Origin of the sequence: Ruminococcus sp. RTP21484sp1_RTP21277st1_D2_RTP21277_210401 (genome assembly GCF_040924225.1) — a bacterium.
In the GTDB taxonomy this organism is placed as follows: Bacteria; Bacillota; Clostridia; order Lachnospirales; family Lachnospiraceae; genus Blautia_A; species Blautia_A faecis.
This window is the reverse complement of the sequence record NZ_JBCOMJ010000002.1, coordinates 1-57,671: the sequence shown is the minus strand read 5'-3', so window position 1 is coordinate 57,671 and position 57,671 is coordinate 1. Positions and strand designations below refer to the sequence as shown.

The 57,671-nt window shown below is 43.7% G+C and carries 54 protein-coding genes and 1 other annotated feature (1 of these 55 running past the window's edge); of the genes, 46 read left to right on the top strand and 8 right to left on the bottom strand.

Going from position 1 to position 57,671, the window contains the following annotated elements; translation table 11 throughout:
• On the bottom strand, window positions 1-1,370 hold the 5' portion of the coding sequence (locus AB5706_RS01495) for a cache domain-containing sensor histidine kinase (RefSeq protein ID WP_226840987.1). The gene continues 388 nt to the left of window position 1, outside the view; the window shows 1,370 of its 1,758 coding nt (coding positions 1-1,370); it begins with the start codon at window positions 1,368-1,370; its stop codon lies off the left edge, out of view.
• 89 nt (window positions 1,371-1,459) lie between these two features.
• Here AB5706_RS01495 and AB5706_RS01490 point away from each other — a divergent pair, with 89 nt between their 5' ends.
• From AB5706_RS01490 to AB5706_RS01465, 6 genes are all read left to right on the top strand, one after another.
• The gene (locus AB5706_RS01490) at window positions 1,460-1,657 is read left to right on the top strand and encodes a hypothetical protein (RefSeq protein WP_173716397.1); all 198 of its coding nucleotides are present in this window, start codon (window positions 1,460-1,462) and stop codon (window positions 1,655-1,657) included.
• Window positions 1,635-2,945, top strand: coding sequence for an ABC transporter substrate-binding protein (locus AB5706_RS01485; RefSeq protein WP_173716398.1), 1,311 nt, complete (start codon window positions 1,635-1,637; stop codon window positions 2,943-2,945). Before AB5706_RS01490 ends, AB5706_RS01485 begins: the two co-directional genes overlap by 23 nt.
• A 113-nt stretch (window positions 2,946-3,058) precedes the next feature.
• Complete coding sequence (locus AB5706_RS01480) at window positions 3,059-3,937, top strand: carbohydrate ABC transporter permease (protein ID WP_173716399.1); 879 nt, start codon at window positions 3,059-3,061, stop codon at window positions 3,935-3,937.
• Window positions 3,937-4,779, top strand: a complete 843-nt coding sequence (locus tag AB5706_RS01475; protein WP_173716400.1) for a carbohydrate ABC transporter permease — start codon at window positions 3,937-3,939, stop codon at window positions 4,777-4,779. Before AB5706_RS01480 ends, AB5706_RS01475 begins: the two co-directional genes overlap by 1 nt.
• Before the next feature lie 4 nt (window positions 4,780-4,783).
• The gene (locus tag AB5706_RS01470) at window positions 4,784-7,135 is read left to right on the top strand and encodes a glycoside hydrolase family 65 protein (RefSeq protein WP_173718786.1); all 2,352 of its coding nucleotides are present in this window, start codon (window positions 4,784-4,786) and stop codon (window positions 7,133-7,135) included.
• Complete coding sequence (locus tag AB5706_RS01465; RefSeq protein WP_173716402.1) at window positions 7,119-7,994, top strand: HAD family hydrolase; 876 nt, start codon at window positions 7,119-7,121, stop codon at window positions 7,992-7,994. Before AB5706_RS01470 ends, AB5706_RS01465 begins: the two co-directional genes overlap by 17 nt.
• A gap of 197 nt (window positions 7,995-8,191) precedes the next feature.
• Here AB5706_RS01465 and AB5706_RS01460 read toward each other — a convergent pair whose 3' ends face one another.
• Window positions 8,192-8,698 (bottom strand): QueT transporter family protein, encoded by a 507-nt coding sequence (locus AB5706_RS01460; RefSeq protein WP_442973248.1) that lies wholly within the window; start codon window positions 8,696-8,698, stop codon window positions 8,192-8,194.
• Window positions 8,699-9,113: 415 nt separating this feature from the next.
• Between AB5706_RS01460 and AB5706_RS01455 the strand changes: the two genes are divergently transcribed.
• A complete protein-coding gene (locus AB5706_RS01455) occupies window positions 9,114-10,703 on the top strand; it encodes a glycoside hydrolase family 43 protein (RefSeq protein WP_173770632.1) in 1,590 nt (529 codons plus the stop codon).
• 152 nt (window positions 10,704-10,855) lie between these two features.
• Here AB5706_RS01455 and uvrB read toward each other — a convergent pair whose 3' ends face one another.
• A complete protein-coding gene (gene uvrB, locus AB5706_RS01450; RefSeq protein WP_173773369.1) occupies window positions 10,856-12,844 on the bottom strand; it encodes an excinuclease ABC subunit UvrB in 1,989 nt (662 codons plus the stop codon).
• Between the two features lie 250 nt (window positions 12,845-13,094).
• On the opposite strand from uvrB, the gene AB5706_RS01445 reads away from it, so the two are divergent.
• The 13 genes from AB5706_RS01445 (at window position 13,095) to thiI (ending at window position 25,707) form a co-directional block, all read left to right on the top strand.
• Complete coding sequence (locus AB5706_RS01445; protein ID WP_173773368.1) at window positions 13,095-13,670, top strand: chromate transporter; 576 nt, start codon at window positions 13,095-13,097, stop codon at window positions 13,668-13,670.
• Window positions 13,667-14,236 (top strand): chromate transporter, encoded by a 570-nt coding sequence (locus AB5706_RS01440; protein WP_173735239.1) that lies wholly within the window; start codon window positions 13,667-13,669, stop codon window positions 14,234-14,236. Before AB5706_RS01445 ends, AB5706_RS01440 begins: the two co-directional genes overlap by 4 nt.
• A gap of 91 nt (window positions 14,237-14,327) precedes the next feature.
• Window positions 14,328-14,870 carry an LOG family protein gene (locus AB5706_RS01435; RefSeq protein ID WP_173735240.1) on the top strand — a complete coding sequence of 181 codons (543 nt, stop codon included), beginning with the start codon at window positions 14,328-14,330 and terminating at the stop codon, window positions 14,868-14,870.
• A gap of 443 nt (window positions 14,871-15,313) precedes the next feature.
• Complete coding sequence (gene hrcA, locus AB5706_RS01430; protein WP_173716405.1) at window positions 15,314-16,354, top strand: heat-inducible transcriptional repressor HrcA; 1,041 nt, start codon at window positions 15,314-15,316, stop codon at window positions 16,352-16,354.
• A gap of 16 nt (window positions 16,355-16,370) precedes the next feature.
• Window positions 16,371-17,033 (top strand): nucleotide exchange factor GrpE, encoded by a 663-nt coding sequence (grpE, locus tag AB5706_RS01425; protein WP_256144466.1) that lies wholly within the window; start codon window positions 16,371-16,373, stop codon window positions 17,031-17,033.
• 115 nt (window positions 17,034-17,148) lie between these two features.
• The gene (gene dnaK, locus AB5706_RS01420) at window positions 17,149-19,032 is read left to right on the top strand and encodes a molecular chaperone DnaK (RefSeq protein WP_148461282.1); all 1,884 of its coding nucleotides are present in this window, start codon (window positions 17,149-17,151) and stop codon (window positions 19,030-19,032) included.
• A 155-nt stretch (window positions 19,033-19,187) separates the two neighbouring features.
• Entirely contained in the window at window positions 19,188-20,375 is a 1,188-nt protein-coding gene (dnaJ, locus tag AB5706_RS01415) for a molecular chaperone DnaJ (RefSeq protein WP_118578560.1), read from the top strand.
• A gap of 169 nt (window positions 20,376-20,544) precedes the next feature.
• On the top strand, window positions 20,545-21,225 hold the full coding sequence (locus AB5706_RS01410; RefSeq protein ID WP_233456036.1) for a phosphatase PAP2 family protein: 681 nt from the start codon (window positions 20,545-20,547) through the stop codon (window positions 21,223-21,225).
• Window positions 21,226-21,370: 145 nt separating this feature from the next.
• On the top strand, window positions 21,371-22,324 hold the full coding sequence (gene prmA / locus AB5706_RS01405) for a 50S ribosomal protein L11 methyltransferase (protein WP_173770629.1): 954 nt from the start codon (window positions 21,371-21,373) through the stop codon (window positions 22,322-22,324).
• A gap of 2 nt (window positions 22,325-22,326) precedes the next feature.
• Window positions 22,327-23,073, top strand: a complete 747-nt coding sequence (locus tag AB5706_RS01400; protein ID WP_173716407.1) for a 16S rRNA (uracil(1498)-N(3))-methyltransferase — start codon at window positions 22,327-22,329, stop codon at window positions 23,071-23,073.
• Between the two features lie 38 nt (window positions 23,074-23,111).
• Window positions 23,112-23,285 (top strand): DUF6783 domain-containing protein, encoded by a 174-nt coding sequence (locus AB5706_RS01390; RefSeq protein WP_442973249.1) that lies wholly within the window; start codon window positions 23,112-23,114, stop codon window positions 23,283-23,285.
• A 3-nt stretch (window positions 23,286-23,288) separates the two neighbouring features.
• Window positions 23,289-24,443 carry a cysteine desulfurase family protein gene (locus tag AB5706_RS01385; protein ID WP_118578554.1) on the top strand — a complete coding sequence of 385 codons (1,155 nt, stop codon included), beginning with the start codon at window positions 23,289-23,291 and terminating at the stop codon, window positions 24,441-24,443.
• 82 nt (window positions 24,444-24,525) lie between these two features.
• Complete coding sequence (thiI, locus tag AB5706_RS01380; protein WP_173770628.1) at window positions 24,526-25,707, top strand: tRNA uracil 4-sulfurtransferase ThiI; 1,182 nt, start codon at window positions 24,526-24,528, stop codon at window positions 25,705-25,707.
• A gap of 91 nt (window positions 25,708-25,798) precedes the next feature.
• On the opposite strand, the gene AB5706_RS01375 is transcribed toward thiI, so the two are convergent.
• Window positions 25,799-26,035, bottom strand: a complete 237-nt coding sequence (locus AB5706_RS01375; protein WP_021925019.1) for an HPr family phosphocarrier protein — start codon at window positions 26,033-26,035, stop codon at window positions 25,799-25,801.
• A gap of 295 nt (window positions 26,036-26,330) precedes the next feature.
• Between AB5706_RS01375 and mtaB the strand changes: the two genes are divergently transcribed.
• The 9 genes from mtaB to AB5706_RS01330 all read left to right on the top strand — a co-directional run bounded on the left by mtaB (window position 26,331) and on the right by AB5706_RS01330 (window position 33,735).
• Window positions 26,331-27,662 carry a tRNA (N(6)-L-threonylcarbamoyladenosine(37)-C(2))-methylthiotransferase MtaB gene (gene mtaB, locus AB5706_RS01370; protein ID WP_173769827.1) on the top strand — a complete coding sequence of 444 codons (1,332 nt, stop codon included), beginning with the start codon at window positions 26,331-26,333 and terminating at the stop codon, window positions 27,660-27,662.
• A 266-nt stretch (window positions 27,663-27,928) separates the two neighbouring features.
• Window positions 27,929-28,201, top strand: a complete 273-nt coding sequence (locus tag AB5706_RS01365; RefSeq protein ID WP_021925017.1) for an IreB family regulatory phosphoprotein — start codon at window positions 27,929-27,931, stop codon at window positions 28,199-28,201.
• Window positions 28,202-28,203: 2 nt separating this feature from the next.
• Window positions 28,204-28,653: a Holliday junction resolvase RuvX gene (gene ruvX, locus AB5706_RS01360; protein WP_118578548.1), complete on the top strand. Its 450-nt coding sequence runs from the start codon at window positions 28,204-28,206 to the stop codon at window positions 28,651-28,653.
• Window positions 28,640-28,894, top strand: coding sequence for a DUF1292 domain-containing protein (locus tag AB5706_RS01355; RefSeq protein ID WP_173735244.1), 255 nt, complete (start codon window positions 28,640-28,642; stop codon window positions 28,892-28,894). The genes ruvX and AB5706_RS01355 overlap by 14 nt, the downstream gene beginning before the upstream one ends.
• Window positions 28,895-29,353: 459 nt before the next feature.
• The gene (locus AB5706_RS01350; protein WP_368368580.1) at window positions 29,354-30,955 is read left to right on the top strand and encodes a ribonuclease J; all 1,602 of its coding nucleotides are present in this window, start codon (window positions 29,354-29,356) and stop codon (window positions 30,953-30,955) included.
• A gap of 11 nt (window positions 30,956-30,966) precedes the next feature.
• On the top strand, window positions 30,967-31,305 hold the full coding sequence (locus AB5706_RS01345) for a YlbF/YmcA family competence regulator (RefSeq protein ID WP_148461290.1): 339 nt from the start codon (window positions 30,967-30,969) through the stop codon (window positions 31,303-31,305).
• 9 nt (window positions 31,306-31,314) lie between these two features.
• Entirely contained in the window at window positions 31,315-31,863 is a 549-nt protein-coding gene (locus tag AB5706_RS01340) for an endolytic transglycosylase MltG (RefSeq protein ID WP_118578542.1), read from the top strand.
• On the top strand, window positions 31,860-32,516 hold the full coding sequence (locus AB5706_RS01335) for an O-methyltransferase (protein WP_118578540.1): 657 nt from the start codon (window positions 31,860-31,862) through the stop codon (window positions 32,514-32,516). The genes AB5706_RS01340 and AB5706_RS01335 overlap by 4 nt, the downstream gene beginning before the upstream one ends.
• The gene (locus AB5706_RS01330) at window positions 32,509-33,735 is read left to right on the top strand and encodes a peptidase U32 family protein (protein ID WP_173719318.1); all 1,227 of its coding nucleotides are present in this window, start codon (window positions 32,509-32,511) and stop codon (window positions 33,733-33,735) included. Before AB5706_RS01335 ends, AB5706_RS01330 begins: the two co-directional genes overlap by 8 nt.
• An 89-nt stretch (window positions 33,736-33,824) precedes the next feature.
• Here AB5706_RS01330 and sigK read toward each other — a convergent pair whose 3' ends face one another.
• Window positions 33,825-34,454, bottom strand: coding sequence for an RNA polymerase sporulation sigma factor SigK (gene sigK / locus AB5706_RS01325; RefSeq protein WP_118578536.1), 630 nt, complete (start codon window positions 34,452-34,454; stop codon window positions 33,825-33,827).
• 308 nt (window positions 34,455-34,762) lie between these two features.
• Between sigK and AB5706_RS01320 the strand changes: the two genes are divergently transcribed.
• The 12 genes from AB5706_RS01320 (at window position 34,763) to thrS (ending at window position 51,315) form a co-directional block, all read left to right on the top strand.
• Complete coding sequence (locus AB5706_RS01320; protein ID WP_368365674.1) at window positions 34,763-38,356, top strand: DUF5717 family protein; 3,594 nt, start codon at window positions 34,763-34,765, stop codon at window positions 38,354-38,356.
• 4 nt (window positions 38,357-38,360) lie between these two features.
• The gene (locus tag AB5706_RS01315; protein ID WP_148461294.1) at window positions 38,361-39,638 is read left to right on the top strand and encodes a DUF5716 family protein; all 1,278 of its coding nucleotides are present in this window, start codon (window positions 38,361-38,363) and stop codon (window positions 39,636-39,638) included.
• Between the two features lie 12 nt (window positions 39,639-39,650).
• The gene (locus tag AB5706_RS01310; RefSeq protein WP_173770627.1) at window positions 39,651-40,433 is read left to right on the top strand and encodes a hypothetical protein; all 783 of its coding nucleotides are present in this window, start codon (window positions 39,651-39,653) and stop codon (window positions 40,431-40,433) included.
• A 132-nt stretch (window positions 40,434-40,565) separates the two neighbouring features.
• Window positions 40,566-41,453 (top strand): amino acid ABC transporter substrate-binding protein, encoded by an 888-nt coding sequence (locus tag AB5706_RS01305; protein WP_368365673.1) that lies wholly within the window; start codon window positions 40,566-40,568, stop codon window positions 41,451-41,453.
• A 186-nt stretch (window positions 41,454-41,639) separates the two neighbouring features.
• Entirely contained in the window at window positions 41,640-42,290 is a 651-nt protein-coding gene (locus AB5706_RS01300) for an amino acid ABC transporter permease (RefSeq protein ID WP_173716412.1), read from the top strand.
• Window positions 42,291-42,360: 70 nt separating this feature from the next.
• Window positions 42,361-43,053 carry an amino acid ABC transporter ATP-binding protein gene (locus AB5706_RS01295; protein ID WP_118578519.1) on the top strand — a complete coding sequence of 231 codons (693 nt, stop codon included), beginning with the start codon at window positions 42,361-42,363 and terminating at the stop codon, window positions 43,051-43,053.
• A 96-nt stretch (window positions 43,054-43,149) separates the two neighbouring features.
• The gene (gene purB / locus AB5706_RS01290) at window positions 43,150-44,583 is read left to right on the top strand and encodes an adenylosuccinate lyase (RefSeq protein WP_118578518.1); all 1,434 of its coding nucleotides are present in this window, start codon (window positions 43,150-43,152) and stop codon (window positions 44,581-44,583) included.
• Window positions 44,584-44,644: 61 nt separating this feature from the next.
• The gene (locus tag AB5706_RS01285; protein WP_118578517.1) at window positions 44,645-45,925 is read left to right on the top strand and encodes an adenylosuccinate synthase; all 1,281 of its coding nucleotides are present in this window, start codon (window positions 44,645-44,647) and stop codon (window positions 45,923-45,925) included.
• A 320-nt stretch (window positions 45,926-46,245) separates the two neighbouring features.
• Window positions 46,246-47,067: an HAD family hydrolase gene (locus AB5706_RS01280; RefSeq protein ID WP_173770625.1), complete on the top strand. Its 822-nt coding sequence runs from the start codon at window positions 46,246-46,248 to the stop codon at window positions 47,065-47,067.
• Window positions 47,068-47,414: 347 nt separating this feature from the next.
• A complete protein-coding gene (locus AB5706_RS01275) occupies window positions 47,415-47,930 on the top strand; it encodes an SEC-C metal-binding domain-containing protein (protein WP_118578503.1) in 516 nt (171 codons plus the stop codon).
• Window positions 47,931-48,136: 206 nt separating this feature from the next.
• Window positions 48,137-48,883, top strand: coding sequence for a YdcF family protein (locus tag AB5706_RS01270; RefSeq protein ID WP_173770624.1), 747 nt, complete (start codon window positions 48,137-48,139; stop codon window positions 48,881-48,883).
• A gap of 72 nt (window positions 48,884-48,955) precedes the next feature.
• Window positions 48,956-49,163: a binding site (T-box leader), on the top strand.
• Between the two features lie 214 nt (window positions 49,164-49,377).
• A complete protein-coding gene (thrS, locus tag AB5706_RS01265; protein ID WP_347709132.1) occupies window positions 49,378-51,315 on the top strand; it encodes a threonine--tRNA ligase in 1,938 nt (645 codons plus the stop codon).
• A gap of 172 nt (window positions 51,316-51,487) precedes the next feature.
• On the opposite strand, the gene AB5706_RS01260 is transcribed toward thrS, so the two are convergent.
• Window positions 51,488-52,357: a shikimate dehydrogenase gene (locus AB5706_RS01260; RefSeq protein WP_118578501.1), complete on the bottom strand. Its 870-nt coding sequence runs from the start codon at window positions 52,355-52,357 to the stop codon at window positions 51,488-51,490.
• On the bottom strand, window positions 52,354-52,554 hold the full coding sequence (locus AB5706_RS01255; RefSeq protein ID WP_306467801.1) for a DUF6783 domain-containing protein: 201 nt from the start codon (window positions 52,552-52,554) through the stop codon (window positions 52,354-52,356). Before AB5706_RS01255 ends, AB5706_RS01260 begins: the two co-directional genes overlap by 4 nt.
• On the opposite strand from AB5706_RS01255, the gene AB5706_RS01250 reads away from it, so the two are divergent.
• From AB5706_RS01250 to AB5706_RS01230, 5 genes are all read left to right on the top strand, one after another.
• Window positions 52,474-52,857 (top strand): DUF6783 domain-containing protein, encoded by a 384-nt coding sequence (locus tag AB5706_RS01250; protein WP_308768491.1) that lies wholly within the window; start codon window positions 52,474-52,476, stop codon window positions 52,855-52,857. The two genes, AB5706_RS01255 and AB5706_RS01250, sit on opposite strands and share 81 nt — an antisense overlap.
• Window positions 52,742-53,479 carry a type I 3-dehydroquinate dehydratase gene (gene aroD, locus AB5706_RS01245; RefSeq protein ID WP_308768490.1) on the top strand — a complete coding sequence of 246 codons (738 nt, stop codon included), beginning with the start codon at window positions 52,742-52,744 and terminating at the stop codon, window positions 53,477-53,479. Before AB5706_RS01250 ends, aroD begins: the two co-directional genes overlap by 116 nt.
• Before the next feature lie 250 nt (window positions 53,480-53,729).
• Window positions 53,730-54,575: a sigma-E processing peptidase SpoIIGA gene (locus AB5706_RS01240; RefSeq protein ID WP_173772879.1), complete on the top strand. Its 846-nt coding sequence runs from the start codon at window positions 53,730-53,732 to the stop codon at window positions 54,573-54,575.
• Between the two features lie 57 nt (window positions 54,576-54,632).
• Entirely contained in the window at window positions 54,633-55,319 is a 687-nt protein-coding gene (gene sigE, locus AB5706_RS01235) for an RNA polymerase sporulation sigma factor SigE (RefSeq protein WP_173772878.1), read from the top strand.
• Between the two features lie 308 nt (window positions 55,320-55,627).
• A complete protein-coding gene (locus AB5706_RS01230) occupies window positions 55,628-56,059 on the top strand; it encodes a hypothetical protein (RefSeq protein ID WP_118584315.1) in 432 nt (143 codons plus the stop codon).
• Between the two features lie 107 nt (window positions 56,060-56,166).
• On the opposite strand, the gene AB5706_RS01225 is transcribed toward AB5706_RS01230, so the two are convergent.
• Window positions 56,167-57,051: a hypothetical protein gene (locus tag AB5706_RS01225; RefSeq protein WP_148463753.1), complete on the bottom strand. Its 885-nt coding sequence runs from the start codon at window positions 57,049-57,051 to the stop codon at window positions 56,167-56,169.
• Between the last annotated feature and the right edge of the window lie 620 nt (window positions 57,052-57,671).

Below are 57,671 nucleotides of genomic sequence, written 5' to 3'. Positions count from 1 at the left end.
ATTTTGTCCTCGAAACGCATCTGCTGAAGATATACATAAAGTCGCACATATTCCATTTCTTTTGAAATGGAAGTGAAATTGTGATTTCGGGAGAGGGTGTTCATTTTCATCAGGCTTCCCAGGGAAATTACCATCTCATAAATCTCTTCGTTGTCAATCATCTGGGCTTTCCATGCAATAGTGTTGAGCACATTGAAAAGAAAGTGTGGATCCATCTGGGACTGAAGAGCACGGATCTCGGCATTTTTTATAAGAAGTTTTTGCTGATAAATATCCTGATAATAGGTGTCAAGCTGCAGAAGCATCTGATTAAAGGACTGGGCCCACACCTGGAATTCCTGATAAAAGCTTTCTGGCGGAAGGGAGCTGCGGTTTCCTTTTGAAATCTCATTGATGAGAAGAATCATGGTATCAATGGGACGGGTAACTGCCCGGGAAATAATAAATGCCGCAAACAGGGCAATGAGAGCCACTGCCAGGGTAACCAGAAGATAGGATTTCAGGGTACTGTTCAGGTTTTCAAGAAGCAGTTCTTTGGGAGCGGCCACTGCGGAGGTAAGTCCCAGTCGTTCCAGGGACTGGGATGCCATGAAATAATCTTTGCCGGCAAAGCTTTGTTCCTTAAACAGCACAGAGCCTTTTTTTGTATTCAGACTGGAATATAAAGTCTGAAGATCCTCTCCTGAAAAATCAGAATCTGTACTAAGGGAAAATTCTCTGTTAAAAAGCATAATAAACCAGGATGAATCAATGGTCTTCGAGCAGTATTCAATCCATTTCCTGGCATTGATGTTGATAACAATCATACCAATCCTGTTTCCTGAATTGCTGCTATACAGATTGCGGGCAAAGTACATGTTCTGTTCGTGTAGCGGGGAAGTATAACACATCAGGTGCGGATCAGAGGCGTCGATGGTACTTTGCAGAAAGTCTGAGGTATCTTCCACGTTTTCCAGAATCCCGGAAGTATAGGCATGGTAAATAATGTTATGATTGTTATAAATGTAAATGGAATCTGTGAAATTCTTTTCGGAAAGAGCAGAACTGTTATAAATATAAGACATCTGCCGCTCTACGGAAAATGGATGATTGGTTCCCGCGTCCGGATTTTCCAGTGCATTCTGGATCACCTCATTAGACATAAAAAGAGGAATGACGGAATCAATTGTCTCCACCTGGTCCTGTATGGTATCATTGACCTGATTTAACTCCCGCACAATGGAGTCGCGGGAGGTCTTTCTTAATATAGAAGAAGTTTTGATATAATAAAATCCCACAGATAATAGTAAAACGAATCCCACGATGATCATAATGGTGACGGTAATGAAAAATCTGAGAGAGGGATATTTCTTAGGAGTGTGATCAGCCAAAATGGAAAACCTCCTTAATTTGGAAAAATAATTACTTTTATATTATCCCACATTTCAAAAAGTACATCAATTAAATTTGCAGGAATGTCATGTATTTTAAAGAAGAGGACAAAATTTTTAAACAGGAGAAAGAAAAGGAGAAAAATGGGAAAAAATCAGGAAAATGGTGCGGAAATATCCAAGGAACAGCACAAGGTCTTTTATTAAAAAAAGGGGCTTTACAGGCTATAATACACTCACAAACCAAAACAAGGGAGGAACATCATGAAAAGAAAAATGATTTCTAAAATTATGGCAGCAGCACTGATCGGAACTATGTGTGCGGGAATGGCTGTACCTGTAATGGCTGCCGATGATGAAAAAGTAACTTTAAGCGTGATCAACTATCACGTAGGAACCGACTACGCAGCTGAGTACTATTCCTATCTGTTCGAAGCTTTTCAGCAGACAGAGGAAGGAAAGAACGTAGAGTTCAGCTTTGAGGAAATTCCTACAACAGATGCATTTAATCAGAAAATCAAACTTCTTATCTCCAGCGGAGATCTGCCGGATATCGTTTTCAATGGTGGAAACAACATTATCGAGCTGGCTGCAAAATCCGGAAAAGTAGCAGACTTGACACCTTACCTGGATGCAGATCCGGAGTGGAAATCTCTGTTTGATGAAACATCTCTGGATTTCAATACAGTAGATGGCAAGATTTATGGTATTCCGGTTTCTAAAGAGGTTTCTTACATTTACTATAACAAAGACCTGTTTGAGCAGGCTGGAATCGAGGCTCCGGAAGTAGCATATGCAACCTGGGATGAGTTCTTTGAAGCATGCGACAAGCTGAAGGAAGCAGGAATCACCCCGATCGGAATGGATAGTGCAGATTCCGGATGGCTGACAAACCTGTGGATGAGTGCTCTTATTGGAACAAACGGTGATGCTGGAAATGAGTGGATGAACACTATGTATCCAACAGATTACAATACACCAGAAGTAATTGAAGCAGCAGAGAACATCCAGAAAATGTTCCAGAACTATACAACACCAGATGCTGTTGGCGGAAAATATGATCCAATGGCAACTCATTTCTTTAACGGCGAAGTTGCAATGTTCCCGAACGGACCATGGATGATCCCGGATTTCTCTGAGACAGAGAAGGCTCCGGAAGGCTTCTATGACAAGGTTGGTATCATGCTTCTTCCAGGGAACGGAATGGAAATGGTTCCAACACCTGGCGATATGGTAGGCGCTACCGATCCTGAGAAAATAGAGGCAGCAGTTGCATTCCTGAAATTCGAGACAACTCCGGAAAACCAGATCAAGGCTCTGGAAATGACCGGATTACAGCCTGTATCTGATAATCTTGAGGTTCCGGATACACTTTCCGAGAGCGATCCTCTGATGGCACAGGCACTTGAAATCCAGGGCAAGGCAGAGGTGACTTACGGACAGAATCAGGCATACTGGTATCAGAATACAATTGATACCTTCTCAACAGAGCTTCCGGAACTGGCATATGGAAACATCACAGCAGAAGAGTTCTGCACAAAACTGTCAGAAGCGGCAGCAAAGAACGTGGAATAATGTAAATAGCCTGTCACCGGCACCAATACAGCTCTGGTGACAGGCTGTTTTTATGAAACAGGAAATTCCGTTGGAATTTTCTGCAGGCAGGATTCTTTTTGTGAGGAGAAAAAATGAATACAAAGAATAAAAAGATATGGATTTTTTTGTTTACCATTCCCTGCATGATCTTATTTGCACTGGTATATGCGGCTCCTATCATCACTGTTTTTTACACATCTCTGTGTGATTATACCGCTTTTAATTCACCTGCATTTCAGGGAATCAAAAACTTTATTACGATTTTCAGTGACAGCGATTTTATCTGCTCCATCCGGAACACCCTTCTGTGGGTAGTGCTGCAGTCCACCATACATGTAGGTGTTGGTCTTGCTATGGCACTTGTTCTTCGAAGAAAACCGAAGGGCTGGAAATTTGCAAGAACAGCATACATGATCCCAAATATCATTCCTACAGCGGCAACAGGTGTTATGTTTACTCTGCTTTTAAATCCTATGTTCGGAATTGTAAAGCCAATCATGGATTTTCTTGGAATCGACTACGCCATGGTTCCAAATCTGTTCGGAAATTCCAGATATGCATTCTGGACGGTGACAGCAACCTGGATCCTCTATTCCGGATTTAACACCATTATTTTTCTGGCAGAAATGGGTGCTGTAAGCAAAGAGATTTATGAGGCAGCAGCAATCGACGGTGCAACTCCCTGGCAGGCAGACCGTTATATTACGCTACCGCTGATGCGAAATGTATGCGGAACCTGTGTCACTCTTGCAAGTGTGGCCATGGTGTCACAGTTTGACATTATTTACATGACAACAAAAGGCGGACCTGGAACTTCTACTTTGAACCTGCCCATTTATCTGTATAAGGCAGCGACACTGGAAAACAATTATGGAAAAGCAAACGCAGTAGGGGTAGTACAGATCATTATCGGAATCACACTGGTTATTCTGATCAAAGGTCTTTTCCGTGAGAAAAAGGAGGCGGCATAATGAGAAAAACAAGCAGAGTGAAAAATGGGATCGCGTCCTTTTTCAAATATTTCTTTATGATCTTTTTGATTTTTATTTCATTGGCACCAATCATTTGGGCGTTTTTGGGGTCTTTTAAATCTTATGCAGAGATTAACTCCTCTGCATTGTCCCTGCCATCCAGTTTTAACCTGGATAACTATAAGGCGGCACTTCAGTATGCACCGATTTTGAAATATTTCATGAACAGTGTGCTCATTGTGGGAATCAGTGTTCTTGTTACGGTAGCGCTGGTTGCAATGTGCGCTTATGTGATTTCTCGATTTGATTTTAAACTGAAAACTCTGATCGTGCTTTTGATCTCAGCATCCTTAATGCTTCCGGCACAGGCAATTTCCCAGCCATTGTTTGCCATTTTCCAGAAGCTGGGGATTTTTGATACAAAGCTTGGTCTGATCATTGTGTATTCTGCAATGGGAATTCCAATGTCTTTCTTTGTTATGGTCAGCTATTATAAGACCATTTCCACAGCGCTTGAGGAATCGGCTTATATTGATGGCGCAACTTTTATCCAGACATTTTTACATATTATCCTGCCGCTGGCGAAGCCGGGACTTGTGACCATTGCCATGATTCAGTTTATCAATATCTGGAATGAGTTCTATTTCGCTTTGATGTTGACAAGCGGTGACCGTGCAAGGACAGTTCCTATTGCGTTGAATTATTATATGGGAACTTTTGCAAACAACTATTCCGCGCTGTTTGCAGCAGTTGTGATGACGGTGCTTCCTACAATTATTTTATTTATCCTTCTGCAGAGACAGGTTATGGAGAGTCTTACTGCAGGGGCTGTGAAAGGATGAGAATATGGATATCAACAAGAAACCGATTTATCCAGTAGAGACATGGAATGTTACAGAAAAGGAATTTTCCATGGAAACCAATTACCGGAATGAGACAACCTTTGCATTGTCAAATGGATATATTGGTACCAGAGGTACTTTTGAAGAAGGCTATGATTTCTCTGTTGATGAAGGGCTGGAAGGCAACTTTATCAACGGATTTTATGAAAGTGTGGACATTCCTTACGGAGAGTGGAATTATGGATTTCCGACCAAGAGCCAGTCACTTCTGAATCTGCCGGATCTTAAGAAAACAGAAATCTATGCAGATGGAGAGCTGTTTGACATGCGCACCGGCAAGGTGGAAGATTACAGCCGTGTGCTCCATATGAAAGATGGCTATGTGGAAAGAAAGCTGACCTGGATTTCTCCAAAGGGGAAAAAGCTGCAGCTTGTGATGGAACGTTTTGTGTCTTTGGTGCATAAGAACAGAATGTACCAGCGAATTCAGATCACACCAGTGAATTTTTCAGGGGAGATTCGTATCTGCTCTCATTTAAATGGGGATGTGGAGAATCATACGAGGAAGACAAATCCGCTGATCGGCTATGGTCCTTTTGGAAGCAGACTGCATATGGATAAACTTCAGGCTGAAGACGGTGTGCTGTATTATGAGGGCACTACTTTGCAGAGTTGCATGACTGTGGGCTGTGGAAGTCAGTATAAAATAGAAGGAGCCGGAGAGATTGTAACTGTTTTTGAAACAGAGGAAGAAAAAAGACATGCTGTGTGTGAAAGCAGAATGGAGATTCCGGAAAATACTACGGTTACCTGTGAGAAAGCTATTGTCTATACATCCAGTCAGGACATGGAGGTTAGCGAGCTGGAAAGATTTACGAAAAAAGAACTGAAAGAGGCATCTGAGAATGGATGGAGGAAGGAATTCCAGGCTCATATGGATAAAATCCATGAATTCTGGGATGTTTCCGATGTTCAGATTTATGATGATGAGACCCTTCAGCAGGGAATCCGTTTTAACCTGTTTCATATTATGCAGTCTGCAGGAAGAGACGGACGCACAGGAATGGGAGCAAAGGGGCTTTCTGGGGAAGGATATGAAGGACACTATTTCTGGGATACAGAAATGTATGTGCTTCCGGTATTTGTGTACACAGCACCGGAGCTTGCAAGAAAACTTCTGGAGTATCGTTTCCGTACATTGGATCAGGCCCGGGACCGTGCAAAAGTTCTTGGACACCAGAAGGGGGCTCTTTATCCATGGCGTACTATTAATGGAGAGGAAGCTTCCACTTATTTTCCACTTGGTACGGCCCAGTATCATATCAATGCAGATATTGCCTATGCGTTTTGGCTGTATGTGAGTGTTACCGGGGATATGGAGTTTTTCAAAGATATGGCTGCTGAGGTTTTTGTGGAGACTGCCAGAGTCTGGGCGGATGTAGGATATTTTGCTGAGTGCAAGGGCGGAAAATACTGTATTTGTGCGGTAACAGGACCAGATGAGTACAATGCTATTACGGATAATAATTTTTATACCAATCTTATGGGAAGGGAAAATATCCGTTATGCATTGAAATCGCTGGATATGTTAAAAGAGGCTGGAGAGGATGTATATGAGGCATTTGTTTCCAGAATGGGAATTACCCGGGAAGAAACTGCATACTGGAAAAAAATTGTGGAAAATATGTATTTTCCATATGATGAAAGTCGTCAGGTATATGCGCTGGATGATCGGTTTATGATGCTTCGTCCATGGGATGATTCCAGAATCCCACCGGAAAAGAGACATCTTTTGTATGAAAATTATCATCCATTATTTGTCTACAGACAGAGAATGTGCAAGCAGGCAGATGCTATTTTCGGGCTTTATCTGCACAGTTATTTATTCAGCAAGGAAGAACTGAAACGAAACTATGATTTCTATCAGGAAGTGACACTGCATCATTCTTCTCTTTCTAACTGTGTGTTTGGAATGCTGGCTTGCCAGATCGGATATTATGACGAGGCGTATGAATATTTTGCACAGTCTGCAAGAATGGATCTGGATGATTATCATGATAACTTCTATGCGGGAATCCATGCTGCAAATATGGCAGGAACCTGGCAGGCAATTATCAACGGATTTGCAGGTGTGAGGGTAAACGGCGGTGAACTGGAACTGCATCCTTATGTTCCAAAGCTGTGGAAGGGTATGCAGTTTAACCTTCTATACCGGGGAAGAAAGCTGAATATTCAGCTTACACATGAAAAAACAAGAGTAGAACTGGTGTCAGGAGATGCAGTCTTCTTAAAACTTAATGAGAAGGAAATTCATCTGGAGGCAGGAAAGGGAAGTATTTATGAAGAAGAAATATAAGGCAGTCTTTTTCGACTGGGATGGCACAGCTGTTCTCAGCCGAAAGGCACCTGTGGAGGAGATTGTAGGAGCAATGCGACCTCTTCTGGACCAGAAGGTAAATCTGGTAATCGTAAGCGGAACTACAATAGAAAATATTGCAGGGGGAAAACTGGAGACGTATTTTACAAAGGAACAGCTGGCGCAATTGTATCTGGGACTTGGACGCGGTGCCTTTAATTACCGGTATGAAAATGGACAGGAGTTGATTTTCTCGGATATGCTTCCAGACAAAAAAATGCTGGGGGATATTCACAGAATCTGCTTTGACATTCATATGAAGCTTCTGGAAAAGTATGGACTGAATACGGACATTGTATTTTCCAGACCTAATTATTGTAAGATTGATCTGATGGTGGAGAACCAGAGAGGGGATAATCTGTTTATGCAGGAGAATGAGCTGGATATGCTGAAGGATTGCCTGGAAAAGCATGGTGTAGAAGGCGGTCTTCAGGGGCTTCTGGATATTTCTGTGGCAGCAGGAGAACAGTATGGGATAACAGTGAAGCCAACCTGTGATGCTAAGTATCTGGAGGTGGGGATTTCAAGTAAGAGCGACAATGTGGATCGTATTCTGGAGCATCTTCAGGAAGCGTATGGAATCTGTCCGGAGGAATGCTGCTTCTGGGGGGATGAGTATGTGGGAATTGAAGAAGGGATTTATGGAAGTGACAGCTTCATGAAGACGAAGAAAACAGGAAATGGAGATTTCTTTGATGTATCAGAAGTTCCAGGAAAAAGGCCGGAGGGTGTGACCAAACTTGGCGGTGGTGTGGAACGGTTTCTTGGATTTTTGAGGGAGCAGGTGAAGATAGAATAAAAAAAGATGGACTTACATTTGGATGTTGCAGCCTATTATGGAACTTCAGCTGGAGAAAATCTTCAACAAATAGTGACATGTATCTTGTATAATGTTTTTTGAAGATATATTTTGGAATATATGCGTGAAATATAGAAATACCCGGTGGAGAAAATCATTCTTATGAGATTCCTTACCGGGTATTTGTGATTTTGAATTTATTTAGCAGCAGCCTGTTTGCCAAACAGCGTATTTTTGTACTTGGAAAGTGCAGTAAGAAGTACCATTCCAAAGATTCCGCAGGAAATGATCTCTCCGGCACCTACTGTAAGCATCATAAGTGGAATCGGAAGATTGACGGAATAGCCGTAACGAAGTACGAATGGAACCAGAACTGCATTGGCTACGATTGGTGGAACTGGTGCCAGCCATTTGTTGCTGTTACGAAGTTTGTAGGTAAATACAGCTCCGATGAGGGTAGCGATACTTCCGAATGCAATATCCAGAGGAATTGCACCGCCAAGCAGGTTGGCAAGGATACAGCCTACAAAAAGACCAGGAATGGCAGCTGGTGTGAAGAATGGAAGAATGGTCAGGGCTTCGGAAATTCGAACCTGGATCTCTCCATAGCTAAACGGTGCAAACACCAGTGTCAGTACAACATAGACAGCCGCAATCAGCGCTGCCTGCACCAGAAACAGGGTACTCTTGTTTTTCATATTCATTTGTCTCCTTTAGTTTTGTTTTACGAGTGGAAGGTCACGAACACTCGATTCATTTTCGCGCTGCAATGAGTCAAGCGGCCATGCTTGCATGGACATTTGACGAATGCCGCGGAGGCATATACCAGAAGGTATATGACCTACGCCGGGAATCGGCGGAAAAGCCGCTTAAGACCTTATTTTTCAGGGCTTTTCAACGGGTATCAGTATAACATATAGAATTCCGGTTTTCAAGAGGTTATTCCCAAAATGTTCGGAGCATACCCACATTTACCCATATTTACAGTGCCGTTTATACAACTTTTCCTGTAATACAGCAAAAGTTTTTAGGGTTGTTATTCCTTCTGAATCATAGTAATCTGTAGATATCTTATGAAGAGAACCGCATTTGTCGGTTTGCAGGTCAGGAGGAAAAAACATGTCAGATATCAGAATACAAAAATACAAAAATCCCATTATTTCCGGTTACAATCCAGATCCGTCGATTTGTAGAGTCGGGGATGATTTTTATCTTGTAAATTCAACTTTTGAATTCTATCCCGGAGTTCCGGTTTACCACAGTAAGAATCTTGTGAACTGGGAATTGATCAATTACTGTCTGAGAGATAAAGAGCAGCTTTATCTGGACGGTGTTCGGCCGTCAGGCGGAATTTATGCGCCGATGCTCTGTTACCATAACGGTGAGTTTTTTATGACCACTACCAATGTGTCACATAAGGGGCATTTGATCGTACATACCAGCGATATTTACGGGGAATGGTCAAAGCCGGTATGGATTGATCAGGGAGGGATTGATCCTACTTTGTTGTTTGATGGCGAAGATGTTTACTTCGCCTCTACTTCCAGAGATGAAGATGACAGAGACGGAATTTTTATGTGCAAAATCAATCCATACACAGGGGAAAAGTTGTCCGAAAGTGTTTGTATCAGCCATGGCTGCGGCGGAATCTGTCCGGAGGGACCACATATTTACAAGCTGAATGGAAAATATTATTTGCTTCTTGCAGAGGGAGGCACAGAATATGGACATATGGTTACCATGCAAAGAGCAGATTTTCCATTTGGACCGTATGAGGCGTGTCCCCATAATCCGATTCTCAGCCACAGGGATAATCCAGATGGATCTATTGCCTGTACCGGACATGCAGATCTGGAAGTTGATCAGAATGGAAACTGGTGGCTGGTTTGTCTGGGAATTCGTCCCTCTTGTACTCCACAGCGAGGTCTGAAACTTCACCATCTTGGAAGAGAGACATTTTTAAGCCCTGTAATCTGGAATGAAGAGGGTTGGCCGGTTGTTGGAAATAATGGAAGAATAGATTTGGAGATGGAGGGACCACTTCCAGGTAATCAGGTGCAGCCGATATGCCGGAATTTTACAGATAATTTTTCGGAAGAGAAATTCAGCCTGCATTATAACTGGGTTCGAACTCCGCATATGGAGAATTATGTGCGGGATACCGCTGCCGGACAGCTTATTTTGAAGGGAACAAGCGTAACTTTAAATGATATGGATACTCCGACCTGGGTTGGAATCAAGCAGAAGGAATTTGATGTTGAGGCAGATGTTGTGGTGAGTCTGAAAGAAAATTTTTCAGATTCCTGTCTGGTTTCCCAAGACAGCAACGTCAAAGGTTTAAATAAAAGAGTGGGACTGGGGACATTCTACAATCAGTTTTATCATTATGAAATTTACTTAACCAGAGAGGACGGACAGTACAAGGTTTGTCTTTCCAGGCATATTCATGATATGTTTGCAAGAACAGCTGAGAAAGTAGTATCCTCTGGGGAAAATATTCATTTTCGTATTATCGGTAATCCTCTGGAATATGATTTCTGGTACAGCGAAGATGGAAAATACTATGAGAAGCTGGGAAGCGGCGCTACTGCAGGGCTGGCTACAGAAGGAACCATGTACATGAGTTTTACAGGAACTTATATCGGAATGTTCTCAGAAAATGCGGAAGGACATTTTAGAAATTTTTCAGTGAAGATAAATAAAAATTAATTGCTGAATAATCAAGGTTAACGGAAATCCCCGCCGGGCAGGATCGCACTGCGGCGCAAATATAAATGTGGCCGGAGGCGATCCGCTGCAGGCAGAGAATCCTGTAAATTGTGCCAAATCTGACTGGCAAAATGCATGGAGAAATCGAAGGATTACTTTTCCGCATCTGCAAGATTTTTCTTCAATTCGATCATTTTGTCACGCAGCTCTGCTGCCTGCTCGAAGTTCAAGTCTGCAGCAGCCTGGCGCATCTGTTTTTCCAACTGGGAGATTAGGTTCTTCAGCTCTTTTTTGCTCATGGATTCCGGATCCTTCTTCAGCTTCACTTCAGTTTCAGCAACTGACTTGGAAACTGCAATCAGATCACGGACTGCCTTCTTAATAGTAGTAGGAGTAATTCCATGCTCTTTATTATAGGCTTCCTGGATTTCCCTGCGACGGTTGGTTTCCTCAATGGCATTTCTCATGGAATCCGTCATCACGTCTGCATACATGATAACGTGTCCTTCGCTGTTTCGGGCAGCCCGGCCAATGGTCTGGATCAGGGAAGTCTCAGAACGAAGGAAGCCCTCCTTGTCTGCATCCAGAATAGCAACCAGAGTGATCTCAGGAATATCAAGTCCTTCTCGCAGAAGGTTAATGCCTACAAGCACATCAAATACATCCAGACGCATGTCGCGGATGATTTCTGCACGCTCCAGGGTATCAATATCCGAATGAAGATAACGGACACGGATTCCCACATCTTTCATATACTGGGTAAGATCCTCGGCCATTCGTTTGGTGAGAGTTGTGATCAGCACTTTGTTTTTTCTGGAGGTTTCTTTCGTTATTTCAGAAATCAGGTCGTCTATCTGTCCCTCTACAGGGCGCACCTCCACTTTCGGATCCAGAAGACCGGTAGGACGGATGATCTGCTCGGCGCGGAGAAGCTCATGGTCGTATTCATAATCTCCCGGGGTAGCAGATACAAACAAAACCTGGTCAAGTTTATTCTCAAATTCTTCAAAACTCAGAGGGCGGTTATCCTTAGCAGAGGGCAGACGGAAACCATAGTCTACCAATGTCTGTTTACGGTTCTGGTCGCCAGCATACATAGCGCCAACTTGTGGGACTGTCTTGTGCGACTCATCAATAATAAGAAGAAAATCATCCCCGAAATAATCCAGCAGAGTATAAGGTGGCTGCCCTGGCTCCAGTCCGGAAAGATGACGGGAATAGTTCTCAATACCGGAGCAGAAGCCGGTTTCTTTCATCATTTCAATATCAAAGTTGGTACGCTCGGAGATACGCTGGGCTTCCAGAAGCTTGTCTTCGCTTTTAAAGTAGTCTACCCGTTCTTTTAATTCCTCTTCAATGGCAATGGCTGCTTTCTGAATCTGCTCCGCTGGTACTACATAATGGGAAGCAGGGAAAATACCGATGTGCGCAAGCTGACATTTGATTTCTCCGGTGAGCACATCAATCTCAGAGATACGGTCAATCTCATCTCCGAAAAACTCCACTCTGACAGCGGTATCTGAGCTGTTAGCCGGAAAAATCTCCAGAGTGTCGCCACGGACGCGGAAGGTACTTCGGTGGAAGTCCATTTCATTTCGGGTGTACTGAATGTCGATCAGCTCCCGGATAACCTCATCACGATCCTTAGTCATGCCAGGACGCAGGGAAATCATCATGTCCTGAAATTCCTGAGGAGAACCCAATCCATAGATACAGGACACAGAAGAGATGATAATAACATCTTTTCGCTCTGACATGGCGGCAGTGGCAGAAAGACGGAGCTTGTCAATTTCATCATTGATCGCAGAGTCCTTAGCAATATAAGTGTCAGAAGAAGGCACATATGCTTCTGGCTGGTAATAATCGTAATAGGAAACAAAATATTCCACTGCGTTCTCAGGGAAGAATTCTTTAAACTCACCATACAGCTGCGCTGCCAGAGTTTTATTATGGGCCAGGATCAGAGTAGGCTTATTCAGCGCCTGGATAACGTTTGCCATAGTAAATGTTTTACCAGAGCCGGTGACACCAAGCAGCGTCTCAAACTGATTTCCCTCTTTAAATCCCTTTACCAGTTTCTCAATAGCCTGTGGCTGATCGCCGGTTGGTTTATACTCGGAATGTAATTCAAAATGATCCATATGAGTCCTTTCTTTTATAAAATCAAACACGCTTTAACTGTTTCCAGTATAGCATCCTTTTTTATAAAAGTACAGCAGAATCGAATATTTGTTCTGCCCTCTGAAATGCCAGAAGCATTCCAAAACTTTAATTGACAGATATACCTATAGTGCGTTATCTTAAAAAAGAAAAGCGTGATTGTTCATGACCTGACCAGTAACACGCTTCGCGATGCACAGAAATCATGCAGAATTATTAGGAGTGCCGGAAATGGAAGAAAAACAAAAGAATAAAAGATATGTGCTGAGAAAGCTTTTTTTTGCCTCGTTATATCTTAGTACGTTTACTTTTGGCGGCGGATATGTGATCGTTACTTTATTGAAAGAGAAATTTGTGGATCAATATCACTGGATCGATGAGGAAGAAATGCTGGATCTGGTGGCAATCGCACAGTCATCTCCAGGAGCAATCGCGGTAAACGGAGCAATTGTGGTGGGATACAAGCTTGGGGGAATACCGGGAATGCTGCTGTCGGTTCTGGGGGCTATTATTCCGCCAATGGTGATCCTGTCCCTGATTTCCTTGTTTTATGATGCATTCTGCTCTAATTATTATATAGCAGCTCTTTTGAAAGGCATGACTGCCGGCGTAGGTGCTGTGATCATTTCCGTGGTATACGACATGGGGAAAAACGTGGCGAAGTCAAAAGACTGGGTAAATGTGATTATTATGGTCATCAGTTTTTGTGCAAGCTATTTTCTGAAGGTGAACATTATTTATATAATACTTATTGTGGCTGTATTTGGATTTGCGCGTACGCTTGTGAAGGAGGGCAGGAAAAAATGATTTATCTTCAGCTCTTTTTCAGTTTCCTTCAGATCGGTGCATTAAGCTTTGGAGGCGGATATGCAGCAATGCCTCTTATACAGGAACAGGTAGTGACTATGCATGGCTGGCTTTCCATGGAAACATTTTCGGACCTTGTGACCATTGCAGAGATGACTCCTGGCCCTATTGCAGTAAATTCCGCAACCTTTGTAGGAACCAGGATTGCAGGTCCTGGGGGCGCAGTGGTGGCTACTCTTGGCTGTATTTTACCCTCCTGTATAATTGTAACCCTGCTGGCATATATTTACACGAAATACCGGAAAATGTCCCTTCTCCAGGGAACTCTCACATCCCTTCGCCCGGCGGTTGTGGCAATGATCGCCAAGGCAGGAGTTACCATTTTAGTATCATCTTTTTTTATAAATGGTGCAGTGGAACTGTTTCGGGAAAACATATGCATTCGAATGGTGGTGTTCTTTACTGCCGCACTGGTGCTTTTAAGAAAATATAAAATGAATCCCATTCTGGTGATGGTTTTGTGCGGTGTGGCCAATATGGTGTTTTGCGCGGCTGTCGGAAGCTGACTGGAAAAGATATGCCAGCTGACTTTCGCATATGGTGCTGCCGCAGGTGGGCATCACCTGTGTTTAGAAGAAAAATAAGGAGGACAACAGATTGAACATATGTGTATATGGTGCTTCAAGTGCGCTGCTTAAAAATATTTATTATGAAAAAACAGAAGAGCTTGGAAGAGCAATGGGAAAAAGAGGTCATGGTCTGGTGTTTGGAGGCGGAGCTACCGGAATGATGGGAGCAGCAGCCAGAGGCGTGGCAGCAGAAAAAGGTTACATACTTGGAATCGCTCCCCGCTTTTTTGACCAGCCGGGAGTTCTGTATGAGAAATGTACGGAATTTATTTTCACAGAGAATATGAGAGAGCGCAAAAAACTTCTGGAAGAAAAATCAGATGCTACGATCGTAGCGCCTGGCGGAATTGGTACTTATGAGGAATTTTTTGAGATTTTTACCTTGAAAAGCCTGAAACGTATTGACCGCCCAATTGTGCTGTATAACATTGACGGATATTATGACAAGATGAAAGCATTGCTGGAGTATACAGCAGAAGAGAAATTCATGGATTTTTCCGTGCTGGATCTGGTAGTTTTTCTGGATGAGCCGGCGGCAGTTCTTGACTATCTGGAAAATTATAAAAAATAGAGGCTGCAATTCAGCAGGTACTGTTTTGCGAAACGTAGAACTGTGAAGGTACTGAACAGTTACAAAACGGACATGTCGCCTATGGGCGGTATTACTATACAGGAAAGAAGATGCCAGGGGGAATTTTCTCAAGGCATCTTTTTCATTTATGCGGCAGCAAACATAAGACTGCGTTGGCAGATACCTGGTAGTATCTTTGTTACCCCAAAAGGTATTGCAGTAAGGAGAATTTAGCCGGAATGGTAAAGTATAGGGTAAAAACTATCAAAAAAGATGAAAAAAATTTGTAAAAAATATTGACAAAAGGAATACTGAGGTGTATCTTAAGAACATAGATGTTAGCACTCCTAAATAATGAGTGCTAACAAAAGGAATTCGAAGAAGCCAGACGGAAATCAGAATCAGGTTTGACCGTCTGCTTTTCAGGAAGGAGCAGATATTTCATGGATGAAGTATTAGATGAGCGCAAACGGAAAATACTGAAAGCAATCATCAAAACTTATATGGAAACAGGCGAGCCTGTAGGTTCCAGAACTATTTCCAAGTATCCGGATCTGAATGTCAGCTCTGCTACCATCCGAAATGAGATGTCCGACCTGACAGATATGGGCTACATCGTACAGCCCCACACCTCAGCCGGAAGAATTCCATCAGATAAAGGCTATCGCCTTTATGTAGATGAGCTTACCAGGGAGAAGGAAGCCGAGATCGCAGAAATCCGTGATCTGATGATTGAGAAATCAGATAAGATGGATAAGGTGCTCAAGCAGGTGGCGAAGGTTCTTGCCACGAATACCAATTATGCGGCTATGGTTGCGGTTCCCCAGTATAAGGGAAGCACCCTGAAGTTCATTCAGCTTTCACGAGTCAATGAGCGGCAGCTGATTGCCGTAGTTGTATGTGAGGGTAATGTCATTCGGAACCAGATCATTAATATTGATGAGGAGATGGATGACCAGACGATCCTGAAGCTGAATCTTCTTCTTAACACGAACCTGAACGGCGTACCCATCCAGGATATTAATCTGGGCATGATCGCCAGATTGAAAGAACAGGCGGGTAGCCACAGCGGTGTGGTTGCAGATGTGCTGGACGCAGTTGCAGCTACGATTCACGTGGACGAAGAAGATATGAAAGTATATACATCGGGAGCGACCAACATATTTAAGTATCCAGAGCTTGCAGATACATCCAGAGCCAGTGAGCTGATTTCCACTTTCGAGGATAAGCAGGAACTTGCGGATATGGTCCGTGAGGAAATGGGAGATCCGGAGAACACAGGAGTTCAGGTATACATCGGGGATGAAGTTCCGGTACGTACCATGAAAGACTGCAGTGTGGTCACAGCTACTTACGAGCTGGGAGATGGAATGCGTGGAACTATTGGAATTATCGGTCCCAAGCGAATGGATTACGAGAATGTAGTGGACAGCTTAAAGAAATTAAAAGTCCAGCTTGACGAAATGGTAAATAAGAAAACCTAGAAAGGCGGTTGAAAGCGTGTCAGAAGAAATGAATAAAGAAGCCGAAGTACAGGAAGAAGCAGTTGACATTCCGGTAACAGACGGAAGCGAAGAAGAGGCAGCAGATACAGCCCAGACAGCAGAAGAGGAGACTTCCGAAGAGCCTGCACAGACAGAAGAAACTGAGCAGCCAGATCAGGAAGCAGAATCTCAGAAGGAACCGGAAACCAAGACAAAAACTTCTTTCTTCGGCAAGAAGAAAAAAGAGAAAGATAAATTTGAACAGCAGGTCGAGGAGCTTACAGACAGACTGAAGCGCAGCATGGCTGAATTCGATAACTACCGTAAAAGAACGGAGAAGGAGAAATCCAGCATGTACATCATCGGTGCCAGGGACATCGTTGAAAAAATGCTTCCGATCGTGGATAACTTCGAAAGAGGTCTTGCACAGGCACCGGAGGATGATCCATTTGCAGAAGGCATGAAGATGATCTATAAGCAGATGATGACAGCCTTTGATGAGATGGGCGTGAAGCCAATCGAAGCTGTAGGCAAGGAATTTGATCCGAATCTGCATAATGCAGTGATGCATGTGGAGGACGAATCCGTTGGCGAGAACATCGTCGTAGAGGAATTCCAGAAGGGATATACTTACAAGGATTTCGTTGTAAGACACAGTATGGTAAAAGTTGCTAATTGACAGAGAGCAGCTTGGAGAATCAAACTTCATCGACATTTTCTAAAAACAAAGTATAAATGTTACTGTTCGTGTAATGGACAGCAACCATGAATTTTTAAACAGGAGGAAAATTATCATGGGAAAAATCATTGGTATTGACTTAGGCACAACAAACAGCTGTGTAGCTGTTATGGAAGGTGGACAGCCAACCGTTATCGCAAATACAGAAGGATCCAGAACAACACCATCTGTTGTAGCATTCACAAAGACAGGTGAGCGTCTGGTAGGTGAGCCTGCAAAACGTCAGGCAGTAACAAACGCAGAGAAAACAATCTCTTCCATCAAGAGAGAGATGGGTACAGATTACCGTGTAACAATCGACGATAAGAAATATTCCCCACAGGAAATTTCTGCTATGATTCTTCAGAAACTGAAAAAAGACGCTGAAGGATACCTTGGAGAGTCTGTTACAGAAGCAGTTATCACTGTTCCGGCATATTTCAATGATGCTCAGCGTCAGGCAACCAAGGATGCTGGTAAGATTGCAGGTCTTGATGTAAAACGTATCATTAACGAGCCTACAGCTGCAGCTCTTGCATATGGTCTTGACAATGAGAAAGAGCAGAAGATCATGGTTTATGACCTTGGTGGTGGTACATTCGATGTTTCCATTATTGAGATTGGTGATGGAGTTATCGAAGTTCTGGCAACAGCTGGTAACAACCGTCTTGGTGGTGATGACTTTGACCAGAGAATTACAGACTATATGCTTTCTGAGTTCAAGAGAACAGAGGGCGTTGACTTAAGCAACGATAAGATGGCTCTTCAGAGACTGAAAGAAGCTGCTGAGAAAGCTAAGAAAGAGCTTTCTTCCGCAACAACAACCAATATCAACCTGCCATTCATCACAGCAACAGCTGAAGGACCGAAGCATTTTGATATGAACCTTACAAGAGCTAAATTTGACGAACTTACACACGATCTTGTTGAGAAAACAGCAGAGCCGGTTCGCCGTGCACTTTCTGATGCAGGTCTTACTGCTTCTGATCTTGGACAGGTGCTTCTGGTTGGTGGTTCCACACGTATCCCGGCTGTACAGGATAAAGTAAGACAGTTAACTGGCAAAGAGCCAAGCAAGGCCCTGAACCCAGATGAGTGTGTTGCACTTGGTGCTTCTATCCAGGGTGGTAAGCTTTCAGGTGAGGCTGGTGCAGGTGACATCCTTCTTCTTGATGTTACTCCACTTTCCCTGTCTATCGAGACAATGGGTGGTATTGCAACACGTCTGATCGAGAGAAATACAACAATCCCGACCAAGAAGAGCCAGATTTTCTCCACAGCAGCTGATAATCAGACCGCTGTAGATATCAATGTATTACAGGGTGAGCGTCAGTTCGCGAAAGACAATAAGTCCCTTGGACAGTTCCGTCTGGATGGAATCCCGCCAGCACGTCGTGGTGTTCCGCAGATTGAGGTTACATTCGATATCGATGCCAACGGTATTGTAAATGTATCTGCTAAGGATCTTGGAACAGGTAAAGAGCAGCATATTACAATCACAGCTGGTTCTAACATGTCCGAGTCTGATATTGACAAGGCTGTTAAAGAAGCTGCTGAGTTCGAAGCTCAGGATAAGAAACGTAAAGAGGCAATTGATACAAAGAACAATGCAGACTCCATGGTATTCCAGGTTGAGAATGCACTGAAAGAAGCAGGTGATAAACTGGATGCAAATGACAAAGCTTCCGTAGAGGCTGACTTAAATGCATTAAAAGATATTCTTGCTAAATATGCAAATACAGATGAGATCGGAGATGCTCAGGTCGCTGAGATCAAAGCTGCTCAGGAGAAGATGATGGAAAGTGCTCAGAAGCTTTTCGCAAAGATGTATGAAGCACAGAACCCACAGGGCGGTGCTGGTCAGGCAGGCCCGGGACCGGACATGGGAGGAGCTTCCCAGGGAGGTAACGAGGCAGGTTACGGCGATGATGTTGTAGATGCTGACTACAAAGAGGTTTAATTGAATAATAAGTTCCAATATTTCGGAACATGAAACTACAGCCCGGTCATGATTCATGACCGGGCAGTGGTGGTGAAAGACATATTACAGGAAATGCGCCGCTGGCGTCTTCCATAAGATAACCAAATACAAAAAGTTAGGAAAAGAAAGAAATCATGGCTGATAAAAGAGATTACTATGAAGTCTTAGGCGTTGATAAGAGCGCCGATGACGCTACATTAAAAAAAGCATATCGTCAGCTTGCCAAGAAGTATCATCCCGACGTAAATCCGGGAGATAAGGAAGCTGAAGCGAAATTCAAAGAGGCAACAGAGGCTTACAGCGTCTTAAGTGACCCGGACAAGAGAAGACAGTATGATCAGTTTGGTCATGCCGCTTTTGAAAACGGCGGCGGTGGCGGAGCAGGCGGTTTCGGCGGCTTTGATTTCTCCGGCGCAGACATGGGTGATATCTTCGGAGATATTTTCGGAGATCTGTTTGGAGGCGGCGGAAGCCGCAGACGTGCCAATAATGGACCTATGAAGGGTGCAAACCTGCGTGCACGCGTGAACATCACCTTCGAGGATGCTGTATTTGGCTGTGAGAAAGAACTTGAGATTACTCTGAAAGATGAATGTACTTCCTGTCACGGTTCCGGCGCTAAGGCTGGTACCTCACCGGTTACCTGTCCGAAATGTAATGGTGAAGGACAGATTGTTTACACCCAGCAGTCCATGTTTGGCATGGTTCGTAACGTTCAGGTGTGTCCGGATTGTCATGGTACAGGTAAGATCATCAAAGATAAATGCCCGGATTGCCGTGGTACCGGATACATTTCTAATCGCAAGAAAATTAAGGTATCTATTCCGGCTGGTATTGACAATGGTCAGAGTATCCGTATCCGTGATAAAGGTGAGCCTGGCACAAATGGGGGTCCGAGAGGCGATCTGCTGGTAGAAGTAAATGTAGCACGCCATCCGATTTTCCAGAGACAGGATATGAATATTTACTCTACTGCACCGATTACTTATGCACAGGCAGCGCTTGGAGGCGAAGTCAAACTGAATACAGTAGATGGAGAAGTTCTCTATGAAGTGAAACCAGGAACTCAGACAGATACCAGAATCCGTCTGAAGGGCAAAGGTGTTCCGTCCCTTCGAAACAAGAATGTCCGTGGTGATCACTATGTAACTCTGGTTGTTCAGGTACCAACCAATCTGAATGAGGACGCGAAAGAGGCTCTCCGCAAATTTGACGAGGCATGCGGCAATCGTCCTGCAGGCAGTGCCGGTGATAGCACAGAAAAGTCCGAAAAGAAGAAAAAAAGCTTCATGGACAAATTAAAAGAGACCTTTGAAGAGTAAAAAAACAGTTTTTCCATAAAAGAATAAAGAAAAGGGGAGATATCCTCTTTTCTTTTTTTGTTACTTATTGTATATTAAAGGGTAGCCGCAACGCTACTGTCCGTGCTGCTGGTCAGGAAGTAAGCAGCACGGACAGTAACATCGCAAGAGTCCGGAAAGGAGTTTTGCCTTGAAAACAAAGAAAAGAGATCTGTTAAAACGATATATTCCCCTGTGGTCTATTGCACCTCTTGTGACCATCATGGCAGTGAATTGTCTGATTTACTGGGGAAGCAGTGCGCTTACAGCTGGCAGGTATCACTATGATTTTACGATGGCATTTGACAGGGAAGTTCCTTTATTGCCTGTATTTGTGTGGTTTTATATTCTGGCATTTCCATTCTGGGCGGTGGGGTATTTGCTGGCGGCAAGGCGTGGTAAGGATATGTTTTACCGGTTTGTTGCCACAGATCTGACCATACATTTTATTTGCTTTATCTGCTTTATTTTAATACCGACCACCAATATAAGACCGGAGATCGCAGGAAATACCATTTCGGAAAAGCTTCTCGCTCTGGTATATTCCCTGGATGGCGGGAGAAGTCCTTCTAATTTGTTTCCTTCTATCCACTGCTATGTGAGCTGGATGTGCTGGAAAGGTGTGGAAGGCTCGGAGAAGGTGCCGAAATGGTATCAGAGATTTTCTCTGGTATTTGCAATTCTGATCATTATCTCTACCCAGGTGCTGAAGCAGCATTACATTGTGGATGCAGCAGCGGCATTGCTTCTGGTGGAGTTTTTCTGGAGATTTTATCAGAAAGGGCAGCGGCATAAGTGGGTTGTGCATATTTTTGCACATAAAAAGAAGTAACACGGACATAAAAATCCAGTAATTGGTCAGGTGAATTGAAAAATCAGAATAAAGTAACAGATAACAACAGTTTTGAAAGATGTTAAAAAATACCATATTGTGATTATGAAGAAACAGCTTTCAATAAAAAGATTGGAGAAATAGTATGAAGTGGAATCGCTTTACCATCAAAACAAAAACAGAAGCAGAAGACGTTATCATCTCTGCCCTTGCAGATGTTGGAGTTGAGGGCGTAGAGATTCAGGACAAACAGCCCCTTACCGAAACAGATAAAGAGCAGATGTTTGTGGATATTATGCCGGAAGGTCCAGCAGATGATGGAATTGCCTATCTGAATTTTTATCTGGAAGAGGACACAGAAACTGCACCTGTTCTCGAGAAAGTACGTGCTGTCCTTGAAGAAGTACGCGGATACATGGATATCGGCGAAGGTACTATCACAGAATCCCAGACAGAGGATAAAGACTGGATCAATAACTGGAAAGAATATTTCCATCAGTTCTATGTAGATGACATTCTTATTGTTCCATCCTGGGAAGAAGTGAAGGAAGAGGATAAAGACAAAATGATCCTTCACATTGATCCGGGTACAGCTTTTGGAACTGGCATGCACGAGACTACCCAGCTGGTAATCCGTCAGTTGAAGAAATTTGTGACAAAAGACACCCAGATGCTGGATGTTGGAACCGGAAGCGGTATTCTTGGAATCGTAGCTTTGAAGCTGGGCGCTGCTCACGTTGTGGGAACTGACCTTGATCCTTGTGCAATTCCGGCAGTGGCAGACAATAAAGAGGCTAACGATATTAAGGATGAGACTTTTGACATGCTCATTGGAAACATCATTGATGATAAAGAAGTTCAGGACACGGTTGGATATGAGAAATATGACATTGTAACAGCTAATATCCTGGCTGATGTACTGGTGCCTCTGACACCGGTTATCGTAAATCAGATGAAAAAGGGTGCTTACTATATCACCTCTGGAATCTTGGACGTGAAAGAAGAAGTAGTGATAAAGGCAGTGAAAGATGCCGGGCTTCAGCTGGTTGAGGTAACCCATCAGGGAGAATGGGTATCTGTCACAGCCAGAAAGGAATAATTATGCAGCGCTTTTTTGTGGAGCCTTATCAGGTCCTTGAGGAAGAACACAGGATCACCCTTACAGGTCCGGATCTGAACCATATGAAAAATGTTCTTCGCATGCGCATTGGTGAGGACGTGTGGATCAGCGATGGCAGTGAGAAGGAATATCACTGTACCATAGAAGAATTTCAGGAGGACAGCGCAGTTCTTCATATCCTTTATGCCCAGGAATCCCAGTATGAGCTCCCAAGCCGGATTTATTTGTTCCAGGGACTTCCTAAAGGGGATAAAATGGAACTGATCATTCAGAAGGCTGTGGAGCTTGGCGCTTACGCTGTTGTTCCAGTTGAAACAAGGAGATGTGTGGTGAAGCTGGACGCAAAGAAAGCGCAGAAGAAGGTTACCAGATGGCAGCAGATTTCCGAGAGCGCAGCTAAGCAGTCTAAGCGTATGCTAATCCCGGAAGTGAAAAATGTAATGAACTGGAAAGAAGCACTTGCCTTTGCAAAAGGACTGGATGTGGTTCTGATTCCTTATGAGCTTGCCCAAGGTATGAAAGAGACCCGGGAAATCCTGGCGGCAATTCAGCCTGGACAATCTGTGGGGATTTTTATTGGCCCGGAAGGCGGTTTTGAGGAGGAAGAAGTGAGAGATGCCATGGAAGCCGGTGGGAAACCGGTGACCCTGGGAAAAAGAATCCTGCGCACAGAGACAGCAGGTATGACCATGCTGTCTATTCTGATGTATACGCTTGAGTCTGTTTAAAAATATTTTAGCAATCTGCAAGATGTGCCAGAGCCTGTTTGAAAAATCATTTCAGCAATCTGCACGCCCCACTTTGCGGTATATTTCACCCGAATTCGGCTGCCGCAGCTCGCTGCTGCGCCCTTATCCGGGTAAAGGCTTCCGCAAATTGTGACGCACATCTTGCAGAAAGCCTTTTTTTAACATGCTCTGGAAAAAAAGAGGAAAAGTAAGAAATGGAAGCATATTTTGATAACTCTGCTACCACAAGATGTTATCCTGAGGTGGCAGAGATTGTAGTAAAAACAATGACAGAGGATTTTGGAAATCCTTCTGCCATGCATTTAAAAGGTGTGGAAGCGGAAAAGTATGTCCGTGAAGCTGCACAGATACTTGCCAAAATTCTCAAGGTAAATGAAAAAGAAATCATTTTCACCTCTGGCGGAACAGAGTCAAATAATCTGGCCTTGTTTGGCGGAGCGGATGCAAATAAAAGAAGCGGAAACCATATTATCACCACTTCAGTGGAGCATGCAGCTGTAGGACAGCCCGCAGAGCGCCTGGAACAGATGGGATATGAGGTGACGATAGTTCCTGTAGATCACAGGGGTGTGGTTCAGCTGGAGGCGTTAGAGAAAGCTTTGCGCCCGGATACGATTCTGGTATCTACTATGTATGTAAACAATGAGGTTGGTGCTGTGATGCCAGTGGAAGAGATTGCAAAACTGGTTCATGAGAAAAGCCCGAAGGCTCTGTATCATGTAGATGCGATCCAGGCATTTGGAAAATACCGTATTTATCCCAAAAAGGCAGGAATTGATATGCTCTCTGTGAGCAGCCATAAGATTCACGGGCCTAAAGGTGTAGGATTTTTATATATCAATGAGAAAGCCAGGATTCAGCCTCAGATCTTAGGCGGCGGCCAGCAGGCCGGTATGCGGTCCGGTACAGATAATGTACCTGGAATTGCAGGACTGGGTGTTGCTGCAAAGATGGTCTACACGGATTTTGATAAGAAAATTGAGCATATGTATCAGCTGAAGGAACGCCTTGCAGAAGGTTTTCTGAAACTTCCTGATGTTCGTCTCAACGGAATGGAGATAAGAGAAGGTGCACCTCAGATCTTAAGCGCCAGCTTTCTGGGCGTGAGAAGCGAAGTGCTGCTTCATACTCTGGAAGAAAAAGGCATTTATGTTTCAGCCGGAAGCGCCTGCTCCAGCCACAAAAGAAAAGCTGCCGGAACCTTAAGTGCAATGGGAATGGAAGCAGCCCAAAGAGAAAGTACGCTGAGATTCAGTTTTTCAGAGGAAAATACATTTGAAGAAGTGGATTATGCATTGGAAGTGATCGGGCAGGTACTGCCTATGCTTCGGAGATATTCCAGACACTGATGCAGTGAGGAAAAGAAGAATGAAATGCAGCGCCGGGGAAAGTCCGGCAGCCGCATAAAATAAAGAAACAGGAGGAAATCAAATGATATTTCACGCATTTTTAATAAAATACGCAGAAATAGCTATCAAGGGTAAAAATCGATATCTGTTTGAAGATGCCCTTGTGAAGCAGATGAATATTGCTCTTTCTAAGATAGAGGGCGATTACCGCGTTGTGAAGGAGCAGGGCCGTGTTTATGTATTCTGTCCGGAGGAATACGATTTTGAGGAGGCTGTAGCTGCATTAAAAACAGTATTCGGTATTGTTTATATCTGTCCGGTAGTGATCTACGAGGACAAAGGATTTGAGCAGATGCGCTCTGACGTTGTGGAGTACATGAAGAATGTACATCCGGATTATCACGGCACCTTCAAGGTATATACAAGACGTGCAAAGAAGTCCTATCCGGTAAATTCCATGGAAGTAAGTGCAAGAATCGGTGAAAGCATTCTGGATGCTTTTCCGGAGGCAAAGGTGGATGTACATCAGCCTGAACTTACCGTTTCTGTTGAGATCCGTGAAAAAATTTATGTATATTCCAAGAGCATCAAGGGACCTGGCGGAATGCCGGTTGGAACCAATGGAAAGGCAATGCTGCTTCTTTCCGGCGGAATTGACAGCCCGGTGGCCGGATATATGATCGCAAAGCGAGGAGTTAAGATTGAAGCCGTTTATTTCCATGCTCCGCCGTATACCAGCGAGCGTGCGAAACAGAAGGTTGTGGACCTGGCGAAGCTGGTGGCAAAATACAGTGGACCGATCAGACTTCATGTAGTAAACTTTACAGACATTCAGCTGTACATTTACGATCAGTGCCCACATGATGAGCTTACTATCATTATGCGCCGTTATATGATGAGAATTGCAGAGTATTTTGCAAAGAAGGATAACTGTCTTGGACTTATTACCGGTGAGAGCATTGGACAGGTTGCAAGCCAGACCCTGCAGAGTCTTGCTGCAACGAATGAAGTGTGCACATTACCGGTATATCGTCCGGTGATTGGGTTTGATAAACAGGAAATTGTAGAGCGTTCCTGGGAGATTGGAACTTATGACACTTCTGTTCTTCCATATGAAGATTGCTGTACTATTTTCGTCGCAAAGCATCCGGTTACAAAGCCGAATCTGAATGTGATCCGTAAGTCGGAGGAGAAGCTGGCTGAGAAAATTGATGAACTGATGGAAGCGGCACTTAGCACTGCAGAAGTGATTGAAATCCAGTAAAAAAGTGGAAAAGTACTCAGAGACTGCATGAAATCATCGAAAAAACAAAAAGAGGAACTGTGAACAGTTCCTCTGACAATCGAATATTTAATTATTCAACTGTATATTTGTCGATGATTTCCATAACGCTGTCAAGAGCAGCTCCATCAGCATGGATATTGAGGTCGATCGGTTTGGATAAATCCAGGCTGAAGATACCCATGATAGATTTAGCGTCAATCACATATCTTCCGGATACCAGGTCGAAGTCGCAGTCAAATTTGCTGATCTCGTTTACAAATGCTTTCACTTTATCAATAGAGTTAAGTGAGATTTTTGCTGTTTTCATTGTGATATAACCTCCCTTGGATTGTTAGTAGTTTGCTTTACAGTACTCATATTACCTGTAGGCAGGATAAAAGTCAAGGTGAAAAAAGAAAAAAAATGGCAGCAGAATTAGTGAAAATGTATAAAAAATTTACAACATTACTGTGTACTGATAATATTCCGCGAGATGCTTTTCGTGAATGAAATTTACTGAAAATCCGGGAAGTGCGGCACAAAATCACGTATTTACATGAATTCAGTGCATTGCGGAGGGGTTATCCTGCATGGTGTGGACGGTACTAGTTTTGGAGGAAAGAATGAAAAAAAAGGTTGCATTACACAATCTTGGATGTAAAGTAAACTCTTATGAGCTGGAAGCTATGCAGCAGCTTCTGGAACAGGCAGGGTATGAAATCGTACCTTTTGAACCAGGTGCTGATGTTTACGTAATAAATACCTGTACGGTAACAAATATTGCAGACCGTAAGTCCCGTCAGATGCTTCACAAGGCGAAAAAGATGAACCCGGATGCGGTGGTAGTAGCAACAGGATGTTATGTACAGACTGACGAGGGAAAACTGGAAAAGGACGAAGCAGTGGATCTGGTACTTGGAAATAACCAGAAGAAAAATATTGTGGAAGTTCTGACTGATTTTGAAAAAGAACACCAGCGTCAGGCTCATATTATTAAGATTAATCAGACAAAGGAATATGAAGAACTGGAAATCAGCCGCACAGCTGAGCATGTACGTGCTTATATTAAGGTGCAGGATGGCTGCAACCAGTTTTGCACCTATTGTATCATTCCCTATGCAAGAGGCCGCGTGCGAAGCAGGGAAAAAGAGAATATTTTAAATGAAGTGCACAAGCTGGCCAAAGTCGGCTACAAAGAAGTGGTGCTCACAGGAATTCATCTCAGCTCCTATGGAGTGGATTTTCCTGAGGACAATAAAGAAACCTTGCTTTCTCTTATTCAGGCAGTAAATGAAGTGGAAGGAATTCAGAGAATCCGCCTTGGTTCCCTGGAACCGGGAATCGTTACGGAAGAATTTGCAAAAGAGTTGTCTTCTATGCCAAAAGTCTGCCCCCATTTTCATCTTTCCCTGCAGAGTGGGTGCGATACGACTCTTGAGAGAATGAACAGACGATATAGAAGTGCGGAGTATAAAGCAAGATGTGAACTTCTTCGCAAATATTTCGGAAATCCAGCGCTGACAACAGATGTGATCGTTGGTTTTCCAATGGAAACAGAAGAGGATTTTCAGGCTTCCTATGATTTTGTGAAAGATATTCATTTTTATGAAACCCATATTTTTAAATATTCCCGTCGCCATGGAACTAAGGCTGCGGCTATGTCCGGTCAGCTGACAGAGGCAGAAAAAGCTGTGAGAAGTGACAAAATGCTGGAGCTGCACCAGAAGCGTGCAGCAGAATATGAGACTTCTCTTCTTGGAAAGACTCTGGAGGTACTTCTGGAGGAGGAAGTGGAGATTGATGGAAAAGCATATTATCTGGGACATTCCAGAGAATATGTGAAAGTGGCGGTGCTGAAAACGGAGGAATACGGTGTAAATGATATTCTGGCGGTGAAAGTGGAAGAAGCTTTGCAGCCACATATTTTGCAGGGAGAAGAAGTACAGGTTTTGTAGGGGCGTGACCAGTAACATAATTATTACTGTTCACTGGTAACGTTCCGCGAGGTGTTTTTTGTGAACAAAGTTCACAGAAAACCCGAGAATCTCAGCGCGAAATCATGCGAATGCATGATTTCTGTGCATCGCGAAGCGGGTTACTGGGCAGGTCGTGACCGGTAACCACACAATTGCGGAAATGACAGGCAATGCAAAATTAGGATTGTAATTTACACGTAATTATATTAAAATAAAAAAGAAATAATCGTAAGGACGTGAGAAAAATGGCAGAAAATAATCTGGGAAGTACACAATATTTCAGAACAAAACCAGATCAGGAGCTTGAAGTAAAAGAAATCCTGGACCTGGTTTACAACGCAATGGAAGAAAAAGGCTATAATCCTGTGAATCAGATCGTAGGCTATATTATGTCCGGTGATCCGACTTATATCACCAGTCATAAGGGTGCCAGAAGCATGATCATGAAGGTTGAGCGTGATGAACTTGTTGAGGAATTGCTGACCGAGTATATTAAGAACAGATCCTGGGAATACTGATTATGAGATTAATGGGATTAGACTACGGTTCCAAGACGGTGGGCGTTGCCGTCAGTGATCCACTGGGACTTACCGCACAGGGTGTGGAGACTGTCTGGCGCAAGCAGGAGAATAAGCTTCGCCAGACGATGGCACGGATTGAAGAACTGATTTCGGAGTATCAGGTAGAGCGTATTGTACTTGGATATCCGAAGAACATGAATAATACTGTAGGCGAGCGGGCGGTGAAATCTCTTGAGTTTAAAGAAAAGCTGGAGAAGAGGACTGGCCTGCCTGTTGTGATGTGGGATGAACGACTGACTACGGCAGAAGCGGAGCGTACTTTAATGGAGACCGGTGTCAGACGTGAGAACAGGAAGCAGTTTCTCGATCAGATGGCTGCGGTTTTGATCTTACAAGGATACTTAGACCGAATGAATATGAATAAGGATGAGAATAATGGAGAAAATTAAATTTCAATCCGAGGATGGGATTATAGAATTTTTTGTGGAAGAACAGACTACAGTTGCAGGAATCACTTATCTTCTGGTTTCCGATTCACAGGATGACGAGGCGAACGCCTATATTATGAAAGATGTTTCAGAAGAGGGAAGCGAAGAAGCCAGCTATGAGATGGTAGAAGATGATGAAGAACTGATGGCAATTTCCAAAGTATTTGAACAGATGTTGGACGACGTAGATCTTGAAATGTAATAATTTGCTGGGCAGATCGTGAACAGTGATGCGAAATCATGCTTTGCATGTTTTTTTGTGCATCGTGAAGCGTGTAATTGTGAAGTTACTGAACAGTTACCAGCCGAAACAAAATAAAGTCGCTTTATCCTGGTAGCGTGAGTTTGGAGGATAAAGTGCGCAAAATGGAGGATAGATTGATTGAAGACGGAAAATGAAATGAACAACAACGGACAAAGGACTCCGGCAGTCGGAAACGGAACAAGAAAACCAAATTTCAGACATAAAAATTACAGATATAAGGCACAGCCGAAAAAGGACGGAAAAGATGGTCAGAAACAAGGACAGGATAAGCCGGTCAAGGGAAATTATAAACCTCAGTTCCGCAGTCAGGGCAAGCCTGCCTTAAAGCGACCACGCAAAAATAACAGTGGATCCAAGCTGAAGATCATTCCACTTGGTGGTCTGGAGCAGATTGGAATGAATATTACAGCTTTTGAGTATGAAGATAGTATAGTAGTAGTAGATTGCGGACTCGCTTTTCCGGAAGATGACATGCCGGGAATCGATCTTGTAATTCCGGATATTACCTACCTGAAAGAGAATATTTCCAAGGTGAAAGGATTTGTGATCACCCATGGTCATGAGGATCATATTGGTGCGCTTCCATATGTACTGAAGGAAGTAAATGCACCGATCTACTCCACCAAACTGACTCTTGCGCTGATCAGCAACAAGCTGAAAGAGCATAATCTGACTAAGACTACCAAGTTAAAAGAAGTAAAACACGGTCAGGTGATCAATCTTGGTGATTTTGCTATTGAATTTATTAAGACGAACCATAGTATCCAGGATGCATCTGCACTGGCTATTTATTCTCCTGTGGGAATCGTGGTGCACACAGGTGACTTCAAGGTGGACTATACCCCTGTATTTGGGGATGCCATTGATCTGCAGAGATTTGCGGAAATCGGACGGAAAGGCGTTCTTGCCCTTATGTGCGATTCTACAAATGCGGAACGTCCGGGCTTTACCATGTCTGAGCGTACAGTTGGTCATGTTTTTGACAATCTTTTTAATGAATATAAGACTGCAAGAATCATTATTGCAACGTTTGCTTCCAATGTAGACCGTGTACAGCAGATCATCAATACTGCATACCGATTTGGACGTAAAGTGGCAGTAGAAGGCCGCAGTATGGTAAATGTTATTACCACTGCCGCAGAACTTGGCTATCTGCGTGTTCCTGACCAGACTCTGATCGAGATCGACCAGGTAAAGAACTATCCGGATGAGCAGCTTGTTCTGATCACTACAGGAAGTCAGGGCGAGTCCATGGCTGCTCTTTCCCGTATGGCTGCTAATATCCACAAGAAGATTACCATTAAACCTAATGATGCAATTATTTTCAGCTCTCATCCGATTCCAGGTAATGAGAAGGCTGTATCCAAGGTTATCAACGAGCTTTCCATGAAAGGTGCAAAGGTTATTTTCCAGGATGCACATGTATCCGGACATGCCTGCCAGGAGGAGATTAAGCTGATCTACTCCCTTGTGAAGCCGAAATATGCAATTCCGGTACATGGTGAATATCGTCATCTGACTGCCCAGAAGCTTGTTGCAGAGGAACTTGGATATTCCAAGGACAATATTTTTATTCTGAAATCCGGAAATGTTCTGGAGATTGATGAGAATAGTGCGGCTGTTACTGGTTCCGTACACACAGGTGCAATTCTTGTAGACGGTCTTGGAGTCGGAGATGTTGGTAATATTGTACTTCGCGACAGACAGCATCTTTCCGAAGATGGTATTATGATTGTTGTCATGACATTAGAGAGACACAGCAATGTGGTACTGGCAGGACCGGATATTGTTTCCAGAGGTTTTGTGTATGTAAGAGAGTCAGAAGACCTTATGGATCATGCAAGAGAAGTGGTGGAGCTGGCTCTTGACGGATGTCTGGATAAAGGTATCACAGACTGGAGTAAGATTAAGGCAGCAGTGAAGGATGCACTCAGCGACTACGTATGGAAACGTACCAAGAGAAGTCCGATGATCCTTCCAATCATTATGGAGGCATAAGCAGAGGCGCGATGAACGAGATAAAAGACTGTATAGATGCACTTCTTGCAGCTGTACAGAACAGTGAGGAATATCAGGAATTTGAGAAATACAGAGATCTTCTGAAGGAGAACCCGGAGCTTATGGACCGTGTGAATGCATTCAGAGGAAACAATTTCAGACTACAGAATGAAGCAAACAGAGATGAGCTGTTCCGGGGAACGGAGCAGCTCAACAGAGAATCCAGGGAGCTGCGCAGAGATCCCCTTGTAAATGCATTTCTTGATGCGGAGCTTGCTCTTTGTAAACTTATGCAGAAGATATGCAGGACACTTACAGAGGGAATCGATCTGGACATTCCTGAGTTATAAGGAGGAAACATGGGTAATACAAGAGATCAGGTGGGAAAAGCAGGGCTTTTTGTAGCTGGTGGAATTTTTCGTACTGCTTTTTACGTCTGTGTTGCAGTGCTGATTTTCTGGATTGGCAAGTCGGCCTATCAGTTTGGCTACAATGTTTTTAACCAGCAGGCAGTCAGCCCGGGAGCAGGTCAGGAAGTGACAGTTGTGATTCCGGAAGGCTCATCCACGTATGATGTAGCCAAGATCCTGAAAAGCAAGGGACTGATCGACGACAGTCTGGTGTTCTTTGCACAGGAGAAACTTTCTACATATAAGGGACAGATGCAGGCTGGAACTTATCTGTTAAGTACAGCTTACACTCCTACACGTATTATGGGTATTCTTGCTGGTGATGAGGAGCAGACTGGTGTTACGCAGGATAGTGCCACAGCAGCTGATACAGCGGCCCAGACAGATACTCAGACTACAGATGCAGGAACTGATACAGCTGATACCCAGAGTGCAGATGGTACAGCAGATACTCAGGCAGCTGATGGAACTGCAGGGGAAGGAGAGTCCGGACAGTGATCGTAGAGGAGAGAATGCGCACTTACATCAATTCTCTTGATATGGGGAATACTCCTTTTCTGGAAGAACTGGAAAAAGAAGCACTTGCAGGAAGGGTTCCCATTATCCGCAAGGAAATGCAGAGCTTTCTGAAAATGTTTCTTGCAGCAACCCGGCCGATGAAAATACTGGAGGTCGGAACGGCAGTAGGTTTTTCCACTCTGCTGATGTGCGAATATGGACCTGAGAATCTGAAAATAACAACAATTGAGAATTATGAAAAAAGGATCCCTATTGCCAGAGAGAATTTCAGGAAGGCAGGACGGGAATCCCAGATAGAGTTCCTTACCGGGGATGCAGGAGAGATCCTGAAAGAACTTACTGGAACTTATGATCTTATTTTTATGGATGCTGCCAAGGGGCAGTATATGAACTGGCTGCCGGATGTGCTTCGATTAATGCATAAGGGCAGCGTTCTTGTTTCTGATAATGTTCTTCAAGAAGGGGACATTATCGAATCCCATTATCTTGTAGAGAGACGCAATCGTACCATTTATAAGCGTATGCGTCAGTATCTCTATGAACTGAAGCACAATCCGCTGCTGGAGACCTCCATCCTTCCGTTAGGAGACGGAGCCTCCATCAGTGTAAAGAAAGAGGAGTCATATGCGTAAACCAGAATTATTAGTTCCGGCAAGCAGTCTTGAGGTTCTGAAGATTGCCACGGTTTTCGGAGCAGACGCTATTTATATCGGAGGAGAGGCTTTTGGGCTTCGTGCCAAGGCCCGCAATTTTTCAAAAGAAGAGATGGCGCAGGGAATTGCATTTGCCCATGAGCATGGTGTAAAAGTCTATGTGACAGTGAATATTCTTGCGCATAACTATGATCTGGCTGGTGTAAGAGAGTACTTGAAAGAGCTTAAGGAATTAAAACCGGACGCCTTGATCATCGCTGATCCTGGTATTTTTACCTATGCCAAGGAAATCTGTCCGGAGATTGAGCGTCATATCAGTACCCAGGCAAATAACACTAATTACGAAACCTATCGCTTTTGGTACAAGCTTGGAGCGAAGCGTGTGGTAACTGCCCGTGAGCTTTCTTTAGAAGAGATTCGCCAGATCCGTGCCAATATTCCAGATGATATGGAGATTGAGACTTTCATTCACGGAGCGATGTGTATTTCCTATTCCGGACGCTGTCTTCTCAGCAATTTCCTGGTAGGAAGAGATGCCAATCAGGGATCCTGCACACATCCGTGCCGTTGGAAATATTCCATTGTGGAAGAGTCGAGACCCGGAGAGTATATGCCGGTTTATGAGAATGAGCGTGGTACTTACATTTTCAATTCCAAGGATCTTTGCATGATCGAGCACATGGATGACATTCTCACAAGCGGAATCGACAGTTTGAAGATCGAGGGTCGTATGAAGACAGCTCTTTATGTAGCAACTGTCGCACGTACTTACCGCAAGGCTATTGATGATTATCTGGAAGATCCGGCCAAATATCAGGCAAACATGTCCTGGTATCAGGAGCAGATCGCAGGCTGCACTTACCGTAAATTTACAACTGGCTTCTTTTATGGCAAACCAAGCGAGGAAGCACAGATCTATGACAATAATACCTATGAGAAGGGGTATACGTATCTGGGATTTGCAGAAGCTGTAGATGAGAGAGGCTATGTGCAGATTACACAGAGAAACAAGTTTACAGTAGGAGAGATGATCGAGATCATGAAACCGGATGGAACCAATCTTCTGGTTCCTGTAAAAGCTATCTATGATGAGGAGGGCAATTCCGTAGAAAGCGCTCCCCATCCGCAGCAGAAGCTGTTTGTAGATCTTGGCGGTGAGGCAGAGGTTTATGATATCCTCCGCCGTAGTGAAGCATAAGTCTGAGAGTAATTCAGAAAAATAATCGTTACTGGTCACGGAATGAACAGTAACAAATAATCATAGAGGTAAAACTCGCAGAGCGTGTTTTACCCGTTTTCAGGAAAAAGCGTCCGCAATTTTTGCAGGGCGTTTTTTTCAATTCTGGATACATAGGAGCGGCTGATGTGAAGGTGCCTGGCGATTTCCCGCTGCGTCTGTTCCTTTTGCCCAAAGAGACCGAAACGGCAGCAGATCACCTCATATTCTTTGGAAGACAGTACAGACTTCATGGAATCCAGTACATGACGGATATCTTCTCTGGTGGAATACTCTTCCACAACGTCCACTGCCGGTCCTTCCATTACATCCAGAAGACTGATCTCATTGCCTTCTTTGTCTGTACCAATGGGTTCATACAGCGAGATTTCCCGGGAATGTTTCTTGCGGGAGCGGAATAACATAAGCAGTTCATTGTTGATACACTTTCCAGCATATGTGGACAGCCGGGCTGCTTTTGTGGAATCAAATGTGGAGATGGCTTTCATTAATCCAATGGTGCCAATGGAAATCAGATCGTCCAGTTCTACATCTGTTCCCTGATATTTTTTTACTACATGGGCAACAAGCCGCAGGTTACGTTCTATGAGAATATTTTTTGCTTCCATATCGCCCCTTTGGTACTGCTGAAGATAATACTGCTCCTCGGCCATTGTCAAAGGTTTCAAAAATGTCTTCAAATCGCTACCTCAAAGGGGATTTCTATATAGTCTATGAAAAATACAGGCTTTAAGTGCCTGGCTGCCTTTTTTTACTGCGGAAAAAATCGTGGCAGGATTCTTTTTATATTTTACATTGAAATAAAGGGTGAAAATCATTATAATAATGTCAGAGTAACTGCCTGGAACGTGTTTGAAAAAGGCTCTGGTTCGAAAGAGGCAGTGACAGCAGTAATAGGATTACTGTTCAACGGCAATGTTCTGAGAGGCGTGTTGCTGTGAAGGTTGTGGACAGTAACAAGAACACGAAAGACGTAAGGTGAATGATTTTGAAAAAAAAGATCGAACAGCTTTTAAACGGAAAGTTTGAATATGAACAGCCCCAGCTCCTTTTTTCCAAGGAGAAGATTTCCCTGACCATGAAAGCAGGGGAGACGAAGAGAGGGGAAGTGTACGTTGGAACAGAAGATAATCAGAAGATACGCGGTTATGTTACTTCCTCCAGCCGCCGGGTGGTACCGGGAATGGACCATATTTCAGGAACTACTGTGCGTCTCCCCCTTGGAATTGATACGGTAGGACTTGCCCCAGGAGAAAATCTGAAGGGATGGCTGTGTTTTACTACAAATATTGGAGAGACCCGTCTTCCTTTTGAAATTGAGATCGAGAAAGAGGAAATACGCAGCTTTTCAGGTGTGGTAGGGAATCTGGATGAATTTGTAAAAGTTGCCCGGGACGATTTTAAAGAGGCATTCCGTATTTTTAAAGATGCCAGCTTCGCCAGAATTCTGGAAAATGAGGGTCAGAAGATCCAGACACTTTATTATGGTTTGTCCAGACAACCGGTGACGTATCAGCATCTGGAAGAATTTCTCATTGCCGCCGGCAAGAAGGAAAAAGTAACCATAAGTGCCAGAGAGGTGGGCAAAGAATACTATGAACTGAAAGACTCTTTGAAAGAATCTTTTTACATTCAGAGAAGCGGATGGGGACATCTGCGCCTTGATGTGGAAGCAGTTGGAGATTTTCTGGAAGTTCCCCGCAAGGTGGTAACAGACGAAGATTTTATTGGCAGCCATTATGAAGTGGAATATCTGGTGCACAAGGAGAAATTAAGACAAGGCAATCAGTTTGGCAAAATTGTAGTAAAAAGCCCTTATCAGGAGATTACTTATACCATTGTTGCATCCACAAGTGGTAAATTGGATGTAGATATCCGCCTGACTCAGGAGAAGAGTAAACTGGATCTTCAAAAAGACTGTCTGGCCTACTTGTGCTATGAGACTGCTGTGGCAAGTTGTCTTGCGGGAAAGGAGAATCCAGGGGTCAACAGCTGGATGGATTTTTCCACCTGGAGTGCAAGCAGCCACTATATTCTGAACCAGCTTCACCAGTCCGGATGTGATTATCCGGAATACCAGATGTATGAGGCCTTTCTTCTTTACATGGAGAACCATCATGAGGAAGCAAGAGTTCTTCTGGAAAGCTATCAGGATAAATCCTATACAAGAGATGATCTGGAGTTTGCTGGAATTTATCTGTATCTGTGCACGCTTACCGGTTTATATAAGGACAAGGTTCACGCCCTGTCCAGAATCCGCAATTTTTACATGCAAAAAAGTGACAGTTTTCCGCTTTTATGGATCCTGCTGAAGCTGGATCCTGCATACAAGGAGACTCCGTCCAAGGCATTATTTGTGCTGGAAGAGCAGTTTGGCAAGGGCTGCAGGAGTCCGTTCCTCTATCTGGAAGCATGGAAGATCATCTGCAAGGACATGACTCTTCTTCACAGGCTGAACAGCTTCTGGGGACAGGTATTCCGCTTCGCGGCAAGAAGAAACCTTCTTACAGAGGAGCTGGTAATGCGTCTTGCATATCTTTCTGGGTATGAGAAAGATTATAACGAAAGTATTTATCAGGCATTGGCAAAGGGCTATGAACAGTATTCTTCAGAGGATACCCTGGAAGCCATCTGCAAATATGTGATGAAGGGAAACCCAAGAAAGACCGAATATTTCCGCTGGTTTTCCCTGGCAGTGGAGCATGGGCTGCGTCTTACAAGACTTTATGAGTATTATGTGGAGACTATGGACACTTCCAGACGGATTGAGCTTCCAAAGGCTCTTCTCATGTATTTTACTTACAACAGCGATTCCCTTGGAGATTCCAAGCGGGCATTTATTTATTCCTGCATTATTGCAAATAAGGAAAAAGAGCCGGCAGCATACCAGCGCTATATGTCAGGTATGCGGGATTTCGCCAGGAAAAAACTGGCTGAGGGCAAAATGAATGAGAGCTATGCTGTCTTATATCAGGAGTTTCTGATGGAGCCTCGCACAAAAGAGGCGGCAGATTCCATTGCGCAGAAAATGTTTACCCACCGCCTTTATTTTGATGATAAAAAAGTCCGCTATGTGATCGTTCGTCACAGTCAGATGGAATCAGAGGAGACTTATACCTGTGTTCAGGGCGTAGCTTATCCAAGAATTTATACAGAAGATGCTGCTATCCTTTTTCAGGATGACAAGCAGCGCAGATACAGTGCTACTGTAGATTACAGCTTGAAGAAGACCATGGATGAGGATGGGGCAGTGAGAAAAGTTCTTGCCCTTGGCGTGGACGAGCCAGGTGTACTTCTTCATTATTGCGAAAGCCATGAACTGGACAAAGATAATCTAGATATTTTTCAAAGACTAGTCAAATCCGATGCTTTTTGCATGGAGTATAAGCAGAAGGTACGTCGCAGGATTCTGGATTATTATGCAGAGCATGTATTTGGCGAAGATCTGGATCAATATTTAAAGCAGATGGATTACCAGGAATACGCCCGTGTGGACAGGCAGAAGCTTCTGGTGGTTCTTATAAGCCGCGGTCTTTTTTCCCAGGCACAGGCCATTGTGGAGGAATTCGGCTATGAGGGCGTGGACATGCGAAGCCTTTTGAAACTGGTAAGCCGCATGATCGTGCGCTGCGACATGCTGGAAGATGAGGAACTTCTGGCTTTGGCATCTGATGTTTACAGAAATGGATTTTATGATGAGGTGATCCTCACATATCTTATGAAATATCGTTTTGGACCTGTGGATGAAATGTTTTCCATCTGGAAAAGTGCTGTGGGATTTGAAATGGATACCTATGATCTGGAGGAAAAAATCCTTCAGCTTCTTATGTTTACCACGGATTACCGCAAGGAGGGAGAGCATGTTCTGGAATCCTACATTCGCCATTCCGGAAGGGAGTGGATCGTAAGCGGATATCTGACCCATGTTTCCTATGGCATTTTTGTAAAAGAATACACCATGAGTCCTTTTGTGAAAAACTGTCTGTTGAATGCATATATGCAGAAATGGATGGTAAATGAAGTCTGCTATCTGGCTTTGTTTAAAGAGCTTTCCAGGGAAAAGAGCAGAAAAGAGGCTCTTCTTTCCATAGAAAAAGAGCTTCTGAAAATGTGCATGGACAAAGAAATGGTATTTTCTTTCTTCCACAGACTTCCACCGGAAATTCTGAGCCTGTATCAGATGGATGATAAAACATGTGTGGAATATCACACCAGCCCGGAGGCGAAGGTAACCCTTGTATATGCTTTGGATACCGGACTTGGACGTGCGCTGGAATATAAGACAGAGCCTCTTAAGAATGTATATGAGGGTATTTTTACCAAGCCGTTTACCATGTTTTACGGGGAAACTTTGCATTATTATTTTTCAGAGGAATGTAATGGACAGACCAAAAGAACGCCGGAGCGGGTACTTGGAATGAGCAAGGTGGAAGGTACACCGTTCAGCAAGTACCAGATGATTAATCAGATTTTGTCTGCGCGGAAACTGGACAAGCATCATGAGGTGAAACAGGGACTGAAGCAGTATTTCCGCCAGGAACAGTATGTAAAAGAAATGTTTGTCATTACAGAAGAGGACTGAATATATGAACGAAATTCGTGATTTGATCATAGGAATTGATTTTGGAAAAGACTATTCCCAGATCTGCTATTATGACCGGAAAGGGGAGGAGCCCTGCTCTGTGTCCATGAAGGTTGGTGCGCAGGAGTTTGAAGCACCTACCTGTATTTGCAGGCGCGGAGAGCATAAAGAGTACACCATTGGTCTTGAGGCAGTTTATTTTGCCCGGGAAAAAGGGGGACAGATGGTAGATGACCTGTATGGAATCTGTAAGAAAGAAGACAGTGTGCAGATTTTGGGAGAACAGGTGGAGCCATGGGAGCTGCTTCAGGTTTTTCTGGAGGGTATGCTGAAATTTCTGGGAGTTGCAGATCTTGTAAAAAACACAAAATGTCTGGTGATCACAAGTCCTGAGCTTGAGGACCCCCAGGTGAAAAATATGGAAAAAGCCTGCCAGGCCATTGGTTTTTCGAAGAATCAGTACATGCTGATAGACCATGGAGAGAGCTTTTATTATTATTCCCTTACCCAGAAAAGAGAGACCTGGAACCGGAGTATCGGCTGGTATTCTTTTCACCAGGATGAAGTGAAGTTTCAGCAGCTGACTATGGACAGCAGCACAAGGCCGGTGCTGGTACGCCTTGAGGAGCCGAAGAAGACGGTCCTCCCATCTCTTACAGCACCTGAAGAAGAGGGAGAGAAGGCCGTGGAAGCCAGAGATGAGGCTTTCCGTGATTTTATTAAGGAGACTCTTGGAACCGGTCTTTTTTCCAGCATTCAGATCACAGGATATGGATTCAGCCCGGATTGGGCGAAAATATCCATTGGAAGCCTTTGCATGCAGCGAAGAAAGGTTTATTATGGAAATAACCTTTTTGCAAAAGGTGCATGTGCAGCTGGAAAGGAGCGCCTTGAGGATAAGATCCTGAAGGGGTACCGTTATATGAGTCCTGCTCTTGTGCTGAAAGATGTGGGAATGGAAATGCGGGTGATGGGTGCACCGGCATATTACCCGCTTATTGAGGCTGGTAAGAACTGGTATGAGTGTAAAGCTGGCTGTGAGCTGATCCTGGATGATATAACAGAGCTCGTTTTTGTTGTTGGAACCTTCGGCGAGAAGCACAAGAAGAAAGTAATTATGGGACTGCCCGGACTTCCTGAGCGTCCCAATAAGACTACAAGACTGTCTCTGGCCCTTGCATATGTGTCACAGAAGAAATGCCGCGTTGTTGTAAAAGATCTTGGATTTGGAGAAATGTTCCCTTCCAGCGGCAAGGTCTGGGACGAACTGGTAGAGTGGTAAAGGAGGCTGGAAATGAGCGGTTATATTTTATGTCAGACAAAAAAGGCGGACAAGCCGTTTTTTGTGGAGAGTATCAATACCAATATTTACTCACTGGAGGAGCTTTGCTACTTTCTGTACCACAATCTTTATCTGGTGGATTCTTCTGTTATAAATGAAAATCTCTGTATCTGGATCAGCGAGGAACTGGATCTGCCAAGGCTGGCAGCCAAGCTACGTCCTCATCTTGGTAAATTTGCCAGTGCGGAGGATGTGCTTTATCCGGTATTTAAGGAGATCAATTATCTTACTTACGATGAGCTGAAGGCATTGAATGTAAAGCTTGCCAAGCTGGATCAGGAGGCACCTCTTCTTCGAAAAAAGAGAAAAGGGGATGCCCTGGTAGCGAATAAGATGTATGTAAGTGCCATCAAGGTGTATCAGCAGCTTCTGAAAAAAGAAGGGCTGGAGCAGATAAGACCGGGACTGACCATGAGTGTGTGGCATAACCTTGGATGTGCGTACAGCTATCTTTTTCAGATGGAGAAAGCAATGGAGTGTTTCTGGGAGGCGTTCCTTACCCAGAGCGATCCTAAGGAGCTGGTTTGCTATCTGCTTGCTTATCGTAGCGTGAAGAAGCCGCAGGAGTATGAGAACAGGCTGAAACAGCTGAATGTATCGGAGGAAGTGAAGGATACTTTAAAAAAGGCATTGGATGAGTTTGCGCAGAAAAAGGAGGTCAGCATAAGACCAGGGAAGGCGGATGAAATGCTGGAGAAGCTGACTGGAGAGTATCATAGGAGCACAGGTTCGTGATGAACCTGTGCTTTTTCTAAAAAACTATATTGACAGAATTACTTTCGTATGCTACCATACAACCATGCTTTAATATGGTAGAGTGAAAACGCACTAAAATAATGAGAATTAGATTTCAGGAGGATAGATATTATGAAAAAAAGAATTCTGGCGATTATGATGAGTGCCTTGATGGCAGCAGGTATCTGCTCTAGTGTAACGGTTTATGCAGATGCCGACAGTAAGACACTGACTGTTGGATTTGATGCAGAGTATCCGCCTTTTGGTTATATGGATGAAAGTGGCGAATATGTTGGTTTTGACCTGGATGTGGCGCAGAAGGTATGTGATAATCTTGGATGGGAGCTTGTAAAGAAGCCGATTAACTGGGATTCCAAGGATATGGAGCTGAATTCCGGAAATATTGACTGTATCTGGAATGGCTTTACCATCAATGGACGTGAGGATGATTATACATGGTCTGATCCATATCTGAATAACGAGCAGGTTATGGTAGTCGCTTCCGATTCCGGAATTGAGACACTGGCAGATCTGGCAGGGAAGAATGTTGTAGTACAGGCTGCATCTGCAGCACTTGATGCTTTGAACAGCGAGGATAACAAAGAACTGACAGACAGTTTTGCATCCCTTACAGAGAATCCGGATTACAATACCACATTTATGAATATTGATTCTGGCGCAGCTGATGCTGTTGCTGTTGATATCGGAGTTGCTAAATATCAGCTGGCTCAGAGAGAAGAGGGTAAATATAAGATCCTTGACGAGCCGATTCAGAGCGAACAGTACGGTATTGGCTTTGCCAAAGGAAACGAGGAGCTTCGTGATACCGTATGGGCTGAGGTTATGAAGCTGTATGATGAGGGCGAGATTGATAAACTGGCTGAGCAGTATGGTGTAGCTGACATGCTTTGCCTGGGAGATGAGGAAGCAGCTGATAAGACAGAAGAGAGCACAGATGCGGCAGAAGAAAATGCAGATTCTGATGAGACAGCTGAGGCTGCTGAGGATGAGGCTGAATAATTCACATAGAATATAAACAAGAATATATGTAAAAAAGAGGGTACCTGGCGCACCCTCTTTTCTTAGCGAGAAGGGGTCTGCTCCAAAAGAAGGAGCTTGATTCGCAGAATGTGAATTATAGAATGAAATGAAACGTGAAATGCGATCCCTTAGAACACAAGTATCAACAGGAGGAACACAGTAACTATGAGTTTTAGTGTAATGTTAAGCCAGCTTGCAAAGGGAATGACCGTAACTACGGAAATTTTCTTTGTAACCCTTATATTTTCCCTGCCACTTGGCCTTCTGGTCTGCTGGGGTAAAATGTCCAAAATAAAGATAATCAGATGGATCGTTTCTGCTTATATCTCCATTATGCGCGGAACACCTCTTATGCTGCAGCTGATGGTAGTATATTTCGGACCATATTTTATTTTTGGAATCCGAATTTCCATGGGTTACAGCCTGATCGCTGTATTTATTGCTTTTGCAATTAATTATGCCGCTTATTTTGCAGAAATCTACCGTGGTGGAATTGAATCCATGCCAGTAGGTCAGTATGAAGCAGCCAGAATCCTTGGCTACTCCAAAGCACAGACCTTCTTCCGCATCATTCTTCCCCAGGTATTTAAACGGATTTTGCCATCTATTACCAACGAAGTAATCACTCTGGTAAAGGATACTTCATTGGCGTTTGTTGTAGCGGTAGCTGAAATGTTCACTTTGGCGAAACAGATTGCCAGCTCTCAGACCACGATGGTGCCGTTTGTGGTAGCGGCTGTATTTTATTATGTATTTAACCTGCTGGTAGCAGTGATCATGGATAAAGTAGAGAAAAAACTGAACTATTACCGCTAATAATTTATCATCAACCTGCAGTGAATATACATTGTAAAACTGTGTGCGGGTAACCAGAAGGAGTCACTATATGAAATTATTTGAAATGAAACACATAAAGAAAAGTTTCGGAGCCCTGGATGTTCTCCGTGACATTTCCCTGGAAGTAGACAAGGGCGAGGTCCTTAGTATTATTGGTCCATCCGGTTCGGGTAAGTCTACATTGCTTCGCTGTGCCACTGGTCTGGAGACCCCAGACGGCGGCGAAATCATCAAAAACGGAAAAATCGGATTGGTTTTCCAGAATTTTAACCTTTTTCCCCATTTTTCTGTGATTAAAAATATTACAGACGCTCCAATTAAGGTACAAAAGAGAGATAAAAAAGAGGTTTATGCGCAGGCAAGGGAGCTTCTTAAGAAAATGGGGCTTTCGGATAAGGAAAATTATTATCCCTACCAGCTTTCCGGCGGACAGCAGCAGCGAGTTTCCATCGCCAGAGCCCTTTGCATGAACCCGGATATTCTTTTCTTCGATGAGCCCACATCTGCTTTGGATCCGGAGCTCACTGGCGAAATCTTGAAAGTAATCAAAGACCTGGCAGCCGAGCATATCACCATGGTGATTGTTACCCACGAGATGAGCTTTGCCCGTGACATCTCCGACCGGATTATCTTTATGGATGACGGTCTGATCGCAGTGGAAGGTACCCCGGAAGAGGTATTTTCATCAGAACATGTAAGAATGAAGGAATTCCTTGGGAAATTCCATCAGGGGCTTGCTTAAAATCTTTGGATGTTATATAATCCCCTTGTATGTGGAAAAAAACAGTTGATCCGCAAAGTGAATGATAAAAACTTACTTAGAAACAGGAGAGAAAGAATGAGTACAGACAGATATACAAGCCCTTTGTCTGAGCGTTATGCCAGCAAGGAAATGCAGTACATTTTTTCACAGGATATGAAATTCCGCACCTGGAGAAGACTCTGGATCGCTCTGGCAGAGACTGAGAAGGAGCTTGGACTGAACATCACCCAGGAACAGATTGATGAACTGAAAGCTCATGCAGACGATATCAACTATGATGTTGCCAAGGCCCGTGAGAAAGAAGTGCGTCACGATGTTATGTCCCATGTATATGCTTACGGTGTGCAGTGCCCGAAAGCAAAGGGAATCATCCACCTGGGAGCAACATCCTGTTATGTAGGAGATAATACAGACATTATTGTTATGACAGAAGCTCTGAAACTGGTTCAGAAGAAACTGGTAAACGTAATTGCAGAGCTTTCCAAGTTCGCTGACAAATATAAAGATCAGCCTACACTTGCATTTACCCATTTCCAGCCTGCACAGCCAACTACCGTTGGAAAGCGTGCCACACTGTGGACACAGGAATTCATGATGGATCTTGAAGATCTGGAATATGTTCTTGGCACCATTAAGCTTCTTGGTTCTAAAGGTACTACAGGTACACAGGCAAGCTTTCTGGAACTGTTTGAAGGAGACCAGGAGACGATCGACAAGATCGATCCGATGATCGCTGCCAAGATGGGATTCAAGGAATGCTATCCGGTATCCGGACAGACCTATTCCCGTAAAGTTGATACCCGTGTTGTCAATGTTCTGGCAGGAATTGCAGCAAGTGCACACAAGATGTCAAACGATATCCGTCTTCTTCAGCATCTGAAAGAAGTAGAGGAGCCATTTGAGAAATCCCAGATCGGATCTTCCGCTATGGCTTATAAGAGAAACCCGATGAGAAGTGAGCGTATTGCTTCCCTTTCCAGATATGTGATGGTAGATGCCCTAAATCCAGCCATCACCTCTGCTACCCAGTGGTTTGAGAGAACCCTGGATGACTCCGCCAACAAGCGTCTTTCCGTACCGGAAGGCTTCCTTGCAATTGACGGAATCCTGGATCTGTGCCTGAATGTTGTAGATGGCCTTGTGGTTTATCCGAAGGTTATCGAGAAACACATGATGGCTGAGCTGCCATTTATGGCAACTGAGAACATTATGATGGACGCAGTAAAAGCAGGTGGAGACCGTCAGGAGCTTCATGAGCGCATCCGTGAGCTTTCCATGGAAGCAGGCAGGAATGTTAAGGTAGAAGGTAAGGACAACAACCTTCTTGAGCTGATCGCAGCCGATCCGGCATTTAACCTGACTCTGGAAGAGCTTCAGAAAACCATGGATCCGAAGAAATATGTGGGACGTGCCAAAGAGCAGACCGAAAGCTTTATTGCAAAAGTTGTAAATCCGGTTCTGGATTCCCACAAGGAAATGCTTGGAATGACAGCTGAGATTAATGTATGATAAAAGGTTGTTGTTTTCTTTTTTAATGAAATTCAGATCAGACACAGGAGGAATTTGAGTTATGATCAAAGCAGTAGTTGGAGCAAACTGGGGAGATGAAGGTAAGGGTAAAATTACCGACATGCTTGCTGAGAAAGCTGATATTATCGTTAGATTCCAGGGTGGTGCAAATGCAGGACATACCATTGTAAACGACTATGGTAAATTCGCACTTCACACTCTGCCGTCAGGTGTATTTTACGGACACACCACAAGTGTGATCGGCAACGGTGTTGCACTGAATATCCCTGTATTTTTCAAAGAATACAATGAGGTTGTAAGCAAAGGTGTTCCGGCACCGAAGATTCTGATCTCTGACAGAGCACAGATGGTTATGCCGTACCACATTCTGTTTGACCAGTATGAGGAAGAGCGTCTGGGAGGCAAATCTTTCGGTTCTACTAAATCCGGTATCGCACCTTTCTATTCTGACAAATATGCAAAAATCGGTTTTCAGGTAAATGAGCTTTTTGACGAGGATCGCCTGAAGGAGAAATTGGCAAGCGTTTGTGAAACTAAGAACGTTCTTCTTGAGCACTTATACCACAAACCGCTTCTGAACGTTGATGAGCTTTTTGCAGAGCTGATGGAATACAAGAAAATGGTTGCACCATATGTATGCGACGTTTCCTTGTATCTGAATAATGCACTGAAAGAGGGCAAGGAGATCCTTCTTGAGGGACAGCTTGGAACTTTGAAAGACCCTGACCATGGTATTTACCCAATGGTTACCTCTTCTTCCACACTGGCAGCATATGGTGCAATCGGAGCAGGTGTGCCTCCATATGAGATCCAGAAGATTGTTGTTGTAAGCAAGGCTTATTCCAGCGCAGTAGGTGCCGGTGCATTTGTTTCCGAGATTTTCGGAGAAGAGGCTGACGAGCTTAGAAGACGCGGTGGTGATGGCGGAGAATACGGCGCTACCACTGGACGTCCGAGACGTATGGGATGGTATGACTGTGTTGCATCTAAATACGGCTGCCGTCTTCAGGGTGCTACAGATGTGGCATTTACAGTACTTGACGTACTTGGCTATCTGGATGAGATCCCGGTTTGTGTTGCTTACGATATCGACGGAGAGATTACCACAGACTTCCCGACCACAGCCAGACTTGAGAAAGCAAAACCGGTGATCGAGAAGCTTCCAGGATGGAAATGCGATATCCGTGGAATAAAGAACTATGAGGATCTTCCGGAGAATTGCAGAAAATACATCGAATTCATCGAGGAGAAGATCGGATACCCGATCACCATGGTTTCCAACGGACCAGGAAGAAACGATATTATTTACAGAAATAAATAATTGGGAAAAAAGAGGCTGCGTATCAGACGCTTGTGAGTAAGAATACATTACTGGTTACAGAGTGATCGGTAATTGAAATGTGACTGCGCCGGAGGTTCTCTCCGGCGTAAGTTGTATCTAGTACATCGAATATTAAGTAACTGCCCTATTGACTTGTCTGATTTTTCATCTGCTGCGTTGTCGTCGGTCGCTGTAGCCACCGCTACGCCTCTTTCCTCCGCCTTGCATATGAAGAAATCATCTTGCGCCAATATAGCAGAAACTTAATTTTCGATGTACTAGATGATAAAAAGAAAACGAATTTTATAAAGGAACAAAGAATGAAAAATTTTAAACGTGCAGCTGCCATTCTTGGAGTGGCAGTTTTACTGGCAGTGTGCTGTCTTCCCATGATTTTTGCATTTGGAAGCGGTGAGAATGCCCAGGGTAATTTTAAGGCAGCAGTAGGTACTGTAATTCTGGTGCCAGTGCTGGCTTATGTATTTCTTATGGTTTATAAACTTTTGAAGAAAGAGGAAAAGGAGGTCGCAGGCGAAGTGAAAAACATAATTTTTGATGTGGGACAGGTTCTGGTTTCCTATGATTGGGAAAGCTATCTGAAAGCGTTCCACTTTTCGGCAGAAGAAGAGAAGCTGATTGCTGAGAAGGTTTTTAAGAGCCAGATCTGGAATGAGCGTGACCGTGGCCTGTTTCCTGAAGAAGAATACCGGAAACAGTTTATCGCAGAACTTCCGGCCGAGTACGAAGCGGATGTAAAGCGTGTGATCGAAGAATCAGGAAAAACAATTGGAATTAAGGATTACGCCGAAACCTGGACCAGCTATCTGAAAAGCCAGGGCTATCATCTGTACATTCTGTCAAACTACAGCCAATTCATGCTGGATCAGACAAGACCAGGTAAAATGCCTTTTCTGAAAAATATGGATGGTGTGATTTTCTCCTGTGAGGTTCAGCAGATCAAACCGGAGGCTGATATTTATGAGACACTTCTTTCCAGATTCGGTTTAAAACCGGAGGAGAGCGTTTTCCTGGATGACCGCCCGGAGAACTGCGAGGCTGCAAGAAAGCTTGGTATTCATGCCATTGAATTCCATAATCTGAAGCAGGCGGCAAAGGAACTGGAGAAGCTTGGAGTAAAATAGAAAAAAACAGCAAAACAGGAAAGTTAACGCCCCGGCTTCAGCTAGTACTTCAGAAGCCGGGGCGTTTCGGGGAGGATATAAGTTAATCTCGCTTATCTTTTGTAATGCGTCATCATTGAAGGGGGTTCAATGAATTTGTTGGTTCATTTTACTGAACACTCATAGTATGAACCTGTCACTGGCTTTTTATACATATGTTACAGAAAAATAGTATGAATTTTATGGAAAATCTGCAAGAAAATTTTGGAAAAAAAATAAGATTTGTGTTTTTCGGTAAAAGATGGTATAATAAATTTCAGCTGTAAAACGGCATAATTACGAAATTTTGTTGAAAAGAGGAATAAGAAATGAGCGACAAGACCATTTTAGAGCAGTGGCGTGCCATTGCCTATGACCAGCAGGCAGATCGTAATAAACTTCAGCAGTTCTGGGCAAAATATTTTAACATTGAGAAGAACATTTATGCACAGCTTCTTGAGAATCCGGACGAAGTAGTTACTGGTACAGTTAAAGAGCTGGCTGAGAAATATAATCAGGAAGTGCTCACCATGGTTGGTTTCCTTGATGGAATCAATGACAGCCTTAAGGTTCAGAACCCGATCGAGACTATGGATGAGAATACTACCGTAAGTCTTTGCTTTGACAAAGAGCTTCTTTACAAGAACATGGTAGACGCTAAAGCTGACTGGCTTTATAATCTTCCACAGTGGGACAAGATCTTTACCCCGGAGAAACGTAAAGAGCTTTATCTTGAGCAGAAGAAATCCGGTACTGTTGTTAAGGCACACAAGATCGGACGTAACGATCCGTGTCCATGCGGAAGCGGAAAGAAATATAAATTCTGCTGCGGTAGAAACAAATAATAAAATGTGAATATAGACCGGGATCCGGTGGATTCCGGCTGTGGGACGGATTGCAATGGTGGATGGCTGCCAGGCAATCCGTTTCGTGTATATTTATAGGAAAATTAGTTGATTTATGAGTTCTACAAGTATGAATCAGTTTGCTTTGTGCGAGTAATGAGTGAAACACGCAGAGTGGATTTGAATTTAGAAAGAGAGAAGAGAATTTGAGTTTATTTTGTTTTTGCGCCGGGATTTTAAGCCTGGCTTATTATGTGCTGATCGTGGTATATGCTGGTATTACAGCTGATTTTGCCTGGTTCTGGGTACTGCTTACAGCGGTTCTGGAAGGCGGCGCAGTACTGATCCGCTATGGCAGAAATCATCCGGGAATTTTCCCTGGATGGCTGGGAACTGTGATCATGGTGGCTGTGCTGATCGGAATTGTCTGTTTTGGATTTATCTGCAGCCGTGTAATTTCCGGAATGAAGTCTTCCGGGAAAAAGAACCTGGATTATGTAGTTGTGTTAGGTGCTCATGTAAAAGGCGATGTACCATCCAAGGCTTTGGAGCTTCGTCTGAAGGCGGCACTGAAATATGCCAGGGAGAATGAAGATACCACGCTGATCCTTTCCGGCGGACAGGGCTTGGGGGAGGATATTACGGAAGCAAAATGTATGGAGAATTATCTGACAGCGCATGGTATTTCACAGGAGCGGCTGGTGTTGGAAGAGAAGTCTACAAGCACGAAAGAAAATCTGAAATTTTCCGATGAGCTTACCGGGTGCAGTAAGAAAAATACGGGAATATTGTCAAATAATTTTCACGTGTACCGGGCAGTAAAATTGGCGGAAAAGCAGGGATATAAACATCCTTATGGAATTGCGGCGGTATCAGATCCTATTATGCAGGTGCATTATGTGGTGCGGGAAGTAGCAGCACTTGTAAAAGAAAAACTTCGGGGAAATATCTAATTTTTTATCATCTTTATTTTGCAGATTATTGACAAACCCAAAACCCAAGGCTATAATGGGACACAGTGATAAGAAAACACGTTGACGAGAAGAGTAAACTGTGGAATGTTTCAGAGAGAGGCAGGCGGCTGGAAATGCCTTATCAGGAAACAGTTGAAAACTACCTCCGAGTGGCCCTAATCCGGTCCGGTGATTCCGTTACCATCAAATAAGTGGCCTGGTTTACAGATACGTATGCTATGGCAAGCAGGGTGGAACCGCGAGTATATTCGTCCCTTACAGTGTGAGAGCATTGTAAGGGGCTTTTGTTTTTCACGAGCAATGAGTTAAAGTCCACGTTTGTGTGTGACCTTGGAGACTGCAGCTCGTCTCGTCCCTGCATGGGAGTACAGAAAATGTTTGATTTTCAGTGCTCAGTCAAACGTTACCATACGTTTTTCGTATCAGACAGTTTCCTGCCGGATACAGTTTCAGAAAAAGAAAAGGAGACACGAATCATGATTATCACATTAAAAGACGGTTCTAAAAAAGAATACGCAGAAGCAAAATCCGTTATCGACATTGCGGCTGATATCAGCGAAGGCCTTGCAAGAGTTGCATGTGCAGGAGAGGTTGACGGAGAAGTTGTTGACCTTAGACATGTAGTTGACAAGGACTGCGAGTTAAGCATCCTGACATTTGAGGATGAGGGTGGAAAAGGCGCTTTCCGTCACACCACATCCCACATTATGGCACAGGCAATCAAGAGACTGTACCCGGATGTAAAGCTTGCAATCGGACCATCTATTGCAGACGGATTTTATTATGATATTGACAGCGAGAACCCGATCACTACAGAGGATCTTGCAAAGATCGAAGTTGAGATGAAGAAAGTGGTAAAGGAAGCACTTCCGATTACCCGTTTTACCAAATCCAGAGAAGAAGCGATCGCATTCTTCAAAGAGAAAAATGAGCCATATAAAGTGGAGCTTATCGAAGATCTTCCAGAAGATGCTGAGATCAGCTTTTATCAGCAGGGTGAGTTTGTTGACCTTTGTGCAGGACCTCACCTTATGACAACCAAACCGGTAAAAGCATTTAAGCTTACCAGCATTGCAGGTGCTTACTGGAGAGGAAGCGAGAAGAATAAAATGCTTACCAGAATCTACGGAACTTCTTTCACAAAGAAAGCAGATCTGGAAGAATATATTACCCGTATGGAAGAGGCGAAGAAACGTGACCACAGAAAGCTTGGTAAAGAGCTTGGTCTGTTCATGATGAGCGACGAAGGTCCTGGATTCCCGTTCTTCCTTCCTAAGGGAATGGTTCTGAAGAATACTCTTCTTGATTACTGGAGAGAAATCCATCAGAAAGCAGGATATGTTGAGATTTCCACACCGATCATGCTGGCACGTCATCTTTGGGAGACATCCGGACACTGGGATCATTACAAAGAAAATATGTATACAACTGTAATTGACGATCAGGATTTTGCAATCAAGCCAATGAACTGTCCGGGAGGTATTCTTGTATACCAGTCAGAACCACGTTCTTACCGTGATCTGCCGCTTCGTATGGGTGAGCTTGGTCTGGTACATCGTCATGAAAAATCCGGACAGCTTCACGGACTTATGCGTGTACGCTGCTTTACACAGGATGATGCCCATATCTTTATGATGCCGGAGCAGATCCGTGAGGAGATCAAAGGGGTTGCAAAACTGATTGACGAGGTATATCAGCTGTTTGGTTTCAAATATCACGTAGAGCTTTCCACACGTCCGGAAGATTCCATGGGAAGTGATGAGGACTGGGAGATGGCTACAGACGCTCTTCGCGGAGCTCTTGACGACCTCGGGCTTAATTATGTAGTAAATGAGGGAGACGGAGCGTTCTACGGACCGAAGATTGACTTCCATCTTGAGGACTCCATCGGAAGAACCTGGCAGTGTGGTACTATCCAGCTTGATTTTCAGCTTCCGCTCCGTTTTAATTGTGAATATGTTGGTGCTGACGGCGAGAAACATCGTCCGATCATGATCCACCGTGTTGCTTTTGGATCCATCGAGCGTTTTATCGGTATTTTGATCGAGCATTTTGCAGGTGCATTCCCAACATGGCTTGCTCCTGTACAGGTGAAAGTGCTTCCGATTTCTGATAAATATATGGATTATGCAGAAAAGGTTGTAAACGAGCTGAAAGAGTCTGGTATTCGTGTCGAAATTGATACCCGTGCTGAGAAAATCGGTTACAAGATCCGTGAGGCAAGACTTCAGAAGATTCCTTATATGCTGGTTGTTGGTGCCAAAGAAGAGGAAGAGGGCAAAGTTTCTGTAAGAAGCCGTTTCCTGGGAGATGAAGGTGCGAAGGATCTTGGAGAATTCATTACTTCTATCAAAGCTGAGATCAAGAGCAGAGAGAATCGTAAGGTAGAGGTTCAGGAAGAGCAGAAATAAGCCGGATTTTCCGAAAAGTTTTAAGTGAATAAATAGGAACGTGATTTCCATATAAAAGAAAGGCGCTGCTGTGAGATGCGGCGCCTTTCTTGAAAATATTAACATTGTTATAAAATATAGCTGGATTAGGTGAAAAAATATATAATCTTGTGAATTATAGCAGATGAATGCATTATTCGGAAAAGTATTTCGCCTTAATTTCCTCCACTGGCATTTCTTTTCCTGTCCACAGACGGAACGCTTCAGCCCCCTGGTAAAGCAGCATATACATACCGTTGAAGGTGCGGCAACCAGCCTCTCTTGCTTCGCGCAAGAATCGTGTCTCACGGGGATTGTAGATCACATCTGACACGATCAGATCCGGATGATAAAGACTGGTATCTTCAATAATGGACCCTTCTGTATCAGGAGCCATCCCCACTGAGGTGGCATTGAGAAGAAGCGCACTCTCGGAGATAGCCTGTGCCAGTTCTTCTTTATCCTTGTTTTCGTGAAGAATGGCCTGGCAGGGAAGAGTGGCGTTGATATTTTCCACCAGCTTCTGTGTGCGGTTCCAGAAACGACTGGTCTCACGGGCAAAAATATGGATTTTTTTTACCCCGTCAAGGGCAGCCTGTGCACAGATGGCAGTAGCTGCACCACCGGCCCCCATGATGGTGATGGTTTTTCCGATCACATCATATCCTGCATCTCTGACAGCCTGCATGTATCCTACACCGTCAGTGTTATAGCCGGTAAGGCGTCCATTGTCATTGACTACGGTGTTCACAGCGCCGATCAGTCGGGCAGCAGGGGAAAGCTCGTCCAGAAGCTCCACGATCTTGTTTTTGTTTGGCATGGTAAGGTTGAAGCCACGGATTCCGCAAGTTTTCAGTCCCATGACAGCAGTTTCCAGATTTTCCTCGTTTACATTGAAGCAAAGATAAGTGTAATCAAGATCAAGAAGATGGAATGCTTCATTGTGCATAAGTGGTGAAATACTGTGTGCCACCGGACTTCCAAGAAGTGCGGTAAGCTGTGTGTGACCGGTAATTGGGATCATAAGGTACCTCCTGAAGTTTCTATTATTTTGAAAGTCCAAGGCAATAGCAGTGACTGATCCGGGGTAGAGCGTGTTTGAAAAATCATTCCCGCAATCTGCACGCCCCACTTTGCGGTATATTTCACCCGAATTCGGTTGCCGTAGCCCGCTACGGCGCCCTCATCCGAGCGAAATCTCCCACAAATTGTGACGCACATCTTGCAGAAAGCCTTTTTCAAACACGCTCTAGTATGAACAGCCTTAAGATATTGGAATATGAACTTTCATTTAGTTTAAAACTGGAAATCATTAAAGCGTTACTAAGTATATATTATTCTATGAGAAAGGAGATGTCAAGAAATGACAAAACCTATTCAGATAAAGAACCTGACCATTGGAGCAGGAATCCCGAAAATCTGCGTTCCTCTTACTGGAACCACCAGAGAAAAAATCTGCCAGGAAGCAGAGGATGCCAAAAAAGCAGCTGCAGATCTGGTGGAATGGCGTGCAGATTTCTTTGAAGAACTGATGAATCCGGAAGCCTGCCAGAATGTGCTTGAAGCGTTGGCAGAAATTCTTGGTGAAACACCACTGCTTTTTACAATCCGGACAAGTGAGGAAGGCGGAAATATTACCATTTCTCTGGAGGATTACGCTGCCTGCAATATAAATATTGCAAAAGGCAAAAAGGCAGACCTGGTTGATGTGGAAGTTATGAGTAATTCGGAAGAGAAGAAAAAGCTGGTGGCAGAGCTTCAAAAAGAAGGAGTCAAAGTGATCGCTTCTTCCCATGATTTCCACAAAACAGACAGTCAGGAGGTTCTTTTAAACCGCTTCCGCGAAATGGAAAAATCAGGCGCTGATATTTTGAAAATGGCGGTAATGCCTCATGGTTTCGAAGACGTGGCAGCAATTATGGAGGCAACAAATGTTATGAGACAGGAGTGCGAAAAGCCTTTGGTATCCATGGCAATGGGAAGTATTGGTTCTATTACCCGAATTTCCGGAGAGAACTTCGGCTCTGGCATTACCTTTGGAACAGTTGGCGCCGCATCTGCACCGGGACAGTTTCCGATTGGAGAACTGAGAAGTCTTCTGGATGCTTTACATGAGAAAAATGAAGAAGACGAATTAAAGCAGTAGAATTAATTTTGCACGAAGCATGAAAAATGAATTGCTTTAATTGAAAATAATATTGACAGAATTAATTTAGAACAAAATAACGAAAAATGGCAGATCATGCTGTCGATTTGGGGCGAGAAATTCTTAGGATTTCCCGCCCCTTTTTGACAAAATCTGCGCCCTCTGTGACCGTATAATGGGTTCACTTACCAAAGTTAAGGATTGACGTTACCGCAAAAGGTAACGGACGACAGGCCACAGGGGGCTTTTTATGTATTATGACGTATACATAGACATCGTCTTTCTGACGAATCTTTTAATGGATTACGTTCTTCTTTGCATTGTAGGAAAGCTTTTCCTGCGAAAAAGAAATCGTGGAAGGATTTTGCTGGCGGCAGCCGTTGGCGCTCTGTTTTCCTGCCTCATTTTATATGTACTGCCGGATATGATTTTTCCTGCAAAGGTACTGCTCCATGGAGGATGTGCCTGGGGCATGCTGGTTCTTGGACTGGATCTTAAGAAAAACGGACTTCTGGTAAAAGCACTGGTGACTGTTTACCTGATGGCTTTTTTCATGGGAGGTCTTATGGAAGCGGCACCTGTAAAAAAGGCGACACCCATACGTTTTTTGATTGTTGCCGCAGGAGCCTACATGGGACTTAGTGCACTGATCTATCTTAGCGATTCTTTCCGTGCCAGATGGAAAAATATTTATCCAGTTACCCTGTCCTATCGGGGAAATGTACAACCGTTTTTCGGGCTTTGGGATACAGGAAATTTTCTTGTAGACCCCATCAGCCAGAAGGAGGTATTTATTATAAAACCGGAGGTTCTGGAAGCATTGCTTCCGCAGGAAAATGCAGACAGGCTGAAACACCTTAAGGAGAACCCAGGGGAGCTGGAAGGTACAGAGCCGGCTGACTTGCATCCGCACTTTTTGCCCTATAAGACAATCGGGGAGGAAGGCGTGCTGTTGGCAGTGGTGTTAGATGACCTTTGTATTCACACTCCCAGGGAGGTGATTCATGTGGCAAATCCGGTGCTGGCGCTGGCCGTGGAACCCTCTGCTTTGGGAAAAGAGTACCAGGTACTGTTGAATTCCAGAATTTTGCATTAGGAGGGGGACTTATTCATGAACAGATCAGCAAGTGCAGCGTATTATCCATTTCAGGTAATGCCCAGATTCCTGCTCGGCAGACAGGGAGAGGTTTATTATATTGGTGGAAGTGATATTCTGCCGCCGCCACTGGAAACACAAAGAGAAGCGAGGATCCTCGAAAAACTGGGTACACCAGAGGAGAAAGAAGCTAAGTCTACCTTGATCGAGCACAATCTTAGGCTGGTGGTCTATATAGCCAAAAAGTTTGATAATACAGGTGTGAGTGTGGAGGATCTGATCTCCATTGGTACGATTGGGCTAATCAAGGCAATCAATACTTTTAACCCGGTAAAAAATATTAAGCTGGCTACGTATGCATCCAGATGTATTGAAAACGAAATTCTTATGTATCTCAGACGTAACAGTAAGACGAAAATGGAGGTTTCCATAGATGAGCCTCTGAATGTGGACTGGGACGGAAACGAGCTTTTGCTTTCCGATATTTTGGGAACGGATGATGATGTGATCTCCCAGAGGCTGGAGAACGAGGTGGAAATCAAGCTTCTGGGAAAAGCAATTTCCAAGCTTTCTCCAAGGGAACAGACGATTATCAAATTGCGGTTCGGGCTTGGAAGGCAGGAGGGAAGGGAGAAAACACAGAAAGAAGTGGCGGACCTTCTGGGGATTTCACAGTCTTATATTTCCAGGCTGGAAAAACGGATCATGAAGAGGCTGAAGAAGGAAATTGTAAAGTATGAGTAAAAGTGAGTAGTTGCAAATTGAAGCTTTGCATGATTTGCTTCTGTTGTCCATACTGTCCAGCCTCTCAAATATTCGTGGCCTCTTTGCCCATGGAAGCATGGTTTGAATGAAATTTTATATCAAAGTAATAAAATGGAGTAAGCAGGCTATGAGGCTGATTTGGAAACTATATTTAACGAAAAGAAGGGCAGAATATGGGCGTGTATTGGAATAATAACGGCAAAAACGGGAATTCTACAATAGACATAGAGGATAGTTTTATTATTTCATATGTAAAGAAATGGATTTACAGTAAAGGAGACACGCTTATGAATGCCGATGTAGAATTTCTAAACTATGTGTATCAGAATTCCCAGATGGGTATAGACACCTTGGAGCAGCTGCTTGAGATCACGGAAGACGAAAAATTGCAGACATATCTGGAAAAGCAGATTGAGGGCTATCGGAAGTTTCATAATGAAGCCAGGGATATTCTGAATCGAAGCGGATATGACGAAAAAGGTCTTGGCACCTTCGAAAAAATCCGCACCTACCTTATGGTTAACCTCCAGACTATGGCCGACGACTCCACCTCCCACATCGCCAAAATGCTGATCCAGGGCAGCAGCATGGGAATTACCGAAGCCGTGAAAAAGCTTCATCAGTACGAAAATGACGTGGAGAAAGACATCAAAAAACTGATGGAACGGCTGCAGGAATTCGAAGAGGAGAATGTGGAGAAGCTGAAGGAATTTCTGTAGGAATTAAGGCGGCGGGGGAGATGCTTCCAGATGAAGGAAGTATTTATCCTCCGCCAGTTTTGCGCAAGGATATTATGAAATTACAATTATTCATAGAAAAAATTAGTTTAAGAATTTTGAGCTATATAGTTGTCTAGATATTCCTGTGCCTGGTTTTCAGAAAACTGAAATTTCGTCATTAGTTTTTGAACAATGGCATCTGAAGAGAGGTTAAATTCCAAACACATTTCAATAGTTGCCTGGATTTTTCCATTCCGTTCTCCGTCTTCATAACCCTCTTCCCGAAACATACGCAAGGTTTTCTCTTCATCATATTCATAAATACTCATAGCTTTCGCCTCCGCTCGGTTCTTTAGTAAAAAATCCCGCAGGATGTTTTCATGGATACATTCGGTAATTGCCTTCTCAACTGCGTCAGTCAGTGGCATTTCAGCAGAATAGGTACGAATGCGAGCAACATATTCGGAGTAATCACGAAGGGTATGACAGGCATTCATTAATTCCTGGTTATGCCCCTTATTGATGTTAAGCATAACCGCTTTCAATTCCAACGCTGGTTGGTCGGTTGTTGGATGAAATAACTCTGAAAGAAGAAATTCTGTCCTGTCTGGCTGCGACTTCACACCATTATAAAAGATTACGAAGGAAGGCAGCGGAATCTGCACTTTCTTGGAACCATATATGTTCATGTCTTTCGTATAGGCTGAATAAATATCTGTTATGTACATGAGAAAGCGTAAAGGCAGGTTGGGATTTACCGTGGACTGTTGTTCATAAAGTGCCAGGCGCATATCAATAATAAAGGAAAGATCATTTTCCATTGTCATGTAGATTGCGTTATCCAATGTAGTAATTGTTAGCATTGCAGGATCATCATAATGAGTTCCGTTAATTGCATTGTAAAGTTTCAGTAATTCTGATTTGTCATTAAAAATCATCTTGTAGAGTCGATCCTTGTAAATACGGTTTACAGGTAAAGATACATTGTTCATAGAAGACCTCCTTATAAAGATGGTGGAAGGCCTCTTAATGTAAATCTCTACATTTTGGTCAGAAACCTTCCTGCTGCTATATGGGAAAAGCATGAGATTTCTGAAGCGGCAGAGCGCCGAAGATACCAGAGATGATATTAAATAGACTTACTGAAATGAAATGCTTTGTTATAGTATAGCTCATGGCGGGCTAAAATGCAAGAAAAAGAGTTCGACATGATTCGACAAATAATTTGAACAAAAAAATATAAACTTTTTTGTAAAAAGTGCTTGACGATTCCTTGCGGCAGTGGTATAGTAAACAAGCTGTCGCAAGGAATTGCTTCTGAAATGCTGAAAAATAAAATAGTTTTCAGAAAATTCGAATTAACTGTTGACAAATGACTGAACTTATGATAAAGTAACCAAGTCGCTTGAACAGAACGACAGAAACAAACAGCTTTAGACAGGATTTTGAAAATCTTAAAAACTTTTGAAAAAAGTGCTTGACAAGATCTGAAAGATATGATAAAGTAAACAGGCTGTCGCAAAGAGATGACAGACAAACAACCTTGATAACTAAACAGTGAAACACATACGATTCTCGAAAATTCTTAACGAATCATCATTCAAATGAATGA

Bases quoted from the DNA above. Each gene is read 5' to 3' on its own strand.
- AB5706_RS01490 (WP_173716397.1), top strand. From the start codon at position 1,460: ATGTATTTTAAAGAAGAGGACAAAATTTTTAAACAGGAGAAAGAAAAG.
- AB5706_RS01485 (WP_173716398.1), top strand. From the start codon at position 1,635: ATGAAAAGAAAAATGATTTCTAAAATTATGGCAGCAGCACTGATCGGA.
- AB5706_RS01480 (WP_173716399.1), top strand. From the start codon at position 3,059: ATGAATACAAAGAATAAAAAGATATGGATTTTTTTGTTTACCATTCCC.
- AB5706_RS01475 (WP_173716400.1), top strand. From the start codon at position 3,937: ATGAGAAAAACAAGCAGAGTGAAAAATGGGATCGCGTCCTTTTTCAAA.
- AB5706_RS01470 (WP_173718786.1), top strand. From the start codon at position 4,784: ATGGATATCAACAAGAAACCGATTTATCCAGTAGAGACATGGAATGTT.
- AB5706_RS01465 (WP_173716402.1), top strand. From the start codon at position 7,119: ATGAAGAAGAAATATAAGGCAGTCTTTTTCGACTGGGATGGCACAGCT.
- AB5706_RS01460 (WP_442973248.1), bottom strand. From the start codon at position 8,698: ATGAATATGAAAAACAAGAGTACCCTGTTTCTGGTGCAGGCAGCGCTG.
- AB5706_RS01455 (WP_173770632.1), top strand. From the start codon at position 9,114: ATGTCAGATATCAGAATACAAAAATACAAAAATCCCATTATTTCCGGT.
- uvrB (WP_173773369.1), bottom strand. From the start codon at position 12,844: ATGGATCATTTTGAATTACATTCCGAGTATAAACCAACCGGCGATCAG.
- AB5706_RS01445 (WP_173773368.1), top strand. From the start codon at position 13,095: ATGGAAGAAAAACAAAAGAATAAAAGATATGTGCTGAGAAAGCTTTTT.
- AB5706_RS01440 (WP_173735239.1), top strand. From the start codon at position 13,667: ATGATTTATCTTCAGCTCTTTTTCAGTTTCCTTCAGATCGGTGCATTA.
- hrcA (WP_173716405.1), top strand. From the start codon at position 15,314: ATGGATGAAGTATTAGATGAGCGCAAACGGAAAATACTGAAAGCAATC.
- dnaK (WP_148461282.1), top strand. From the start codon at position 17,149: ATGGGAAAAATCATTGGTATTGACTTAGGCACAACAAACAGCTGTGTA.
- dnaJ (WP_118578560.1), top strand. From the start codon at position 19,188: ATGGCTGATAAAAGAGATTACTATGAAGTCTTAGGCGTTGATAAGAGC.
- prmA (WP_173770629.1), top strand. From the start codon at position 21,371: ATGAAGTGGAATCGCTTTACCATCAAAACAAAAACAGAAGCAGAAGAC.
- AB5706_RS01400 (WP_173716407.1), top strand. From the start codon at position 22,327: ATGCAGCGCTTTTTTGTGGAGCCTTATCAGGTCCTTGAGGAAGAACAC.
- AB5706_RS01385 (WP_118578554.1), top strand. From the start codon at position 23,289: ATGGAAGCATATTTTGATAACTCTGCTACCACAAGATGTTATCCTGAG.
- thiI (WP_173770628.1), top strand. From the start codon at position 24,526: ATGATATTTCACGCATTTTTAATAAAATACGCAGAAATAGCTATCAAG.
- AB5706_RS01375 (WP_021925019.1), bottom strand. From the start codon at position 26,035: ATGAAAACAGCAAAAATCTCACTTAACTCTATTGATAAAGTGAAAGCA.
- mtaB (WP_173769827.1), top strand. From the start codon at position 26,331: ATGAAAAAAAAGGTTGCATTACACAATCTTGGATGTAAAGTAAACTCT.
- AB5706_RS01365 (WP_021925017.1), top strand. From the start codon at position 27,929: ATGGCAGAAAATAATCTGGGAAGTACACAATATTTCAGAACAAAACCA.
- ruvX (WP_118578548.1), top strand. From the start codon at position 28,204: ATGAGATTAATGGGATTAGACTACGGTTCCAAGACGGTGGGCGTTGCC.
- AB5706_RS01355 (WP_173735244.1), top strand. From the start codon at position 28,640: ATGGAGAAAATTAAATTTCAATCCGAGGATGGGATTATAGAATTTTTT.
- AB5706_RS01350 (WP_368368580.1), top strand. From the start codon at position 29,354: ATGAATATTACAGCTTTTGAGTATGAAGATAGTATAGTAGTAGTAGAT.
- AB5706_RS01345 (WP_148461290.1), top strand. From the start codon at position 30,967: ATGAACGAGATAAAAGACTGTATAGATGCACTTCTTGCAGCTGTACAG.
- AB5706_RS01340 (WP_118578542.1), top strand. From the start codon at position 31,315: ATGGGTAATACAAGAGATCAGGTGGGAAAAGCAGGGCTTTTTGTAGCT.
- AB5706_RS01330 (WP_173719318.1), top strand. From the start codon at position 32,509: ATGCGTAAACCAGAATTATTAGTTCCGGCAAGCAGTCTTGAGGTTCTG.
- AB5706_RS01315 (WP_148461294.1), top strand. From the start codon at position 38,361: ATGAACGAAATTCGTGATTTGATCATAGGAATTGATTTTGGAAAAGAC.
- AB5706_RS01310 (WP_173770627.1), top strand. From the start codon at position 39,651: ATGAGCGGTTATATTTTATGTCAGACAAAAAAGGCGGACAAGCCGTTT.
- AB5706_RS01305 (WP_368365673.1), top strand. From the start codon at position 40,566: ATGAAAAAAAGAATTCTGGCGATTATGATGAGTGCCTTGATGGCAGCA.
- AB5706_RS01300 (WP_173716412.1), top strand. From the start codon at position 41,640: ATGAGTTTTAGTGTAATGTTAAGCCAGCTTGCAAAGGGAATGACCGTA.
- AB5706_RS01295 (WP_118578519.1), top strand. From the start codon at position 42,361: ATGAAATTATTTGAAATGAAACACATAAAGAAAAGTTTCGGAGCCCTG.
- purB (WP_118578518.1), top strand. From the start codon at position 43,150: ATGAGTACAGACAGATATACAAGCCCTTTGTCTGAGCGTTATGCCAGC.
- AB5706_RS01285 (WP_118578517.1), top strand. From the start codon at position 44,645: ATGATCAAAGCAGTAGTTGGAGCAAACTGGGGAGATGAAGGTAAGGGT.
- AB5706_RS01280 (WP_173770625.1), top strand. From the start codon at position 46,246: ATGAAAAATTTTAAACGTGCAGCTGCCATTCTTGGAGTGGCAGTTTTA.
- AB5706_RS01275 (WP_118578503.1), top strand. From the start codon at position 47,415: ATGAGCGACAAGACCATTTTAGAGCAGTGGCGTGCCATTGCCTATGAC.
- AB5706_RS01260 (WP_118578501.1), bottom strand. From the start codon at position 52,357: ATGATCCCAATTACCGGTCACACACAGCTTACCGCACTTCTTGGAAGT.
- AB5706_RS01255 (WP_306467801.1), bottom strand. From the start codon at position 52,554: ATGTGCGTCACAATTTGTGGGAGATTTCGCTCGGATGAGGGCGCCGTA.
- AB5706_RS01240 (WP_173772879.1), top strand. From the start codon at position 53,730: ATGTATTATGACGTATACATAGACATCGTCTTTCTGACGAATCTTTTA.
- sigE (WP_173772878.1), top strand. From the start codon at position 54,633: ATGCCCAGATTCCTGCTCGGCAGACAGGGAGAGGTTTATTATATTGGT.
- AB5706_RS01230 (WP_118584315.1), top strand. From the start codon at position 55,628: ATGAATGCCGATGTAGAATTTCTAAACTATGTGTATCAGAATTCCCAG.
- AB5706_RS01225 (WP_148463753.1), bottom strand. From the start codon at position 57,051: ATGAACAATGTATCTTTACCTGTAAACCGTATTTACAAGGATCGACTC.